Consider the following 57,671-nt stretch of genomic DNA (forward strand, 5'->3'; position numbering starts at 1 on the left):
GCGCTGGAGCTCGACGCCGCGCCCGCGGCCCCGTCGCCGCCCGCGCCGCCCGCGCCGCCCAAACCACCCGCCCCGGCTTGTCCCCCCACGCCGCCCGCGCCGCCCGCGCCGCCCGCGCCAGGGACCCCGCCCATGCCTCCGGATTCGCCGGGACCGCTGCTCCCGCTGCCGCCCGAGGCCTCGTTGACCATGCCCGTCGCGCAAGCCGACGTACACACCACCGCCACGAGGGCGGTCCCCAACCTGTGCCAGCGTCCACGCATCGTTTTCGCCTCGGCGTCTTGTCGTGTCGTGAAAAGCAAGTAAGCGGCGCGGGGGCCGAGCGAACGATCCCTGCGCTGGTCGCCAGCTTGACCATGGCGGCCCCCGGACGTCAACAGCCGGCATGTACTCGGTCTTGCTCGGCCCGACCGTGCAAGGAACCGTACGGGCGGTTTGGCGAGGGGCGCGCAACAATGGGCGGCGATGGCCGAGCCGAATCCGAAGCCGAACCTCCTCGTCCGCCTGCGCGGGAGCTTCGAGCATACGCCGCGAACGCTCCTCTTGCTGTTCCGGTCGGCCAAGCTCGCGACGATCACGCTCTTCGTGCTGACCTTGGCGGCCGCGGTGCTGCCGCTCGGCGTCGCGTACGCGGGCAAGGCGATCGTGGACGCGGTGGCCGCGCATTCCCGCGAGGCGACGCTGCGCTGGGTGCTCGTCGAGCTCGCGCTCGTGGCGGCGCTCGCGCTCGTGCAGCGCGGGATGGGGCTCATCCGCTCGCTCATCGGGGCGCGGCTCGGGCTCGACATCAACGGGGCGATCCTGGAGAAGGCGCTCACGCTGGAGCTGCGGCACTTCGAAGAACCCCAGGTCTACGATCAGCTCACGCGGGCGCGGCGCGAGGCCTCGTCGAGGCCGCTCGCGATGGTGACCGAGACGTTCGGGATCGTGCAGAGCCTGGTGACGCTCGCGGGCTACGGAGCGCTCCTGTTCCGGTGGAGCGGGTTCGCCGTGCTCGCGCTCGCGCTCGCGTCGCTGCCCGGGGCGATCGCGGAGGTGAAGCTCGGCAACCTCGCCTTCCGGCTGCGCAACTGGCGCTCGCCCGAGGCGCGGAAGCTCAACTACCTGGAGTACGTCCTCGCGAACGACGCGCACGCGAAGGAGGTAAAACTCTTCGGGATCGGGCCGCTCCTGCTCGATCGGTACCGCGCGCTCGGCGAGAAGTTCTACCGCGAGGATCGCTCGCTCGCGGTGCAGCGCGCGGGCCTCGGCTGGGGTTTGTCGCTGCTCGGGACGGCCGCGTTTTACGCTTGCTACGCGTCGATGGCGCTCGGCGCGGCGAGCGGCGATCTCACGCTCGGCGACCTCGTGCTCTACGGCATCTCGTTCCGCCAGGGCCAGCAGGCGTTCCAGTCGATCCTGTCGTCGCTCGGCGGCATGTACGAGCACAACCTGTACATGTCGAACCTGTTCTCGTACCTCGCGATCCCCACGAACGACGGGACGATCGCGCCGAAGATCGCGCTCCCCGACGCGGCGAAGCGTGAAGCCGGAGTCGACGAGGTGGGACGCGAGCAGGGCATCCGCTTCGAGGGCGTGAGCTTCCGGTACCCGGGGCAGGAGAAGCTCGCGCTCGCGAAGCTCGATCTGTTCGTGCCGCGCGGGCAGAGCGTGGCGCTCGTGGGGCACAACGGCGCGGGCAAGACGACGCTGATCAAGCTGCTCACGCGGCTCTACGCGCCGACCGAGGGGCGCATCCTGCTCGACGGGAAAGATCTCGCCGCGTGGGATCTCGACGCGCTCCGGCGGCGCATCGGCGTCGTGTTCCAGGACTACAACCGGTATCAGCTCACGGCGCGGGAGAACGTCGGCTTCGGGAGCACGCTGCACATGGAGGACACGGCGCGGCTCTCGCGGGCGATCACGCGCGGCGGGGCCGAGGAGGTGCTCGCGACGCTGCCGAGCGGGCTCGATACGCAGCTCGGGAGGTGGTTCAAGGACGGGACGGAGCTCAGCGGCGGGCAGTGGCAGAAGGTGGCGCTCGCGCGGGCGTTCATGCGCGAAGAGGCCGACGTGCTCGTGCTCGACGAGCCCACGGCGGCGCTCGACGCGGAGGCGGAGCACGCGGTCTTCGAGCGGTTCCGCAAGCTCGCCGAGGGAAGGACGACCTTCGTCGTGTCGCACCGCTTCCCCACGGTGCGCATGGCGGATCGGATCCTCGTCATCGACGGCGGCCGCGTGATCGAGGAAGGGACACACACCGAGCTCGTCGCGAAGGACGGGCGGTACGCGCGGATGTTCGCGCTGCAAGCCGAAGGGTACCGTTAGGGAACCTCGTCGAACCGGGCCGCGCGCGCGACGAACCGGCTATCGCCGCCTCTCCGTGTTCGTTACGATGAGCGGGCACGAGGGGGGAGCGCGCGGCACGCGTGCGAGGAGGTTTCCATGCGAGCGCGAAAAGGGTTTTGGTTGTGCGTGGTGATGGCGGCGGCGGCCCTGGGCGGCTGCGGTGACGAGAGCGGGGATCTCGTCGACGGTCATTTCACGCCGGAGGAATGGGAGGAGATCCAGGCGCTCTCGCCGCTCCCGCCGCTCGAGGCGGACACGACGAACGCCTTCGCGGACAACCCCAAGGCCGCGGCGCTCGGGCAACGGCTCTTCTACGAGAAGGGCTACGCCGGGCCGATCAAGGTCGCGAACGATCTCGGGAACGTCGGCGAGACGGGCAAGGTCTCGTGCGAGAGTTGCCACATCAAGACGGACTGGTTCGTCGACACGCGCTCGAAGCCGGCGAACACGTCGATCGCGATCGACTGGTTCATCCGCAACGCGCCGACGCTGGTGAACGTCGCGACGTACACGGACTGGTTCGGCTGGGTCGGCTACAACGACAACCTCTGGGGCAAGTGCCTCGTCCCGGCCGAGTTCGTCATGGGCACGGATCGCTCGGGCATCGTGCACTTCCTCTACCAGCAGCCGGAGTACCGCGCGGCGTACGACGAGCTCTTCGAGCCGGACCTCGATCCCGCGCTCGATCCGATGCATCCGGACGCTGCGCGTTTCCCGATGATCGCGTCGCCAACCGTCGCGCCCGACGTGTGGATGAGCATGCCGGAGGAGGACCGCGGCGTGATCAACCGCGGCTACGCGAACTTCGGCAAGGCGCTCGCGGCGTACTTGCGGCTGCTCCAGAGCGGCAACGCGCCGTTCGATCGGTACGTGGCCGGAGACGTGTCGGCGATCAGCGAGAGCGCCAAGCGCGGGCTCGGGCTCTTCATGGGGAAGGCGGCGTGCGTCGCGTGCCACGCGGGACCGACGTTCAGCGACAACGACTTCCACGTGACGGGCGTGCCGCAGATCGGCGAGCACGTGCTGCCGCCGGACATGGGCGGCGATCCGGGGCGGTTCCAGGCGCTCGACGTCTACTTCGGCTGGGACTTCAGCACGAAGGGCATCTACAACGACGACCCGAGCATCGACCGCAGCAAGGGCGTGACGAAGGACGCGAAGCTCACGGGCGCGTTCCGCACGAAGGGCCTGCGCTCGGTGGCGAAGACGGGGCCGTTCATGCACACGGGGCACCTCGCGACGCTGCGCGAGGTGGTCGAGTTCTACAACGTGGGCGGCGCCGACAAGGACTTCGCGGGCACGAAGGATCCGCTCATGGTGCCGCTGAACCTCACGCCGCAGGAGATCGACGACATCGTCGCGTTCCTGGAGACGCTGACGGGCGACCCGATCCCCGAGGCGCTGCTCGTCGACACGTCGTTCGGTTCCATGAAGTAAGTCGCTCTAGCGCTTGGGGGCTACGCTCGGACGAGCCGAGCTACGCCCCCAAACCCCCGTCATCGGCCTTCGATCAGGGCCTTCGCCTCGGGATCCCCGGGGCGGTAGCGGAGCCACGCGCGCGCCGCGGCGACGGCCGCCTCGGGTCTGCCCGCGGCGCGCTCCGCGGCGGCGAGGGCTTTCCAGACGATCGGGTGCGGCAAGAGGCGCGCGGCTTCGTGCAGTTTGTCCGCGGCCGCGCGCGGGTCGCCAGATTCGAGAAGGAGACGTCCTTCGAGGTGAAGGAGGCGGGCTCGATCGAAGGGAAACAGGAGCGCGGCGCGCGTGTGGTGGAGCGCGGCGCGCGTGTCGCCCGAGGTCGTCGCGGCGCGCAGCGCCTCGCGGTGGTGGTAGGCCGAGAGGAGCTGCGCGAAGGCCACGAGGGTCCAGGCGAGCGCGCACGCGAGGCCCACACGCGCGAGGTTCCAGGAAACGCGCGAACCGACCCGCGGGCGGAAGGTGCAAGCGAGCACGAGCAGCGCCGCGATCCAGGTCGCCGGCGAGGCCGAGAGCCCGGCACCGAGCGCGAGCAGGGCGAAGGCGATCCACGCGGCGCGGAGCTCGACGCGGGGCAAGGCAGGCGCGAGGCGGAGGCGCTTTCGCGCGAGGAGGAGCGCGAGCGCCGCGGGGAGGAGGCCGAAGGCGAGGACGAGCGCGGCGAGGTCGTCGTGCGGGTGCTCGGGGAAGGTCCAGAACCGCGCGGCGTCGGGGTGCGTGGCGAGGTGCTCGGCTTGCCAGTCGAGGAAGCGCGGGGCGATCGCGTCGGGGCCGACACCGAGAAGCAAAACTTTCCCCCACAGACCTCGCGCATGGACGACGAGGAGGTAGAGGCGCCCCTCGAAGGCGCGGACGAACCCCTCGGAGGCGAGCGCGATCGGGACGAGCGCGAGGCCCGCGAGCGGAGCGGCGAGCGCGGCGCGCGGGACGAGCAGGAGCACCTCGGCGGCGAGCGTGAGGGCTGCGAGGTGCGAGCGGCAGAGGAGGATGGTTGCGGCACCAAGAATGAGCGCGATCGTCGCTTCCATGCGATCGGCGCGCCGCGTGGCGGATGCACGATCGGCCGCGCAAAGCGGAAGCACGAGCAGCAGGAAGGCGGCGAGATGGTTCGGGTTGCCGAAGGTGCCGACGAGCACGGGGTACGGCAGGCGGAAGGCGCCGGTCTCGAAGGGAACGAGGCCGATCGCGCCCGCGAGGGCAAGCGAGCTCGCGGCGAGGACGGCGCGGCGCGCGAGGCGGAAGATGAAGGCGCGCTCCTCGGCGAGTAGCTCCGAGAGTGCGCCAAACACGCTTGGAGCTGAAACGACGGCGAGGATCTCCCACGGAGCAGCGGGCCAGACGAGCAGCAGGAGCAGGCCGAGCGCGAGCACGAGCGCCGCGACGAGCGAAGGCGCGCCCCACGCGCAGAGCGGCAGCGCGAGCGCGAGCACGAGCGTCTTCTGCGGCCGGAGGTCGACGGTCAGCGGCGAGGTCGCGAGCGGCAGGAGGACGAGCAGGACGAACGCGGCCGCGCGTCGAGCGGCGGACCGGGTCAAGGAGTGTCGAGCTGGCGCACGCCGACGAGGCCCGCGCCGCCGCGCTGGGAGAAGTACACGACGAACCTGCCGTCCGGAGACAAACACGGCTGGATGGCGCCGCGATCCCCGGGCCACGCGGGGTTCCAGGGCTCCGCGGTGACGATGGGGTGGCGGCCGGTCGCGGCGTCGACCACGAAGACCTGATCGCCGCGCTGCTCGACGCGTCGATCGCCGACCTTCGAGGGGCACTGATCGGCGAGCGGCGCGGTCGGCGCTTTCCACGAGTCTTCCGGGCCGGAGATGCGCTTCGGCTTGGGGCTGCGCAGATCCCAGCTCATCCAGCCCTCGTACTCGGGGAAGCCGGAGAAGAAGATGACGCCGCCGTCCTTGGCGGCCCGCGTGTGGTAGGCGCCGTGCGCGAGCGCGCGGCGGGCGCGTTTGCCGAGGTCGAGCAGGTAGATGCCCTGGCCCGCGTCGTCGCACTCGTAGGTCGAACAGCCGAAGGCCATCTGATCGTCGGAGAGCCACACCGGGTGGTAGCCGGGTCCCTCGTGGACACGCGTGCGCTTGCCGGTCTCCACGTGCACGACGTCGATCCCGGCCTGGCCGGCCGGCGCAGGCGTGTTGAGGTAGTTCACCTGGTTGGCGATGGCGAGGCGAACGCCGTCGGGCGCCCACGCAACGGTGGGCGTGTCGCCGAAGATGGTCCACTCGAGATCGCCGCGCGCGACGGGCTTCGGCGCCGGGGCCTCGGCCGTGGCCGTGGCCGCGGGCGGCGTGTCGACGACGACGAGCACGGAGCCGGGATCGGCGACGGTCGTGGAGCCGGAAGGCGGAGGCGCGGCGCTGCACGCGGCGGCGAGAAGGGGCGCGAAGAACAGGGCGTGGCGCATCGGGAGGGAGCTTGCGTGAAGCGCGCGCCGGGATCAATCGAAGGGCTCGATCCGCGGGCGGAGGGGACGGCGATGCGGGAAGCGGCGCGGGATGGGAACGGGCTGCATCCGCGACTCGGACAGGAGCGCGAGCGAGGGTCGCGCCTCGCCGGGGAGCCTGCTCGCCTCGGCGCGAAGGACGTGTCCACGCGCCGCGGACGAGTAGCCGAGGACCGTGGCGTCGACGCCGTCCGCGCCGGGATCGAGCTCCATGCGGAAGAACGTGTGCTCGCCGGTGGCGACGTTCTGGATGCGATCGAGCGGGGCATCGCCGAAGGTGCGCGCGGCCGCGACGGTGAGGGACTCGACGCGACAAACCACGGCGAAGCCGGCGCTCGTTCCCTCGAACGCCTTGCAAACGTGGCGGCCCTCGGCCTCCTCTGCGACGGCCGCGAGGAGCGCTTTCGGCCGGAGCGTGGCGGACACGGGACGGCCATCGCCTTGCAGGGAGATCACGGCCTCGCCGCGGAGCGTCTCCAGCGTGCCGCGGTCGGTCGTCTCCCAGGTGATCGGCTGCGCGGGATCGACGGCGAGGGACGCCTCGTTCGAGCCGAGGACACGTTTGTCCCCCTGGACGATCGTGACGAGGTGGCGCGGACGAACCACGGAGACCGTGACCAACGAGCCGGCGCGTTTGCCGAGGAGGACACGCATGCCGTCGAGCAGCGCGGGAGGCTCGGGCGCGGCAGCGGGTGCGGCGGCGGAAGCAGGCGCGGCAGCGGGCGCGGCAGCGGCAGCGGCAGCGGCCTCGGGCGCGGAGGCGGCCTCGGACGCGGGCTCCGCGGAGCCGGACGAGAACAGGAACGCGGCGGCGAGCAGGGGCAGGGCGTACGTCTTCACAGGGTCCTCAGGAAGGCGAGCAGGGCGGCGCGGTCTTCGGTGGTGAGGTGGCTCGTCTGGCCCATGCGATCGAGGTTGTCGTCGAGCAGGGCCTCGAGCGTCGGGTAACGGCCGTCGTGGAAGTAAGGCGCGGAGCCCTCGAGCATGGCGAGCGGCGGCGTGCGGAACGCAGCGCGGGACTCGTCCTTCGCGCGCGAGCCGACGTCGTGCACGACGCGATCACTCGTCCCCTTTTCGAGCCCGTGGCAGCCGTTGCAGCCGAGCTTTTCCGACGTGTAGAGGTCACGCCCGCGCGTGACGAGCGCCTCCTCGCCGGGATCCTTCGTCTCGCGGCGCGGCACGAAGAGCCCCTCGCGGAGGTACTTCGCCAGCGCGGCGAGTTCCTCGGCCGGCAAGCCCGATCCGCCGAGGCGGGTGAGCGTCTCGGCGATGTTGTCCTCGAGCTTCGCGTGCATGCCGTGCCAGCCGTAAGGCCCACGCTCGACGCGGCCCGCGAGCGCCATGGTTTGTCGCGGGCCGTCGCCGAGCCGCCACACGATGCCGTCCTCGCGCCCCTCGGGGTGACAGCTCGCGCAGGCGCGGCCGTCACGCGAGATGCGGCGATCGCCCTCGGCGTGGAAGAGGCTCCGGCCGAGCGCGAGGTCTTCGCGGAGCGGGTCCGTCGAGACGGGAAGCGTGTCCACGGCGCCCGACGCGAGGCTCACGACGGAGAGGTCGTGCGAGCGCTGGTTCCAGACGACCGCGATCGCCGTGCGAGGATCGACGTCGACGCCGGAAGGGCCCTCGCCCACGTGGAAGGCGCGCCGCGGGGCGAGCGCCGGATCGAGCGAGCGCGCGTCGAGCTCGACGAGCTCGCCCGTGCCATGCGAGACGACGAACAGCGCGTCGCCGAGCACCGCCGCGGCGCGGGCTTGCCGTGCGGGAGAGCCTGCCGGCGCGACGGCGCTCGCCGAGAAGGCGTTCGCCGCGATGTTGACGAAGTTCTTCTGCGCGGCGCCGCCGTCCGCGCCGAGCGTGCGCTCGCGCGCCACGTCGAGGACCGCGACGGTCGGGACCGAAGTGTCCTCCTCGATCGAGACGCCGCCATAACCGCCCGCGACGACACGCGTCGTGCTCTCGCCGTTCTGCGCGACGAGGTGCGGGACGAAGAGGCGCGTGCCGCTCTCGTTCAGCACGGCGACATACGCGAGCGACGAGGTCGGGTGCAGCGTGTTCGCTCCGACCATCGTGTCGACGCGGTTTCGGTAGCTGCCGCCGAGCGCGCGCACGGCGCGAACGACGGGCGCTTCGCCCGCATCGCCGCCGTCGAGATCCACGACGGAGAGAGCATCCCCGGCGGCATGCGTGACGAACGCGCGGCGGCCGTCGGGCGTGACGGTGATGCCCCGAGGCTCGCGCGGCAGGCGCAAGGAGAAGCGGGTCGCGAGGGACTCGGCGTCGAGCGCGGTGAGGGCGCGGCCGTACGCAGAGGTGACGAGCAGCGCGCCGCGCGGGCCGACGGCGAGGCTCCAGGGTTCGGCGGGGACGACCGCGCGCGCGGCGACGGTCCCCTCGCCCGCCGCGTCGACATCGAGGACACGCACCTCGTTGCATCCACGCAGGCTCACGGCGACGCGATCCTCGGCGAGGACGAGGACCTCGGCAGGCGCGCAGCCGAGCGGGGTCGTCGCGACCGAACCACTCACGAGATCGACGCGGTGGAGCGCCTCGTTGTCGGCGTCGGCGACATACGCGACGAGGGCGTCGCGATCGAGGGCGACGGCGCCGCTGCGCGCGGGTGCGGCGGCGGCAGCGGCGGGCGCGGCGAGCAAGGTGGCGAAGAGGCCGAACGAGGCCAAGGTGCGGCGAGGCGGGCGCATGGGGTGGGCTCGTAGACGCACAGCCCGTCCGAAAGATTTGTGGACGCGCGCGGGAGGTCGCCTTGACGCGGTCGACCTCGCGTGCCTCGAATGCGCCCGACACGGAGGAGCGAGGGATGCTGAGCCAGGAAGTCGAACCGCTGATGCAGGCTATCGGGGAGGCCGCGGCCGGCCTCCTGTTCCCGAGCGAATCGGACTTCCCGATCGAGGCCTACCGCTTCGGCGAGGAGGAGCCCTCCCCGGCGGCGGTGCTACGGGCGCAAGGCTTGTCCCCGGACACGCAGGTCGAGGAGGTGGCCGTGGCCTCGTTCTTCGAAGGTCTCGTCGAGGGCGACGACGACGGGTCGGCCCGCTTCCGGTCCCTCGTCGACCTGCTCCAGCGCGAGCTCGCGGACCTGCGCGTCTACCGGGTGGGAAAGGTCGACATCGACGCCTTCGTCCTCGGCCGGCACCCGTCGGGCGTATGGCTCGGGGTGACCACGAAGCTGGTCGAGACCTAGTCCCCCTTCTTCGCCTCGATCTCCGCCTGGACGTCCTCGTCCACGGCCGTGAGGAAGTCGTAGCCCGTCCGCTGCTCGATCTCGTCCACGGTCGTCCGGTACTTCTCCCAGCCCTCGTCCTGGATGCCCTCCTTGTTCGGCATGAGGACCGCGATCACCGGCGTCGACTCCGTCACGTCCGCTGGCCCCTCGCGCGGATCGAGCACCACGACGATCTTGAAGAACGTGTCGGGCACCGCGACGCCCTTGCCGATCGTCTTCGTGGGCTTCTTGCCCCGCTTGAGTACGCCGCCCGCCATGACGAAGAGCTGTTTGCCCTGCTTTCTGCCGAGGTCCTCGCAGTGCTCCTCGAGCCGCAGCCAAGGCCCCGCGTTGAGGTCGTGGTACTGCGGCAGGATGTTCGTCATCAGGAAGGTGACCTTGTTGTCCTCGGGCGAGCGGGTCCGCTCCTCCGAGCGCACCATGTGGCCCCGGTCGTAGCCCGACCCCGTGTAGTCGTCGTGCGTGACCCGGTAGAAGCCCGACGGTAGCTCCGGATCCGTCAGGAACTTCCCTTTGTGCCGAGGCGCATCGCCGAACCAGCTCGCGTCGATCTGCCAGCTCACCCAGTTCGCGACATTCTGGTCCGCGTTGTAAGACAGCGCGTACTGGGCCTTGCGCATCAGGTGGTCGTCCGAGGGATCGTCGTCCGTCGGCACGCCGAGCGCGAGGTGGACGCTCGCGTCGGCAGGCTTGCCGCCGGCCCCGCGCGCCGGGCTCCCCTTCGGGCCAGGCGCCGTGGGGGCGCCGGTGCCCGTGGTCGTGGGGCGCGGGCGGCTCTTGCCCTGGTCCGTCCCCGGGGTCAGGTCGTCGAGCCATCGGTCAGCCCTGCACGCATGCAAGAGCGCCCCGGCCCCGCCGACGAGGGCCACGACGAACAAGCCAAGGGCCCCTCCCGTCTTGCGTCGCTTTCTGGATGCAGTCCGGCTCACGTGTTCGTGCCTCGTTTCGTTTGGAACCGCTATATCATGCTCCCAGGGAGCGTTCCGGCCGTCGAGAGAGGAGCCACACGCGCGGCCCCCGAGAACGTATGGGGGTAGCAGAGGTGCGACGGAGCGCGCTAAGGTCGCGCTTGGGTATGAAGCGAGGGACTGCGTCTTGAGACGGATCCCCGGGTACGCCGTCGGCTCGTACTACAAGCTGGGATCTCCCCTGGCCGGGCTGAACGCGAACCCGATGCGCGGGCTCGTCTACCTCGTGACGAACCAGCGCAAGGAGCCGATCCCGAGCTCCATCCAGCACCCACTGCACCCAGGCCGGAACATGATGCGCCTGGAGACGCCGAGCGCCGCCTACGCGTACGTCGCCGACATCCTGGCCGTACACGAGCGCGACGTGCGCACGGCCCTCGGCATCACGAAGCCAAACATCGCGCTCGTGCCGATCCCCGCCGCAAACGTGGTGCGCGGAAACCGCACGACGGACCGATGGCCGAGCCGCGACCTCGCCCTCGAGCTCGAACGTCTCGGCTTCGGGAAGGTGCGCCCCTGCGTGGTGCACAAGGACGCGATGCGCCCGCGCTTCAGCTACGAGGAAGACCCCGCGCAGGAGCTCGCAGCCAACCTGATCACCATCGGCAAGCCGATGCCAAACGAAGCCGTGGTGTACATCGACGACATCGTGACCTCCGGCGATCGCGTGGCCGCCATCGATCAGGCTCTCGGCCAGCCCCCCGCCGCAGGCATCGTGACGACCGCCGTCTCCGAGGAGAAGGCACGCTACGACGCGTACAAGCTCCGCACGTTCGCGCTGGCCTACGACCCGGCGGCGTCGCCGTGGAAGGTCGCGATCCTCTAGGTGGGTGGTGGCGTAGCGCCGGGGTTTCACCCCGGACCCGAGCAGGGGCTGTCCGCCCCTGCACCCGGACCAGGGCAAGCCCTGGACCGCTGGTGCATCGACCGCGGTGCGGTCGATGCAAAGGGGCATCGGGGGCGCTACCTCAGGGTAGGAACATGCGCAGGATCTGGTAGAGCCCCGGGTCGAGCGTGCCGCGAGCGATGACGCTCTCCAAGGATTCGGCGTTCGCGAGCTCCTCGGCGTACTGACCGAGCAGCGGGAACCCCTGCGCGGCAAGCGGCGCGAGGAGCTCCTTCTGGGCGAGCACGCGCTCCATGAGCTCGATCTTGCCGCGTAAGACGTCGCCCCAGAGGTCGCGCGCACGTGGCACCACGCCGAGCCGGCTCGACTCGATGAAAAGGAAGAAGCCACGCTCGCTGCGGAACCACTCCTCGACGTGCTTGACGATGCGCGAGTCCTCGAGCTGCAACGCCTCGCGCGCGGCGAGGATCCCCTGCCGGGTCGGATCGTCGTCCGCAAGGACGGCGAGGCGCGCCTCGATCGCCCCGAGCTCACCCGGGATCTGCACGAGCCGCCGCCGCCAGATCGGCAGCTTCTCCACGAGCACGGGCGCGCCCACGTGCGTGAGCCAGAGGTCCGGCGGCAGGACGCAGCCCATCACGTCGGCAAGCGTCAGCCTCCGCTCGAACTCGGTCACGGCCTGGATGCGCGGACGACCGGGACGCACGAAGAACGTCGTCGCGCGGATGCCAGCCATGCTCTCCAGCACGAGCGCCGTCGGCATGCCGAACTCGAGCCCGATCGGCGCGACGTACTTCTCCGCGGTGTCCTCGTGCGTGAGCGGCGCGGGCGCGCCGTCCTGGAGCATGCGATCGGTGCCGCCGGAGTGCCCGTAGTCGTGCCCGAGGGCCGCGAGGAGGTCCCGCGCGAGCACCCACGCGGGCGTGCCGGCCTCGAGCATCCGGCCAAGCGCGTCGCGGAGCACCGCCGCGATGGCGTCGATGTTCGGATAGACGCGCATGGGCGCGTTCTTCACCTCGTCGGGCAGCGGCACCGTCTCGGGCCACTCGAGCAGGAGGAGGCGAAGGAGCACCTCGTCGTTGTGCAGCGTCCGGTGGAAGGCGTTGTTGATGCCGAGCAGGCGCTCGACGCGGCAGGAGCGGGCCTCGAACACGCGGATCAGCCGCTCCATGGCGTCGAGGTCCATGGTGAAGCGAAAGGCGGCTTCGAGGTCGATGCCCTCTTCGAGGATGCGGCGGCGGAGCACGGGCGAGTGGATGGGCCACGCGTTCGGGCTGATCCGCGTCTCGATGAAGGAGCGGAGCGTGGCCTCGTCGCGGCACGCGCTCGCGCTCAGGGCTTCACCACGGCCTCCGCTCATGGCCGAGCACTGTACCTGGATTTGCTCTCCGTGGGCGAATCCTCGGCAAAGGGGCTTGGGGCGGAGGGCGCCGAACCCACCCCAAGCCCCAGATCCCGTCGACGGGCTCACTCATCGACGGCGTCGCGGATGTTGGCCCCCATCAGCTTCGTGCCGCTCCGCGAGGCGCCGCTCAGCGTGCAACGCCGGAGATCCGCGTCACGCAGGTCGGCGCCGTCGAGCTTGGCCTTCCCGAGGTTCGACCCGGAAAGCAGCCCCGCGCGGAAATTCGCGTTCGTCAGATCGGCGGAGACGAGGTGCGAGCGCGAGAGGTCGGCGCGGCCGGCGATCACGTTCTGCAGGTTCGTGCCCTCGAAGCGGGCCTCGTGCATGCGGGCCTGTCGCAGGTCGGCGCCGTCGAGGATGGCGCCGTCGAGGATGGCGCGGTCGGCCTGGACGCGGCCGAGGTTCGCGCCCTTGAGGTTCGCCCGCAAGAACTTCGCGCCCTCGCAGGTGGCGCGCGTGAGCACGGCGCCGTCGAGGCGCGCGTCCTCGAACGACGAGCCGGCGAGCGAGGCGTTCTCCCAGGTGGAGCCCTTGGCGTCGATCTCGTGGAAGTTCGTGTCGGTGAGGGCCGCGCCCTCGGCGTGGGCTTGATCGAGGCGGGCGCCGAGGAAGCTCGCGCCCTTGCCGTGGGCGTCGACGAGCTTGATCTCGGGCAGGACGGCGCGTTCGAAGACGGCGGCTTCGAGCGAGGCGCCGGTGAAGTCGGCGGAGAGCGCGTCGAGGGCGCGGAAGGTCGCGCCGTCCCAGGTGCCGCGGGCGAAGACGGGCGCGCGTCCGCGGCAGCCGTCGAAGCTCGCGCCGCTGCCGCGGGCGGAGGCGAAGGTGGTTTGCTCGATGGAGGCGCCGTCGAGGCGGGTCTTGGCGAGGCTCGCGCGGGAGAGGTCGGCGGCCTTGAGGTCGGCGCTGCGCAGGTCGGCGCCGTCGAGGTCGGCGTCGACGAGGCGGGTGCCGGAGAGGCGGGCGCCTTCGAGGTTCGCGCCGGAGAGGTTCGCGCCGCCGAGGTCGTGGCCGGAGAGGTTCGCGCCCTTGAGGTCGAGGTTCGACAGGTCGGCGCCGACGACGGAGAGGCCGTGGAGCGGGTTGCGCTCGCCGGCGCGGAGGCGCGCGAGCACGGTGGCGCGGATGCCGGTCTCCTCGGGCGCGGGCGCAGGAGCGGGAGCGGCAGCAGGAGCGGAAGCGGGAGCGGAAGCGGGAGCGGAAGCGGGAGCGGAAGGGGCTTCCGGAGCAGCCGCGGGAGCGGTTCCAAGCACCTGGAGGGGGGCCGGAGGCGCCTGCACCGTTGCAGGAGGCGCAGGGACGACGGGCGGCGGCGCCTGCAACGTCACAAGAGGCGCAGGGACGACGGGCGGGGGCGCTTGCACCATCGGCGGAGGCGCAGGGACGAAGGGAGGAGGCGCCTGCACCGTTGCAGGAGGCGCAGGGACGACGGGAGGCGGCGCCTGCACCGTTACAGGAGGCGCAGGGACGACGGGAGGCGGCGCCTGCACCATCGCAGGAGGCGCAGGGACGACGGGAGGAGGCGCCTGCACCATCGCAGGAGGCGCTTGCACGGCCGGCGGCGGCAGACGCACGCTCCCCGGCGCGCGCTCCCCGGCCTTTTCGAAAGGCGTCGCCGCCGCCGCCCGCTTCGCTTCGAGCTCCGCGAGGTCGATCGCGCGCGTCGCATCTTCGTCGTCATCCCGGCGGACCGGCCGCGGCGGCGGAGGCGGCGGCGCCGGCGGTATGCCCAGCGCGGCGCGGGCCTGCGCGGCGCCCGGCGACGCGCTCAGGAACGGCATCGCCGGGCGCGACGGCGGGTCGGCCAGATCGATCGCCTGCGTGTGCATCAGCGGATCGTCGTCCGGATCGACGCGCGGCCGCAGCGGCGGCGGCGGGGAGTTCGGCGGCAGGACCGTCGGCGCGCCGGCAGGACGCGGCTGAAACGGGAGCACCGCCCGCGAGGCCGATTTTTCGTCCCGGACCGGCAGCGTCGTGAAGATGTCGGCCGACGGAGCCGGCGCCGCCGCGGGCATGATCGGCCCAGGCGCCGGCGCGCGCATCACCTCGGCCGCGTCCGGCCACCGAATCGGGTTGCCCGGCAGCTCCACGTCCGCGAAGGCGCGGAGCTGCGGCACGGTCTCCAGCCGATCGAACGCAAAATTGCCCCGAAAGACGATGGACGCGACGAGCCGATCAGCGTCGATGACGAGGAGATCCGCAGTGAGGTCGATCACGCGCCCCTGCCCCGGCCCGGCCGGGCCGACGAGGAAGGTGCACGCCTTGGCGCGGACGAGCGGGAGCCGCGACTGCACGCGCGGCAGGCTCGGGTGCATGCCGTCGAGGACGATCCACTCCTCGCCGCGGAGGAACTCGATCTGCTGGTCGGGGGGCGCAGGGTTGTACCAGCGGAAGTCGAAGCCGTCGGGGATGTCAGCGACGACGCCGTCGAGCCGCTTGCGGTCGACGTTGCCGAGCAAGCGCCGTCGATGGGGCCAGTACCGCCCGTAGGGTCCAAAGCCCGCGGTGCGCGTGGGGCCCCGGGGATCGAGGAGGTTCGGGAGCGTGGGCGCGCTCGGAGGCACGCCGACGGGGTTGTCGTCGGTGAGGCCGGCGCGCTCATAGATGAGCGGCATGCGGTCGAAAGGCCGCGGCGACTGGGGCGCGTTCGCAGGTCGATCCCCAAAGACGTGGATGGTCTTGTCGAGCAGGCCCCGCTCGCGAAAGATCGCGAGGCGCGCGGAGACCGCAGGGACGGGCCGGCCTCCCGGGGCATACGCGTGGCCGGAGAGGAGGATGCCCGCGGAGGGGAGGTAAGGCGCGGTCTCAGTGGCCTCGAGGACGCTCGAAGCCGGGCTCTTGTCACGGTTGCGCTCCTCGCGGACGAGGTCGATGGCCGTGGTCGGCCAAGCCGTGCGCTCGTGCGTGAGGGAGACGGTGAGCTTGAGGAAGATCGTGGCGCGCAGGACGCCGCCGCTGCGCCAGAGCGTCGAGCCACAAGCAACGGGCTTGAGGGCAGAAACGGGGATCGGGAAAGGTGACGTGGAGGGCACTACCCGCGTTCCTGGTGAAGCGCTTTACGCCGCGCGTGAAAGGACGGTAGCCCCCCGAGGGAGCACAAGGCAAGAGCCTTGTCCCATGGGAGGCGTCTCGCTGGGGCGTTGCCCCAGGCCCCACCGGGGCTATCCGCCCCTGGACCCGGACCAGCGCAAGCGCTGGACCTTTGGTCGATGAACTGCGCGATGCGCAGTTCATCGAACAGGCCGAGCCAAGACCACCAACCACCTTGCCAACCGAAACAGCCGCGCTGCCATTTCGACCAGCAACGCTGTCCTACCGGCTCGTTGGAAGAACTGCGCATCGCGCAGTTCTTCCACCCCGGGTCCAGCGCTTGCGCTGGTTCGGGTCGAGGGGCGAACAGCCCCCGCGGGGTCCGGGGCAGAGCCCCGGCGCGGCGCCGTTGCTAGAGCCGCCCCTTCTTCCGCGCGTCCCGGCGGAACTCCAAACATTGCCACGAGCCTGCTTGGAACTCGCGGCAGGTGCTCGCGCGGTCTGCGTAAATCGAGCAGATGCTCTGGCCTTTGGGGCGTGTGAGGTAGATGCACGCGCCTTCGTGCGTCGTGGGGAATGCCATCATGCCGAAATGGCCTTCGTCCACGCGATTGGCGAGGTCTTGCTTTCCGGCTCGGCGCCAGAGGACGAGGTCGTCTTCTGTCAGGGGGATGTTTCCTGGACCTGCTTCGCAGCAGGCTCCGCAGTGCGTGCAATCGAGGGGCTCGCCGGTGTCGGGATCGACGGGCGCCTCCCGCTCGGTGGCGAGATCCGGATCGAGCGGGAGGTGCGTCTTTTGGTTCATGCCTTCAGGAAGGGGAGGATTTCGCTCATCACGCCGAGCTCGGCGCTCGTGTACTTGTTGTACCCGCCGAACCAGCTCTCGGTCGAGAGCTGGACGAGGCCGTAGCCGCCGTACCCGTCCGTCTCGTAGTCGGAGGGCGCGAGGCCCATCGATTGTAGCACGTTCCCGAGCCACTGGTTGTAGACCAACCCCACGTGCGAGTCGACGAGGTTGTTCCCGTCCGCCTTGGCCGCTGGCTTTTGCAGGTTGCGATAATCGCAATAGTTGCCCGTCGAGAAGAACCCGTCGGCGCTTCCGGCCGTGACCACGCACATCTCGATGGGGTCGTGCGTCACGCAGCCCGACTCCTGGGACCATTGCACGAGGGAATGGTCGAGCACGGAGCCGCCGCTCGCGTCCTGCAAGGCGTCGAGCTTCGACACGAGGTCGAGATACACGTCCTCGAAGAAGCGCCGATGCCCCTGGAAATTGAGCTCGTGCCGCTCGGCGCTCACGTTCGCCTGGTGCGCCACGTCCTGGTGCCAGTCGCCCACGTAATTCGAGAAATGGTCGCCGATGTTCATCGTCACGATGCGGCACGTGTCGCAGGCGAATGCGGCCACGATGACGTCGTTCATGAGCTGCCAGAAGCGCTTCTGCGCCTCCGGGTCGACCGAAAACGACGAGCCCCACTCGTCGATCGACGAGCTCGAAGGCGCCTGGATGTCGCCGCAGGACGCGCTCACGTTGAGCTTGCGATCGAGCTCGTTCACGCGATCCATGTGATCGTCGAGCCGCTGCTTGTCCTTTCCGGAGAGACGGCGACTCCCGTCCCTGAGGCGCTTGTAATCCTCGAGCACGCGGTCGACGATCGGCGGGCGCGTCTCGCCCGGATCCTGCGGGGGCACGAAGATCTTGTTGAAGAGCGCGAGCGAGTCGTTCTCCGGGGTCAGCGTCTGAATGTCGCCCGTCTGGTTGCCGGGGTTCGACCACCCGTGCGACATCCCGCCGCTGCCGACCACGATCGATCGCTCGCGGATCGAGGCGAGATCCGGGTAGAACTTGCTCGACCAGGCGAGGACCTGATCGATCGTCTGCCGCTTCTTCTCCCAGATCGCCTGACCGTCGGCGCCGTTGCCGTCGTTGTCCGCGTAATTGCCGAGATGGCCGCCGCGGTGGTGCGCCAGGTAAAACGTGACGTCGAGCCCGCGCATCACGTTCATCTTCTGCACGAGCGAGCTCGTGAGCTTCGTCGAATCCCCCGCGAGGACCGGCGAGAGCGAGGCCACGCCGTTCGCGACCTCGAGCGCGAGCGCGCCGCGCCGGACGTCGTGCCCTGCGTACGAAACCGTCTGCGTGAGCGTCGCGTCGTTCGGATACATCCGCGGCTGCCAGACGCCGCCGTGCGGAGTCGCGAGCGCCACGAAGCGCTTCGGTCCACCTGCGGCGTATGCCTGGTCCTTGCCGAAGAGCGAGGGGAGGAACGGGATGGCCAGCGTGAACCCCGCCGCGCCTCGGAGCCACATGCGTCGGTTGAGCTTCTTCATATCATTCTCCAGTTTCCGGGCCGCTATTCACGCACCATCAATCCACGAACGAGCGCATGCGGAACGCCTGGCTCCGCGCGATGGATCGGAGCACGTCCGCCATGGGCATGCCCTCATCGAGGGCGAGCTTCACCTCTTCGAGCGCGCAGGCGTCGCGATTGAGATCCTCCAGCCGGCCGAAGGTGAACCGGAAGTATTGCCTGGCGAAACATGCATACGGCTTGGGGCTCGCGGCGATGAGGTTCGTGAGCTCCTGCGCGTTCTTCGCGACCGTCTCGTCGCCGCTCTCCACGCGCGGCACGACCTCCGTGTCCACGCTGGCCGTCGCCACGACCTCGCCCGTGCCGGGATCGAAGAGCGCCTGCTCGGTGCGGACGCGGCCGAGGGAATCGAAGTTTTCCGTCGCGAAGCCGAGCGGATTGATGACGACCTTGTGGCAACCGGCGCACGTGCCTTGCCCCGTGAGCTCCTCGACGACCTGTCGCGTGGACAGGCTCTCGCTGAGCTGCGGCGGGTTCGCCGCGGCGTTCGGCGGCGGCGGCGGGATCTCGTCGCAGAGCAGCGCCTTGCGGATGAACACGCCCTTCATGATGGGCCGCGTATTCGCCGATCCCGTGGCCAGAAAGGCCGCGCGGGTCAGGAGCCCGGCGCGCTCCGGCTCGGTGAACTCCGGCGGCTCGCCGCTCCCGGACCATACCGGCGTGTGATAGAGGCTCGCGAGGTCCTCGGTGCGGGCGAACGATTTGCGGCTCGTGAGCAGGTCGCGGAACGTGCCCGGCTCCTCGAACGTGTAATGAAGCGCCGCGTCCGTGACCTCGGCGAGCATGTGCTCGCGCAGATCGGGCCCCGGCGTATACCCCGCGGTGAACGCGTCGAAGAGCGGCGTGCCGACGCGCGCGTCGAGCTCTTCCAGCGTGGTGTTGTCGAGCCATTGCCCGAAGAGCTCGCCCATGGCCGCTCGGGTGCGCGGGTCCTTGAAGATCCGCTCGACTTCGGCCTCGTAGCCGGCCTCGGTGAGCAGCGCGCCGGTCCGCGCCGCCTCGAAGAGCGGCTCGTCGGGGAGCGTCTGCCAGAAATGGTACGACAGGCGCGAGGCGAGCTCGTAGGCGTCGAGCGGCGCCGTGGGATCGCTGCCCTCCTGGCCATGCTCGACGAAATACATCATGTGCGGCGCATTCAGGAGCAGCGCGACGACGTCGGCATAATCGGCCCCGTCGAAGGGCGAAGCTCCGGCCGGGCCTCGATAGAAGGCCACGTCCTCGTCCGTCACGGGCCTGCGCAGCGCGCGCTCGCCCAAACGGCGGATCATGGCGTCGAGGCAGGCGTCGTCGTTCGCCGGATCCGCGTCCGTGGCGCAGGCGCCCGCGAGCTCCGCGAGCCGCGCCGGCGACGCCGTGAGCGCCTTGCCGATCTCACCGGCCACGCGGTACGCGCCGTCCACGTGCTGCTGCTGCAGGGCCTGATCGAGGCGCGTGAAGCCGGCGTAGTGTTTGTCCGGTCCGACGCGCTGATCGTTCGGGAGCTGGGCGAAGAGCGGCTCGGCCCCGCCGAGGATCTCCCCGGCCGCGGAGGGCACGGCGAATCGCACCAGATCCGACACCGTATTGCGGTATTGCAGGTGGCTCAGCCGCCGCAGCGGCAGCGCTTGCGGCACCGCGTCCGGATCGCATACGAAGGACGTGGGCGTCGATCCGACCTCCCCGTCCAGGGGCTCGCCAATGAGCCCCGTGCAGGCGCCTGTGAGGGCGCCGAGTCCCAGAAGCCATGGCCAGCGTCTTCGCATCATCGAAAAGGACCTCCTGGCAAGAGCGTTCACGAGGCTTTCCCCCGCGCACGAGGGCACCAAGGTATCCGCATCGGCAGGCGCGCGCCAGAGCGTCGAACGGCCGAAAACCGCGCCGCGTCGCGCAAAAACGGTATCGTGTCCTGCCACTGGATCGGAGGCCGCGTCACGGCGCGTCGAGAGACGAGGGCCCTTGACACGCCGCCGCCGCGCGGATCTTCTTTGGCGTGGAGGAATCTCGGATGCGCGATTCGGCAGCGTTCGTGGGCAAATATGGGAAGGCAGCTCTCGCCGCGGCGGCGCTCGTGCTCGTCGCTTGTGGCGGCGATGCCGCGGGAGGCTCGGGCGACACCGCGGGCCAGGGCGGCGCGGGCGGGCAGGGCGGCGGTGGACAGGGCGGCGGCGGGCAGGGAGGACAGGGCGGCGGCGTCGTCGTCGATCCGGATCTCGTGCCCATCTTCGTCGCGCAAGGCATGGTCGGGCGGACGGTCATCTCCTGCGACGACGGAATGACCTGGGTCGGCAACCGCTCCGACGACGACACCTATCCATGCTTCTCCAGCACCACGTACGATTGTGATCACCACCCCGGCGCGGGCCGCGGCATCACGTACGGCAATGGCTTCTTCGTGGCGACGTTCGGCTGGGGCAAACCCGGCTCGATTCGCCGCAGCAAGAACGGCGTCGACTGGGAGAACGTGCTCGAAGGCAAGACGTTCGCGGGGATCGTGTACGGCAATGACGTCTTCCTCGCGGGCGAGCGCCCGCCGCAGGTCTCGGACACGTCCGGCGCGACGTGGACCCCGGGCGGCGACCCGACCTCGGACGTGTGGAACGTGCGCCGCACCGGCTTCGCGCCGCACGACGGCGGCCGCTTCCTGCTCGCGTTCGGCGACAACAGCGGGAACGACATCAACGTGAGCAAGGACAACGGCGCGACCTGGGCGCGCCCGACCACGCTTCCGGCCGCGTGCGCGGGCGACATTCAATGGGCCGGCGGCTTCGCCTACGGCAATGGCGTGCTCGTCGTCCTCGGCGGCACGGGCGTCGCTTGCCGTTCACTCGACGGCGGCGACACCTGGACCGAGTCGAACATCGGCGGCGAGGTGGACGCGCGTCTGATCTGGACCGGCGACGCGTTCGTCACGTGGGGCCGCGACGCGAATTACGCCTCGCAGCGGTACACGAGCACGGACGGCTCCACGTGGACGAAGACGCCGACCGAAGTGCGCAAGAAGAACGACGACGGCACCACGCAGACGAGCCCCGGGCCCATCGTCGGCGCCGTGGCGAGGAGCGACGGGGGCACCTACGTCGCCGTCAGCGGCGGCTGGGAGCAATGGTACGACAAGCAGCGGTTTTTCCGCAGCACGGACGGCGTCACCTGGGACGAGCTCCCGGCGAACGCGTTCACGGGCAGCCACCCGATCCAGTTCATCACCCACGGCATGGGCCTGCGCAGCGCGGTCTGTCCGTGACGCCCTGCCGCCCGGTGTGAATTTCCGGGAGCGCGACATCTGCTCAATTCGAGCAACAGGCGCCCCGATCGCTCCCCTCCCCCCGGTTTTCCCGCCTGAAACGCGCCCTCCACGCGCTGGCACGCCGGTTGCCAATACGAGGCCGCATTCAACGTTCCCCCACCCCTGGGAGGAGAACCTCATGCGTGCTTACCTCGGTTTCGTGTCTTCCATGGCCATCCTCTTTCTCTCGGCGTGCGGCACCGACGATGGGCCGAACGTGACGCCCGATCCCGGGCCGTCGTGCGCAGCGATCCTCGAAACGGAAGGCACGCTCGGCGGCGCCTCGGCGGCGCAGGCCTATTGCGCGGGTGGCATGACGCGCATGCAATCGGGTGACGCGTGGCGCATCTCGGCCGAGTACCAGGTCACGGACGATCCCGCGGACGGCACGCTCAGCGCGCGATTCTGGGGCACGGGCGACGTGGAGGAGGATCAGGCCGTGACGCCGGTCACGGGCATCGTGGAGGTATCCTCCCCCGACGCGCCCAGCGACATCTTGTGTGTCGGGCCAAACAGCACGGTGACGCGTGGATCCGCGCCGGACAAGGCGGCATTCACGCTGCCCTCGCTCACGCGGCTCGGCGCTTGCCCCGGCGGAGCCCCCACGACGGACACGGTCACGGCCTCGCTCCACGGCGACATGACGACGGGTCTCACGACGGAGCTCGAAGGGACGCTCGGCGGCGTGGCGCTCGGCGGCGCGGATGGCCTCTCGTGCGCGGGCAAGGTGTGCGAGGTGGAATTCGAGCTCGCGGGGAAGCGGGGCCTGCTCGAAATGAAGCTCCACGCGCCCGTCGAGGAAGGCTCGTTCGAGACGACCATCGACGAGGCCTATCTCGCTTATCCGTTCGACCAGGCGCGCGTCGCGTTTTTCTGCGGCGGGGCGTCGTCGATCGTGAAGGGCGCGATCCACGGCACGCGTATCGACATCGATTTCATGCTCGCGGCCCCGTCGTCGCTCGGGACCTGCCCGGGAGCGCCGTTCGAGGGCACGCTCTCCGCGCGCGGCGTCGCGCCCTGAAAAGCCCTTGCGTTCAGGCCGCCGCGGGGGCGCGCCGCGCTTCACGCCCCCGCGCCGGCTCCCGCGCCCCTCTGGCCCGCGTCACACGGCTCCGCCCCTCGCCCGGGTTTTACCCCCCGGTGCCCGTCCGCTTGACGTGGTGGATGCCGAGCAGCTTGTTCCAGAGCTCGTAATCGACTTCCCTCTTCAGCACGTACCAGTGCACGTCATCCGCGAACATGCCCGCGCGGCCGAGGATCTCGCCGCGCTCGCGATGCCGGATATCCATGTACGTCGCATTTTCGAGGAGCGGGGTGCCGGGCGGCAGCACGCGCAGCTCCCGCAGCTCGTCGGCGGTCAGATCGGGCAGCGCATCGTGGGCCTCCTTGATGTCGTAGGCGCTGTGCCCCTCTTCTTTCTCCGGGTGCGGCACGTCCTTTCCGATGTTTTGCCCGGCGAGCGCGGTCGGGTTGAGGTCGTGGAGGTATTCCTCGGGATGCTTGTCCGGCGTCGTGGCCTGGGGTGGCTTCGGCTGCTTCACGTCGTCCTCCTCCCCGCGTTCGTCTCGCGGCAAAAGCGGACGTGGTGCCATGGCCTTCCCGATACAAGCGGCGTGGCGTGGCTCGGCTCGACCGCCGCGCCTTCCACTCAACTCAGGCGAACATGGAACGGACGCATCACGTCGCAGACCATTCCGTGATATTTCAGCAGGCCGGCGTCGAGCGTGACCAGGGCCGCGCCGCGCTGGAACGCGACCCAGAGATACACGAGATCCGTCGCATTCGTGAACGGCGAGCGATTCCGCATGTGACGCTCGAGGCGCTCGAAGAACGCGTCGATCTCCGCGACGCTCGTGATCGGCACGAGCTCGACGTCGAGCTTCTCGAAGAGGTCGTCCATGCCCCGGCGCGAGGGCGCGATCACGAACCGCCCGAGCTTCTGGGCGGCGGCGCGTACCTCGATCCAGAGCTCCGGGGGCGCGAAGACCTCGGCCTGTCCGGCCGCGTGCGCGGCGCGCAGGCGATCGAGGAAATCGACCGCGTCCGCATGGCCGGGGTCGGCTTCCTTCATCGCGGCGACGAGCACCGAGCTATCGAGGACCAGGCGGACGCTCACACAGACGACCGCGACCCTAGCACCGCCGCGGCCGGCCCGTCGAGCCGCACCTCGCCCGCGGCGAGGCCCTCCCGCACGGCCTCGCCCCCCGCGCCGCCGAAGCGGGCCTCCTCGGTCGCGAGAATGAGCTGAGAGGACAACCCCTCCGGCAGCTTCTGCCGCAGCCGCCCGCGTACGTTCACCCAGACGGACACCTCCGTTCCGCCGCCCCGCCGCGTGAGCACGAGCGCGTCCTCACCCACGGCGCGGGCCTCGAACGCGCCCCTCTCCCGCGCGCGCAGCGCCGGGTGCTCGGCGCGCAAATGCAAGAGCTCGCGATACAGCTCGCGCACGCCGGCGTGCTCGGGCGTATCGCGCTCCTCGTACGAGAGTTTTGATGCGAGGAACGTCGACTCCGCCTGCGGATCGGGGATCTCGGCGCCCTGAAACGACGTGAACGCCGAAAAGTCCTTCCGGCGCCCCTCCGTCACGAGGCGGCCGAGCTCCGCATTGTGATCGGTGAAGTACTGGAACCGCGTCTTCGCGTTCCACTCCTGCCCCATGAAGAGCAGCGGTACGTAGGGCGAGAGCAAGAGCAGCGCGCTCATGGCCCGGAACGCCGCGGGGCTCACGCTCTCGCCGAGGCGATCGCCGAACGCGCGATTGCCGATCTGATCGTGATTCTGGATGCAATGGACGAACCCCGTGAGCTCGAGGGATCGCGGGGACGTTCCGCGCGGCTTGCCCGTCCGCGGTGAGGTTTGTCCTTGATAGTACCAGCCCTCGTTCAGGGTCCGGGCGATGTCCGCGGCGCTCCCCGAAAAGTCCTGGAAATAACCGTCCTTGTCCCCGGCGAACGCGCGGCGCATCTGGTGGTGAAAATCGTCGGCCCAGACCGCGTCGAGCCCGAGCCCGCCCTTGCCCACGGGCCGCACGAGGCGCTCGTCGTTGCGCTCGTCCTCGGCGATCACCACGATTCGCTTTCCTCCGCCCGCGCGGCGGGCGCGCTCGGCGATCTCGCGCAGGATGTGCGGATCGCCGTCGTCGCGGATTTCGTGGGTCGCGTCGAGCCGGAGCCCGTCGGCGTGATAGTCACGAATCCACATCTCCGCGCTGCGCGCGACGAGCTCCCGGACGGGCCTCGCGTCCTCGCCGTCGACATTGAGCCCTTCGCCCCACGGCGTCTGGTGCCGGTCCGTGAAATAACGCCGTGTGTAGGCGCGGAGGTAGTTGCCGTCGGGCCCGAGGTGGTTGTAAACGACGTCGATGAGCACGGCGAGCCCGTGCGCGTGCGCCGCGTCGATGAGGCGCATGAGCCCGAGCGGGCCCCCGTAGGAGACCTGCGGCGCGTAGAGACAAACCCCGTCATAACCCCAGTTCCAGCGCCCGGGAAAACTCGCGAGCGGCATCAGCTCGATCGCCGTGATGCCGAGCGCGCGAAGCTCGGAGAGGTGCGGAATCAGCGCTTCGAACGTGCCCTCGGCCGTCGCCGTGCCCACGTGGATCTCCTGAATGACGAGATCGTCGATGCTCACCCCGCCGAATTCCTTGTCGCTCCACGCAAAGAAGAATCGCCTGGCCTCCGACGGCCCGTGCACGCCGAACGGCTGCGAGCGTGAATACGGGTCGGGAAATGGGCCCGTACCACCCACGCCGAACTTGTAGAGCACGGAGGCCAAGGGCCCGGACGTGCCCACGCGCGCCCGGAAAAACCCGCCCGGCTCGGCCTGCATCGGGAGACGTACCCGTTCGGTCACGGCGTCCGCGTCGTACAGGACGACCTCGGCGCGATCATGATCCGGGGCCCAGATGCGGAAAACGACGTCGTTTCCCTCGAACGAGGCGCCGAGCGGAGGGATGTTCGTCTGGTTCTTCATGACAATCCCTCGTTTCCACCTGCCTTTCGAGAGAGCAGCGCCACGGGGAATGCGCCGAGCACACGCGAGAGCGGCAGCCCGAGCCCAGCGTCCGCGGGCGCCGCTTCGATCGTCTCGCCGGTGAAGAGGTTTTCGTACACGGACGGCGTGGACCCGCCGGAGGGCGGATCGATCGGGAGCGTGGTCTCGCCCCAGATGGCTCCGAGCGGCGGCTCGCTGCGCCCGTTCGAGAGCCGCGCGGTGAGCCGCGGGGCCACGACGAGGATCTCCTGGTCCTTGTTCCGCCGCGCGAAGGCCACCACGTGGTCCTTCCCGGGCCCCGAAGCCCCGAGCGGCACGTACGCGCCCTCCGGACTGAAGAGCGCACGCCATTGCCTCCGCGCTTCGAGGGCGACGCGGGTGACGTAGAGCTTGATGCGGCCGTCGCTCGCATGCGCGACGAGAGAGCGCGCGAGCTCCGCCCGGGATTCGGGCGCGCGCCGTCGCTCCTCGATCTCCGCGAGGATTTGCTTTCGAATCCCGAAATCGACAGGGCGGCGGTTGTCCGGGTCGACCAGGCTGAAATCCCAGAGCTCGTTGCCCTGATAAATGTCCGGCACGCCGGGCGAGGTGAGCTTCAAGAGGACCTGCGCGAGCGAGCCCCACATGCCGTGGTAGGCCACGGTGCGCGCGAGCGGGAGCAGCGCTTCGCGGAACGCGCGCGTCTCCGGATTGTCGGCCAGCGTCTTGCGGACGAAATGCTCGACGGCCGCGTCGTACGTGGGATCCGCGTTGGTCCACGAGGTATTGACCTTCGCCTCCTTCGTGGCCTTGTGCATGTATTCGACGAGCCGCTCGACGTACGCGGGCGAAGCCGACGCGGCGCCGAACGGCCAGGTCCCGAGCAAGGTCTGATAATAAAGGTACTCCTCGTTGCGATCCGGCGCCGAGATCCCCTCGAGCTCCTCGCGAAACGGCGCGGTCGCCTCGGCCAGGCGATACAAGGTGCCCGCCCAGTCCGAAGGCAGCTCCGAGAGCACGTTGATGCGGGCGCGGACGTCCTCGCTCCGCTTCGTGTCGTGCGTGCTGGTGGTGAGCATCGACGAAGGCCAGAGCCTCTGGCGGGCCTCGTTCCCGCGGTGGAGCTCGTCCACGGTGATGCCGAACCGCTCCGGCTCGCCGCCGACCTCGTTGAGCGAGACCAGGCGATTGTACACGTAAAACGCCGTGTCCTCCAGCCCCTTCGCGGTCACGGGCCCCGTGAGCTGCTGGAACCGCATCACGAAATCACGGCGGCTCGAGAGCTCCTGCTCGGAGAGGTGCGGTGGGCGTTCGAGCAGGAGAATGCCGCCCAGAAACGAATAGACCGAGGCGTCCATCGTGGGATTGCGCCGCCGCGCCGCCCGAAGCGCCGCGCGAATGGCTGCGGCGTCACGCGGCGCCACGCTTGTCGTGCCTTCGTGGAGGTACGTCCGGTACACCGGGAAACACGCGATGACCTCGCGCAGCGCGTCCGTGAGCGTGCCGAGCGTAAAATCGCGCGTGTGCCGATCCCGCTCGGAGATACGATTGAGCGCGCTCGCGAGGACGTTGAGCTCGCTCGCGAGCGAGCTCTCCAGGATGACCTTCTTTTTCTGGTAGGCGAGCGTCCCGAAATCGAGGTGCAGCCCGGTAAAACCCTCATAAATGGACGTGACCGTACGCTCGGCGCTCCGGTCCACGAAAAGCGCCGAGGCGAGAGCCGCGAAATCATAACCGCTCGTCCCCTGGACGGCCCAGTCGCGCGGCAGCTCCTCGCTGCGCGAGAGGATCTTCTCCACGGCGATGTACAGGGGCCGCGGCGGATCTTCCGGGCGCTTCTCGGCGTCCCGATCGAAGCGGCTCAGGAGGAGCGATTGTAAGGCCGCCGCCGCGCCCCTGCCGTCCTCGGTCCCCGAGAGCTCGCGGCGCACGCGGTGAAGGAAAAACGTGCGCTGGAGCCGGCAGAAATACGTGGAGGGCGCCCAAAGGCCGTCCGGGTGATCGATCCGGAGCCCCGTGACCTTTCCCTCGTCCATGAGCTGGAACAAAAGCCGGTGCGCCTCCTCGAAGACCGCGGGGTTTTCCATGCGGATCGCCCCGAGATCGTTGATGTCGAAGAAACGCCGGTAATTGACCTCCTCGGCGGCGACGCGCCAGTAGCTCAGCCGGTAAGCCTGGTTCTCGAGGAGCGCGTCGAGCGCGTCGAAGCTCCGCGGCTCGCCCTTTTGCCCGTTCATCACGCGGATCTGCTCCTCGATCGCTCGCGCCACGGCGGGCGACTCGGCGACGAGGGCCGCGAGCCTCCGCTTGAGAATCTCCTTCTCGCGCCGGCGCTCGATGACCTTCGACCGATGCGTCTCGCCCTGCGGCGGTAGATTCCCGAGGCCCGTGATGATGCTCATGAGCTCGAGGACCACGTCGTCCTCCTCGCCGAGCGCGCGGGCGAGCGAAGGCACGATGGGCTCCAGGATGAGCGGGAACGTCCGCGGAGAGAGCGGCAAGGGATTGCCATAACAACGAACGAAGAACGCGCCGTGATCGAAGGAGAGCTGGAGATCACCGTTCTCCAGCACCTTGCCGTAATGCTCCCCGAGCACGGGCAGGAGCACCCGGCGCTCGAGCTCGCTCTTCATCGGGTGCCAGTCGATGTCGAAAAATGGCGCGTAGAGCGAGCTCGGACCATTTTCGAGCACGTCCATCCACCAGGCGTTCTCCGCCGTGTGCACCCCCATGTGGTTCGGCACGAAATCGAGGAGCAGCCCCATCCCGCGAGCCGCGAGCCGCTCGTGCAGGGCGTCGAAATCGGCGCTCGTGCCAATCTCCGGGTTCAGACTGTTGTGATCGACGAGGTCGTAGCCGTGCATGCTGCCCGGCCGCGCCTTGAAGAAGGGCGACGCATACAGATCCGTCACCCCGAGCTCTTCGAGGTACTCCACGATGGCCGCGGCGTCCTGGAACGTGAACGTGTGGTTCAACTGGACACGATAGGTCGCCCCGGGCACGCGCGCGCCCGCGAGGATCTTTTCGTAAAGCCCCTCCGCAGGGTCGGCTCCGGCCGCCTTCGGGCTCTGCGGGGGCGCCTTGTCGGTCGAATCCATCTGCATCATGGTCATCCCTCAGATCACGCTCTTCGCGCCGGGCTCTTGCTTGGGGCAGAGGCGGAGCACCGCCATCGAGCGCGACTCGAGGACGTAGGACTCGCCGGCCCGGGTCGGCAGGCCGATCTCGGGCGCCGCCGCGGTGCGGGTATCGATCACGACCTCCCAGCGCTCGCCCCACTCGATGGCCGGCAGGACGAACGGCAATGGCTCGTGGTGCGCATTGCAGAGGACGAGGAGCGTGTCCCCCTCGATGGGCTCGCCGTGCGCGTCGGTCGAGGGAATGGCGTCGCCGTTGAGGAACATCTGGAGCGCCCGCCCGTGCGGGTTCTGCCAGTCCTCGGCGCTCATTTCCCGGCCGTCCGGACGGAACCATACGATGTCCTTCATCTCGCTGCCGCGAATGTAGCCGCCCGAGAAAAACTTCTTCCGGTGGAGCACCGGCTGCTCGTGCCGGAACGCCGAGAGCCGCCGGACGAACTCCAGCATCGATCGCTGCCGCGCGCCGATCTCCCAGTCGTGCCAGGAGAGCTCGTTATCCTGGCAATACGCATTGTTGTTCCCGCGCTGGGTCCGGGCGATCTCGTCGCCGCCGCAGATCATCGGCACGCCCTGCGAGATCATCAGGGTCGTGAAGAAGTTCCGCATCTGCCGATCACGCAAGGCCACGACGGCCGGATCGTCGGTCTCGCCCTCGACGCCGTGGTTCCAGCTATCGTTGTTGTCGGCTCCGTCGCGGTTTTCCTCGCCGTTCGCCGCGTTGTGCTTGTGGTTGTACGTGACGAGATCACGAAGCGTGAAGCCGTCGTGGGCCGTGACGAAATTGATGCTGGCCGTGGGCCGCCGCCCGCCTCCCTCGTACAGATCACTCGACCCCGTGAGCCGAAACCCGAGCTCGGCGGTGATCGCGGCGTCGCCCTTCCAGTAGCGGCGCACGGCGTCGCGATAACGGCCATTCCACTCGGTCCACAGGACCGGGAAATTGCCCACTTGATAGCCGCCCTCGCCGACGTCCCAGGGTTCGGCGATGAGCTTTACCCGCGAGAGGATCGGGTCCTGGTGGATGATGTCGAAAAACGCGCTCAGCCGATCGACGTCGTGCAGCTCGCGGGCGAGCGTCGAGGCGAGATCGAAGCGGAACCCGTCGACGTGCATCTCCGTCACCCAGTACCGCAAGCTGTCCATGACGAGCTTGAGCGTCTGCGGGTGCCGCATGTTGAGCGAGTTCCCCGTGCCGGTATAATCCATGTAATAACGCGGATCCCCGGGGACGAGGCGATAATACGTGGGGTTGTCGATGCCCTCGTAGCAGAGCATCGGCCCGAGGTGGTTGCCCTCGGCGGTGTGGTTGTAGACGACGTCGAGGATGACCTCGATCCCGGCTGCGTGGAGCGTCTTCACCATCCGCTTGAACTCGGCGACCTGCTCGCCCCGCCGGCCCATCGAGGCATACCGGCCCGCCGGCGCGAAATAGGAGAGCGTGTTGTACCCCCAGTAATTCCTGAGCCCCCGATCGACGAGCATCTTGTCGTCGACCATCTCGTGCACGGGCAAGAGCTCGACCGCCGTGACGCCGAGCTTCTTCAGGTAGGAGATCACGGGCTCGGAGGCGAGCGCCGCGTACGTGCCCCGGCTCCCCTCGGGGATATCGGGGTGCCGGATGGTGAAACCTTTGACGTGGAGCTCGTAGATCACGGTGTCCCGCCACGGCGTCCGCGGGTGTTTGTCGTTCTCCCAGTCGAAGACGTTGTCGACGACGACGGCCTTCGGCGCGCCCCAGGCATTGTCCTCCTCGCACATCGCGAGGTCCTGATCGGGGTGGCCGAGCTTGTAGGGGAACATCGGCGCCCGCCAGTCGACCTCGTTGGCGACGGCCTGGGCATATGGATCGCAAAGCAGCTTGTGCGGATTGAACCGGAGGCCCCGCATCGGGTCGTAGGGGCCATGGACGCGATACCCGTAGAGCTGCCCCGGGCGGAGCGCCGGGACGTACCCGTGGAATACGTGCGCGGTGCGTTCCGGAAGGACGATACTTTCCCGCTCGGACCGGTCGTCGGGATTGTCGAACAGGCAAAGCTCGACCCGCTCGGCGTTCTCCGAGAAGACGGCGAAGTTCACGCCGAATCCGTCGTAGAAGGATCCAAGGGGGTACTCGCGACCGGGCCAGAAGCGTGCAGGCATGGAGTCCTGTCCATAGCATCCACGCTGGAACGCGGTATCCCGGGCGCCCTCGGGGAAATCCCTCATCACCGTCCGGGCGAGCCCGCACGACCGATGACGCGCGAAGGACTCCCGCACGGCTCGCCCCACGGCTCGACGACGGACGCGGCATCACGCATGTTTTCCCCTCAAAGGGAGCGAATGCGCCGTGGGGTGGAGGCGCCGCCAGCATGCTGTGAAGAGCATATCGGGGGACCGATCGCGAATCTCCGCGACTGCGGACGAGACGGCCCGGCGGCAATGGTTCGCCGGGAAGGCGGTCGTGCGACCGCTCGTCGTCGGGGCGCTCGTCGTCGGGATCTTTCTTCTGGATCTCGCGGCTCCCCTCGGAATCTCGATTCCATTGGGGTACGTCGTGCCCGCCTGCCTCGCGTTATGGCTCCCCTGGCGCGGCGCCGCGCTCTTCGTCGTCGGGGTATGCACCTTGCTCACGGCGCTGGGGTTCTCTCTGTCTCCGAACACCTACGACGTTCCCCCGTGGGTCGACGCCACGATGCGCATCTCGACCATGGCCGTCCTCTGGCTCTCGGCGGCGTTCGGCGTGCAATGGCGGCGCGCCGCCGAGCGCATGGGCGAGGCCGCTGCGCAAAGCGCGCGGGAGGCCGCCGAACGGAAGCGCATCCAGGAGGCGCTGGAAGCCCAGAACTCACACCTCCGCCTGCTCGCCAAGGCGGCCGGGCGCCTCGTCCTCAGCGACGAGCCCGTGGAGCTGCTCGAGCCGCTCTTTGCGGAGCTCGGCGCCGAGCTCGACGTGGAGCTTTACTTCAATTACATGACGGGGCCCATGCCCAGGATGCTCGAGCTCGAATCGAGCGGGGGGCTCACGGCCGGCCAGCGCAAGCGATACCACTTCCTCGAGTTCGGTGAGTTCCTGTGCGGCACGGTGGCCGAGTCGGGCAAGCCCCTGATCCTCGAAGACCTCCAGCACTCGACGTACCCCGGGGCCGGGCCGCTCAAGGGGGTCGGCGTCCAGGTATACGCAGGGTTTCCCCTCGTCGCTCACGGCCGCGTGCTCGGCACGCTGGCCTTCGCGACCAGCCGGCGCACGCAGTACACGGATGACGAGCTCCGGCTCATGAGGACGCTCAGCGATCAGGTGGCCGCGGTGATCGATCGCGGTGAGCTCGTCCGCAAGCTCAAGGAGAGCGAGCGGGCCGCGCAGCGCCACCTCGCCGAGTTCCAGAGCGTTTACAAGAATTCCCCCGCGGGCCTCTGCGTCCTCGACACCGAATGCAGGTACGTGAACATCAACGAGACGCTGGCCCGATACAATGGCGCCCCCGTCGCCGCCCACATCGGTCGCACGTTATGGGAGATGGTGCCCGGCACGGCGGGGCCCATCGAAGCCGTGCTTCGTCACGTCCTCGAGACCGGCGAGAGCTCGATGGACAACGAGTATCGGATGGAAACCGCGGGGCAGCCCGGTACTTTGCGGGATTGGATCGCGAGCTTCGTCCCGATCAAGGACGCCTCGGGCGTCGTGCAGGGCGTCAACGTGACGGTGCAGGAGGTCACCCGGCTCAAGCAGATCGAGCGCGCGCTGCGCGAGGCGGGGCTCGCGCTCCGGGAGGCCGACCGCCGCAAAGACGAGTTTCTGGCCATGCTCGGGCACGAGCTCCGAAACCCTCTCGCCCCCATTCGTACGGCCGTGAAGGTTCTCGACATGCAGGCGGGCCGCTCGCCGGAGGCGCGCCAGACGCTGGCCATGATCGAGCGGCAAGTCGCGCACATGGCCCGGATGATCGACGACCTCCTCGACGTGTCGCGCATTTCCCGCGGCAAGCTGGAGCTGCGCAAGGAGCCTTGCGACGTCGCGCAGATCGTCCGCGACGTCGCCCATGATTACGAGTCCATCGTGTCGGGCAATGGCCTCACGCTCTCTGTCTCCCTGCCGGAGGAGCCCCGCTGGGTGGAGGGGGATCCCACGCGGCTCTCGCAGGTCGTCGGCAATTTGCTGCACAACGCCATCAAATTCACCGACCCGGGCGGGCAAATTCACGTGCAGATGAATGACGACACGGAGACGAACGAGGTCTCCATCATGGTCAGCGATACCGGCATCGGCATGGATGCGCCCATGCTCGGGCGGCTCTTCGAGACGTTCAGCCAGGCCGATCGCAGCCTCGACCGTTCACGCGGCGGGCTCGGGCTCGGGCTCGCCGTGGTCAAGGGGCTCGTCGAGCTGCATGGCGGCACCGTCGAGGCCCATAGCGCGGGGCTGGGAAAGGGCTCGACGCTCCGCGTGCGGCTCCCGCTCTCGGCGGAGGCCGCGCTCGGCGCCCCGCCTCCCTCGGCCCCTCTGCCCCGACAAACCGACGGCCCCTTGCGCATCCTCGTCATCGAGGACAATCGCGATACCGCGGACATCCTACGGAATCTGCTCGTGCTCCTCGGATATCGCGCCGAGGTGGCGTACACGGGCCCCGACGGAATCGAGGCGGCGAAGCGGCTACGCCCCGACGTGGTGCTCTGCGACCTCGGCTTGCCGGACATGGATGGATTCGCGGTGGCGCGCGCGCTGCGCGCGATGAGCGTGACGGCGACCAGCTATCTCATCGCGCAGACCGGATATGGCGGCGCCGAGGATCGGCGACGCACGCTCGCCGCGGGATTCGATGTCCACATGACGAAGCCGATCGATCCCGCGGAGCTCGAGCGGGTCCTCTCCTCCGTGGCGGAAATGCGCCACGAACGCCCGCGGGCCGCCCCGCGCAGGCAGGCGCGGCGTTCGGCCTGAGCGGCCGAAATGGCAGGCTGACAGCGATTCTCGCTTGACAAACGCGGCCCGATCGCTTCCCGTCGCGCCATGGTTCGTCGGCTCGCGGCTGCGATGACCTTGATCCTCTCGTTTTCACCGGCAGTCGCCTGGGCGGCCGGCAGTGAGCTCGCCGAGCTCGCGGAGCGCACGAAGCCTTCGGTCGTGCTTCTCACGGTGGAAGACGCGACGGGCCACGAGGTCGGGACCGGGACGGGCTTTTTCGTTTCGCCGGACGGACGGATCGTCACGAACCACCACGTCGTGGACGGCGCCGCGAAGGTGACGGCGACGCTCGCCGACGGCTCGAAGCTCGCGGTCCTCGGGCGCCTCGGCGACGACGAGGACCGTGACATCGCCATTCTGAAGGCGGACGGGGCGGGGCTATCGGCGCTCTCGCTCGGGGATTCGAGCGGCGTCGCGCCGGGCGACGAGGTCGTGGTCATTGGCAGCCCCCTGGGGCTCTCGGGGACGCTCACGGTGGGGATCGTCTCGGCGAAGCGTGAGCGTGGCGTGGGCAAGGAAATCGACCGCGCCTCGGAGCTCGAATCGTGGGGCCTCCAGATCACGGCCGCCATTTCTCCGGGCTCGAGCGGCTCCCCCATCATGACGAGGCGCGGCGAGGTCGTCGCCGTCGCGGTCGGTACGCTCAATCAATCGCAGAGCTTGAACTTCGGCATCCCGATCGAGGTGGTGAAGGGAATGCTCGAAAAGCTCGGCCCGGCGGCGCCCGTGATCCCGTTCGAGAGCAATCCGGAGCAGAACGTGCTCCGCAACTTGTTGATATCGGCGGCCGTGATCGGGGGGCTCGTCGTCGTGGTCGCCATGTGGAGCTTCGTGACCACGCGCGGATCACGTCCGAGAGCGCGCCAGGGGAATTAGACCCGGACGAATCCGATCAAAACGGGAGCCCGCTCGGCTTTTCCGTGTTGTTGCTCACTACCAGTGGTAACATCGCGCGCCGGGGGGGTCATGAAAGCCGGAGACTGCATCGGGGGAGACTATCGCCTCGTCCGTCCACTCGGCGAGGGGGCGATGGGGTCGGTATGGGAGGCCCAGAACGAGCGCACCGGGCGTCGCGTCGCCATCAAGCTCATTCTGCGGCCGAGCGCGGACCTCCGCCTTCGCCTCAGCCGCGAGGCGCGCGCATTCAAAAGTTTGTCCCATCCGAACATCGTCGACGTCTACGACGCCGGCGAAACGTCCGCGGGGGACCCATTTCTCGTGATGCAGCTCCTCTCGGGGGAGACGCTCGCGGATCTTCTCGAGCGAGAGCGCAGGCTCCCGTCGAAGCAGGCCGCGAGGATCGGCCGAGACGTCGCGCTCGCCCTCGCGGCAGCGCACGAGGCCCGCATCATTCACCGCGATCTGAAGCCGGAGAACGTATTTCTCCACCGGGAATCGAGCGCCGACGGCTTCGTCGTGAAGGTGCTCGATTTCGGCGTGGCCAAGCAGCTCGATACCAAGGACTGCGTCCGCACGGTCACGGGCGTGATGGTAGGCACGCCGGGGTACATGAGCCCCGAGCAGGTGCTTTGCGTCGAGGATCTCGATTTCCGCACGGATGTGTGGTCGCTGGGCGTCGTCCTGTACGAAATGCTCACGGGCGTACGGCCCTTCAAGGGCAACGTGGACGTCCTCTTCCAGCAGATCCTGACGGCCGAGATCCCGCCGGTCGCGAGCCGCGTCCGCCACGTCGATCCGCGGCTCGCCGACCTCGTCGATCGCTGCCTGCAGCGCGACCGGGCCAAACGTATTCAGTCCGCCGCGGCGGTCGCGGCGCTGCTCGCGCCGCTCGCGGGCCCGCGCGAGGCCGTGCCCCTCCTGGATCCGGCGCTCGAGGTCCCCATTCCGTCGACGCTCCCGCGCCCGGACGTCTTGCCGCAGACCCAGAAATTCACGCTCGCCATCGACGGCACGACGCCCGAGGAGGCCGAGGCGCCGACGCAGGTCGGGGAAGTCGCCTTGAATGGCACGGTCATCCTTCCACCCGGGGCGAGTACGAAGACCGACGGGGACAAGGAAAGGCCCGCCCCCCCGGCATTCGATGGCCCGCGGGCGCCGTGGCGGGATGCGTCCCTGAGCGCCATTCTCACCGCGACCACGACGCAGGTCTCCGCCACGGCCGAGAATCGCACCGCGCCGAGCACCACGGTGACCGTGGGAGCCATCACGGTGTCGGCCGGGACCGAGCCTTCGGACGGTGCATCGCAGAGGCAACGGCGAAAGCGTCAGGTGATGCGCCGGGGCGTGCTCTTGCTCCTGCTCTTGGCCGCGCCGGTCTTGATTTTCATCGTGGCGTCAGGGACAACCACGACGAAGCCCGCGGACAGCGCCGCCCCGGGCGAGACGATCGCGCTCCCCTCGCCGCCTCCTCCGCTCGCGCCGGACGACGTGGCGCGGACCGCGCCGGCGCCCGTATCCCTGCCGGAAGCCGACCCCGCGCCGCCTTCGTCCACGGACGCAGGGGCCACGAAGAGCGCCTCTGGCCCGGACAAACGTAGCGCATTGCCCGCCCGCGGCGGGAGCAAGCCGCCGGTCGATCCGCCATCGTCGCGCGCCGCCACGCCGAAGGCGAAATCCCCCGCCCCGAGCGCGAAGGCGCCCGCGGGCGCGAAGCCGTGCCCTCGATTCTTCCCGAATTGCAAGCGCTGAGCGGGCGAGTTCTCCGCATAGGCGCTCGATTCATCGTCAATTCGTGTTATCCTGCCGCATGGGTGGGAGCATCGAAAGGACCCTACGAGCGCAGTATCTCTTCCCGCTCGTCCTGGGGCTCGCCGTGCAGAGCGCCGCGTTTCCCGCGGCGGCGGATCCCCCGCCGTCTTCGGAGGCCTCGTCCTCCCCCGCCGATGTGGCCCGGGCGCATTACGTGCGCGGCAAGGACGCGGCGAGGGCGAAGCAATGGCAGGCCGCCCTCGACGAGCTGAGATCCGCCTGGCGCATCATGCAGCATTTCCAGATCGCCGGGACGCTCGGATGGGTCGAGCTCGAGCTCGGCCACCACCGCGACGCCGCGGAGCACCTCTCGTATTTCTTGCGGCACGCCGAGGACGTGGCAGCCGACGAGATGAAGGCCACCTCCGAAATGCTGTCCGAGGCGCGCGCCAAGGTCACGGAGCTGTCCGTGCAGTCGAACGTGACGGGCGTCCATTTGATCGTCGACGGCGAGGAAATGCGGTGGCCCGAGGCGAACGCAGGCGTGTTCGTCGAGCCCGGGAGGCGGACGCTCGAGGCGCGGCTCGGCGAGCGTTCGTCGGGGCCGGTCGTGATCGAGGCCAAACCCGGGGAATCGCAGCTCTTGCGGCTGGATCTTCCGAAGAAGGAAGCGCCGCGCGGGGTACTCGCGCAAAAGGAAAACGCGGACGCGAAGGCGCCGGGCCCGATGCGTTCGATGCGCAAGCCGCTGCTCGTCGCGGGCGGCGTGACCGCGGGGGTCGGGATCCTGGGCGGTGTCGTGTTCACGGCCCTTTCCAAGGGGCGCGCCGGCGAGGCGGCTGCCATGGCGCAGTCCCTTTCCGGCGAGAAGGACGATTACTGCACGTCGAATCCCGGCGCGGGCGCGTGCCCCGATCTCGTTCGCCTGAAGAACGAGCAAAATCAGTTCGGCGAGGCCGCGCTGTGGAGCTTCGTCGGAGGAGGCGTCATCGCCGTCGGGACGCTCGTGTACGGCCTCTCGGCGCCGAAGCGTGGCGCGACGGGCTCGGTGTACGCGCTCCCCGCGGTGTCCTCGCAGGGGGGCTCGCTCGTGGTTCTTGGGACCTTTTGAGGAAAAACGAAGATGAGTGTGGAGAATGGGGGAGGTTCGAGGCCCATGCGCCGTCATTCTTTGACGTCCACGCTGGCGATGCTCGCCTGCGCCGCGGGCGCCCTTGCGCTCGGTGGCTGCGGGCTCGACGTGTTCGCCGATTGCAGCGTCACGAAGACTTGCGCCGGCCAGGCGAGCTCGCAGGCGGTATGCCCCCTCGACGGGGATCCGAGCCGGCCTGCGGCGTGCGGGCTGTACGTGGCGGCCTCGGGCGACGACACGAACCCGGGGACGGCCGAGCGCCCGCTGCGGACGCTGCGCGCGGCCGTGGACAAGGTGCAAAAGCAAGGGGCGCGGCCCATTTACGCGTGCGCCGAGACGTTCATCGAGCCGCTCGCGCTCCGCGGCGGCGAGGTGCTCCACGGCGGATACAACTGCACGGGCGGCTCGCCGTGGACCACGCAGGTCGGCATGACGACGCTGTCCGCGAGCGCAAACGAGGTGCCCTTGCGCGTCGGCGCGGCAGGACCGACGGTCGTGACGAATTTCAAGGTCGTCGCGGCGGACGCGGTCCAGCATGGCGCCTCGTCCATTGCGGTGATCGCCGATCGGGCCGAGCTCGAGCTCGTCCGGTGTCACCTGGAGGCCGGCAAAGGCGCGGACGGGCTCGCCCCGCCGCCCGAGGCGAGCGGCGCGACCGCCGGATTGCCCGGGAAAATGGGGTTTGCCGCGTGCACGTATACCACGGTGCAGGAGGTCTCCTCGACGTGCGGAACGGTCGAATCGATCGGCGGATCGGGGGGGTTCGGCACGTCGCCCTGGGGAAAGGCCGGTCGCAATAGCTCGTTCGGCAAGGACGTGAGCGGCGGCCAGGGCGGGGAGCCCGAGGAATTCACGGGGACCGAATGCACACCGGGCGGGCCCGGCGTCGCCGGGAGCGTGGGCGCGCACGGCGCCCACGGCGTGGAGCCCGGGACAATCTCGGCGAATGGGTACGAGGGCGCGTCCGGGACGAGCGGCGGCGAAGGGACCGTGGGATTGGCCGGCGGCGGCGGCGGCGCGGCACTGGGCGGGTCGGGCGCGAACAAATGCCCCGCGGGGAGCACGACGAGCCACGGGGCCAGCGGCGGCAGCGGCGGGACGGGCGGATGCGGCGGGAAAGGCGGCGCAGGCGGAGGCGCGGGCGGCGGGAGCTTCGGCCTCCTGAGCATCGACGCGAGGATCTCGTCCGAGTCCGTCACGATCGTCACGGCGGGCGGCGGAAAAGGCGGCGACGGGGCCGTGGGCCAGGCGGGCGGGAAAGGCGGCACGGGTGGGTTCGGCGGCCCGCCGCCCATGATTTCTCCGCTGAAACCCGGGTGCGCCGGCGGCAATGGGGGCAAGGGTGGCGACGGCGGCCAGGGCGGCGGCGGTCGTGGTGGGCATTCGATCGGCATTGCCTATGTGGGGAATGCGCCGGCGGCCACGGGCGTCTCGTTCGAGATCGGGCTCGAGGGTCCGGGCGGCCAGGGCGGCGATCCCCAGGATCCGGCGCCCGCGGGCCTCCGCCGGGACATGCAATCGTTCGATTGATTCTCGTCAAAACGAAGTCGCCGCGCTCCCTCGGGGGCGCGGCGACTTTCCTCGCCAAACGCGTACGCTCAGAACCTCGGCGGGCCCCCGACGACGGGCGGCGGCTTGCGAGACGCTTTCGGCGACCGCGTCTTCGCTTGCTTGTTCGAGGAGGCGCCGTCCTGCTCCGCGACGCTCGCGCTGGCCTTTTCCTGCACCGGAGGCTTTTCGGAAGGCGGGCTCGGCAGAGGCAATACGTCGGGCTTCGCCACGCTCGAGGGCGCGACCTCGGCGCCGGGAGTGAGGAGCGGCGACGGCGATCCCGGTGCGGATCCGGCGCCCGGGTTCGCCCCGCGCAAAAGGTACATGCCGAAGCAACCCATGGCCACGATCGCGCCGAGCCCGGCCCAGGGCCATCGCTTCGTGGACGCTGGCGACGGCGTTTCGGCGGAGGGACCGGCCGACTCCGCCCGCGCGGGCTCCTCCCCGACGAGCAGGCTCGTGGCGGGCCCGCGATATTGATCTCGCCAGCCGCGCCCGCGCTCGGGGCCTTCGTCGCCACGCACGGGCGTCGCGCCGAAGAGCTCCCGCGCGAGCTCGTCCTCGTCGTGTGGCACGCGTTCGAGTGGAAACACCGGCGTGCCCGCCGGCTGCGGGCCGACCTCGCTCGCAGGCAAGAATCGGATCGTGACGCCATTCGGCAGATCGGATTCCCGCCCGTTCGAGAGGGCCGTCCATTTGATGTTCGAACGATAAAGGACGGCCGCGATTCGCGCCGCGCACGCCGCGATTACCTCGAACGGCGTGTCGTCGTCGTGCACGATCACGATACGCCCCGGCAGCTTGACCTCCTCGGCCACCGCCCAGCGGAGCGAGCGTGTCCCAGGCCCCGCCGAAGGCAGCCCCTCGAAGCTGGCCTTGTACGCTTGCAAGAGGGGCAACGCCGCGGCCGGATCCTCGCCGCATCGAGCATAGGTGTGATACCAGCCATGGCCCTCGGCCGTCGTCGCCGTACGCTCGAGGAGCCGCGCCCGGAATTCGAGCGCGGCGCGACACACGAAGGCCGCGTCGAGATCACGCTCGATGGCCACGATCGCGTGCGAGAATGGCGGGTCTTGACGGCCGGCGTGGTCGCGGGCGCCGCGGATGCGTAGCCCGAAGATGAGCGCCACGCCGCCGCGCCCCGGCTCGTGTTGCGTATCGTCGCGGGAGAGGTTCCCGATGGCGAACGCGCAATCGCTCGTCGTCCGCGGCTCGATGTACTTGAGCAGCCGCGAAAGATGGCCGAAATGCTGCCGGGACAAGGGGCCCTGGGGCACCTCGGGGTGATGGATGAAATCGATCTGGTGCCCCGGAACGTTCCCGTGCAGGAAGTGGTACCAGGCCACGTCGGCGGGCGCCTTGTACGTCGGCGCCACGTAGCCTCCCCTTCGGCCTTCACCGCGCGCGCTCATTCAGTTCACCCGCGAAAGCTTGGGTGGCTCGGAGGACCCGTTCACCGCGGGCAGCGGGACCGTCTTCTCCGATTTCTCCACCTTCGACGTGTCCGACAGGTCCTTCACCATGCGCTGCAAGAGCTGCGAATCGTAGGCTTGTTTCGGGAGGATCCGCTCCACGAAATGCGAGAATAGGAGGTGGGTCGAGTGCCCGTAGTTCGCGGAGCCGACGAAGACGCGGATGTCGAGCTGCATCGAGTACTTCGTGAGGTTCTCGATGAGCGGGGCGTAAAGCTTCTTCGCTTGCTCCTCCACCTCGAGCGGCGTGCCCGAGAGCAGATCGCTCTTGTTGATGAAGAGCACCACGGTCTTGCACGATGCCACGGTCTTCGGGCCGAAGAAGAACTTGAGCGCCTGCGGCTGGAACTCCTGGAGCTGCTCCTGGATACGCCCGGGATCGACCTTTTTGGCGTCCTTGCCGCCGAGATCGACGACGATGAGTAGACCGTGAATCTCGTCCCCGATGAGCTCCTGCTGCGCGTCGACGATGTGCTCGCCGCCCCAGTCGCCGACCTCGAAGACGTGCTCGATGACCACGTCCTTCTGGAGCACGTGGCTCACGGTCCGCTCGTAACGGTCGATCTTGGTGCCGGCGAGGACGCCGAGGTCGATGAGCGGATTCGCCCATTTGAGGGTGAGCGAGGTTTTTCCCGTGGCCTTCACGCCGAGCGTGAGGATCTTGTATGTCTTGCGCGTGATTTTCGGCCGCTTCTCGAGCTCCGCCCGGAGCCAGAGGATTTCCTGCTCCTGATGATCGAGCCAGCCGACCTTTTTCTTGTCCTCTTCCACCGCGACGTGGAGCTTCGTCACGAGCGCCTTGTTTTCGTTCTCCAGGCCATCGACGCGCTTCCGAGCACTGATTTCGGCCTGGGTCGACCGCCGATATCGCGTCGCCGTGAACACGAGCCCTGCCAGGGCGCACGCGAGCAAGATGCACGAGGCGATGAGCATCGACATGAAAGTCCCCCGGGAATCCCCCGAATCGTCGAGGACGGGACGGCGTGCGCTCCGCGCAAGCCCGTCCGGCTCGTCCGTCGGCGAGCTCCAGTGTAGCCCAGAATTGAATCGCGGAACACAGGCTTTTGGTGGTTGTCAGGAGTCTGTCATGATCGGAATGGGTTGCCTTGTCGCGCCACGTATGGCAGAGTCGCGCCGTGGCATTCATCCGGCTGCGCTGAGCTCGGCATCCTCGTTCTCCTTGTGTCCCTGGCAAGGCCAGGTCGATGCAGCGAGCGCGTGGGTGCTTTTCCGTGCCCGCTTCCCCCCCGGGGAAGACCGGGCGCGGTGGCTCACGCCGGCAGCCTGGCAGCCACGGTGAATACGTCACACTCGTGCTGCCGGTCGTGAGGCGACGCGCTCCCGCGTCTTCCCCTTCCGTATGCGCCTCCGGGCGCGCGAAGAGGAGTTTTTCCATGACCGAACGTAGTGCTCTCTCGTCCGCGGCTTCTTCGTCCTTCGAGCCGCTCGATTCCGCCCCCGCGCTCCTCGCGGCCGCTCGCCGCGCGGGGCTCCGGATCACGACCGAAATGGCCGATTTCGATCAAAGTGGGCTCGACTTCCTCGTGGTGCACGCCCACGACGAGGAAGGCGTGCCGTGGGTCGTGCGGACGCCGCGGCGCATGGCCGTGGTGGAGTCCGCGCGCGTCGAGGCGCGGGTGCTCGAGCTCGTGCGCGGGCGCCTACCCGTCGCGGTGCCGCACTGGCGCGTGTTCACCGAGCAGGTGATCGCCTACCCGCGCCTCGACGGCGTCCCCGCCGTCACCATAGATCCGGCGGCCGGCGTCGTCTGGAATCGTGTCGATCCGGCGGCCCCCTCGAACACGCTCATTCATTCGTTCGCCGACGCGCTCGCGGCGTTACAAAAGGTGAGCACCCGGGCGATCGAGGAGGCAGGCGTTCCGAAAAAATCCATCGACGATACCCGCGCAGAGCTCGCTCGTGCCATGGACGATACACGCGGCGTACTCGCGCCGTCGGACGTGGTCTGGGCGCGCTGGCAACGCTGGCTCGCGAATGACGCGATCTGGCCGCGTCACGTCGCCCTGGTGCACGGCGATCTCCATCCGGGTCACATGCTGCTCGACGAGGAGGGCCGCTTGACGGGGATCCTCGATTGGACCGAGGCCCACCTCGGGGATCCCTCGATCGATTTCGCGCTGTTCGTCGGCGCGTTCGGCAAGGCCGCGCTCGACGCTTGTCTCGCGCGCTTCGAGGCGGCCGGCGGCACGACGTGGAGCGGCCTTGCGGCCCACGCTGCCGAGCGCTGGGCGGCGGCTCCGGCGCTCGGGGCGAAGTGGGGGCTCACCACAGGCAACGATGGCGTGATCGAGTTCTCCCGGACGATGCTCGCGACGATCGAAAAAGAAAGCGGGTGACGATGCCGCGATTCGTGTCCGTATGTCCTGACGAACGAAACCCTCCGGCAGAAATGTGAAGCGATCCTGGCCGCATGGGTCGAAAGGCTCTTGCGGCCGCTCAGGAATCCTTCAATCGCCACGGCGGGAAGCGCCGGGCCTCCCCGGCCCGATAGAGACAAACTCGATTGCCCGCCGGATCCGTGAGGTACGCCTCGCGCCAGAGCCAGCGCTGGTCCGTGGGGAGCACGTCGAAGGTCAGGCCCGCTTTCGACAGGCGCAAGGCGGTCGCGTCGAGGTCGTCTTCCTCGAAATAGACGACCACTCCATCCTTCGCGGGGGGCGTGTCCTGTAGGTGCAGCGAGAAGGTAGCCGGCTCGCCGCCGGCCGCGTCGGGGCATTCGAAGCGCGCGTAGTGTTCGGAGCGCACGATGAGGCGCAAGCCGAGCGCCTGGTAGAACGCAATCGAGGCCGCGATGTCCGTGGCCGGCACGGTGACCTGGTTCATTCGCATGAAGCGAGTCTAGGACGGCCGGCGCCGCGGGGGCAAGCGGGTGTTCCGCGGAGCGGCCCGGTGGGGCAAAACCCCACCGGGCCCGCGGCGCGGGTCAGTCCTGAATCGCGCGGTACATCTGGATGCGCGAGGCATTGCCGCCGCTGATGGCCGGCACCTGGCATTCGAGGTAAAACGAGCTGAACGTGTACGTGTCCGAGATCGACGCGACGTTCAGGGTCTGGTAGGTCGAGCTCGATCCGGCCGAGCAGGACCACGCGCCGTTGGTCTTCGTGCCGCTCGGGTTCTTCGAGACCGCCCGGCAGCACACGTTCGCCCCGGCGTTCTGGTCGACGACGAAGACCGTGCCGCTGAGGTTCGTGGTCGTGACGCCGGTGCCAATCGGACGCTCCGTCGGGCAGATCGCCGTGACCATCGAGCCGGATTGATTCTCGGCCTCGCCGTCGGCGCGCGCGGTGAGGGCCTGGCCGCTCGTGGCGACGCAAGCCGAGCCGGGCGCGTTCTGGGTCGAGGCCGCGAGCGCGACGCCAGCGTAGAGGAGCCCTCCGACGAGGATGAGGAGACCCTTGAGGGGGGAGTGCTTCTTGTTCATCATGGCTTTCGTCCTTCGCTTTCGAATCGTCGTATCTATCTACGTTTTGAATCTTCGGTCGCTCGGCGCTCAGCGCATCGATTGGCGCGACCGGTACCCCTGAATGCCCGAGAGGCCGAGCGCGGCGCTCCCCGGGACGGTGCAATGCAGGCTGAACTGGCTCCACGTGTACGGGTCGTACAGCGACGGGAGCGCGAGCGTCTGGGAGTCCGCGCTCGCGCCGCTCGAGCAAACCGTCGTCGTCTCGATGTGCGTCCCCGTCGGGTTCTTCGACTGGAGCTTGCAGCACACGTCCTGGCTCGCGTGGCGATCCAGCACGAAGAGCCGCGGCACGTCGACCACGTTCGGATATCCGTCATCGCCCCCGGGCCGTTGCACGGGGCATACCACCTGGCCCGACCACACGCTCGAATTGAAGGCCTCGCCGTCGCCGCCGTGTTCGACCAGCGCGCTGCCGACGGACCGGCAATACGCGCCCGCCTGGTTCACCTGCTTGACCACGGTCGGGTTCACGATGCCGTTCACCCAGTCACGGAAGGCCTCGGCGCTCGTCTGGCGGTTGTAGTTCGTCGGGTTGCCCGCCTTCATCACGCCCGTCAGGCCCGAGCCGTTCCAGCAGGACGAACCCGAATCCCCCGGCAGCTCGATCTGACCGAGCACATTCGGGACCTGGAACCGGTACCACATGACCGGATCGATGGGGTCCTGGATGATGCTGAACGACGCGGTCCGGAGTTGCCCGTCCGACGGCGTCATGCACACGCCCCACTGGCAAAATTGGCCGGAGGGGCAAGGCACGGTGTCGGAGCACGTCCCGCCGGTGTCGATGGCGCCATAGCCCGCGCAAAACACGGTGTCGCCGATGAGCGACGCCGTGGTGCCCGTATAAAGCGGCAGCGACGCGACTCCCGGGTCGATCGGATTGGCGAGGCGGAGGAGCGCGACGTCCACGCCCGCGGCGGTCTGCGGGTGGAAGAGCAACTCGACGCCCACGGAGGACGTCACGCTGCCGTCGTCCTCCGTCAGCCGCGCGGTGATGGTCGCGGGATCGGTGCTCGTCCCATTCGGAAAGCAATGGCCGGCGGTGAGCACCCATTCGCGGTTGAGCAGGGTCCCCGTGCAGCCCGGCAGTCGAACCACGTTCCGCGTCCAGGTCTGCGTGCTCTGCGTCCACGGGTCCCAGACCGTGCCGTTCTTGATGGCGTCCTCGGCCTCCGCCGTGGCCTCTTCGTTCATGTCGCGCAGCTCGCCCTCGGCACATCCGCTGCCCAGGGCCGCGGTGAGCGCGAGCGCCATGAGCGTCGCTCCGCACATGCGGCGGTAGGGCGCGAACCTCTGGCTTCGTTGGTGTGTCATGACAATTGGCTCCCTCGTCCGGACGGCGACTCGATTGTCGTCCGGTCGTGCGAGGAGCCATTGCGCGAACCGTGCCAAGCCCGATCGGGGCCCGGGGCGGGGCTATCGCGCGGAGCTTCGGAGCCCGTAACGGTCGACGAGCTTGTGGAGGAACTGTCGCGAGACGGAAATCGCCTCGGCTGTGCGCGAGATGTTGCCCCCGTGCTCGCGGAGCTTCGTCGCGAGGTACTGCCGCTCGAAGCGCTCGAGCACCATCTCGCGCGCCGAGAGCAGCGGCAGGCCGAGCAGCCCGCCGAGATCACCTTCCTCGGCCTCCCGCGCCGGAGCCTCGTGCGCCTCCGGCGCGGGCGCAGGCGCGGCGGCGGCGGGCTCGGGCGAAGGCGCAGGTTCGGGCGCAGGCGCGGCGGCCGCGAGCGGCTTGCGTGCGTGGGCGCCGAGCGCCGACACCGCGAAGTCCGGGAAGAGGCAGAGGCGCGCCACCACGTTGCGAAGCTCGCGGACGTTGCCGGGCCAGTCGTGCGCGAGGAGCAAGGACATCGCGTGCGGCGGCAGATCGGCGAGCGCGCGCTTCGGCGTCTGCGCCGCGAGGAAACGCTCGACGAGCGCGGGGATGTCGTCCTTGCGCTCGCGCAGCGGCGGGATGTTCACCTCGACGACCGCGAGCCGGTAGTAGAGGTCCTCGCGGAACGATTTCTCGGCGACGCGGGCGCGGAGATCGCGGTGCGTCGCGGCCACGATGCGCGCGTCGAAGGGGCGCCACTCGACCGCGCCCACGCGCCGCACCTGCCGCGCTTCGAGCGCGCGGAGGAGCTTCGGCTGCAGATCCAGGGGGAGCTCGCCGAGCTCGTCGATGAACAGGGTGCCCCGATCGGCCTGTTCGAGCAGGCCCGCGTGCGCGGAGACCGCGCCCGTGAAGGCCCCGCGCGCGTGTCCGAAGAGCTCGGCCTCGATCAAGCTCGGCGCGACGGCGCTGCAGTCGAAGACCACGAACGGGCCGTCTTTGCGTGGGCTCGCGGCGTGGATCGCGCGCGCCAAGACCTCCTTGCCCGTGCCCGACTCGCCGAGCAGGAGCACCGTCTCCGACGACGCCGCGGCGCGCTCGAGCGCGGCGAAGAGCGCGCGCATGGGCAGGCTCTCGCCGATCGCCTCGCCGAACCGCGTGGACGGCGACAGGGGCACGATCGAAGGCGCGCCCGCGAGGTGCGTGGAGAGGCGCGAGCTCGCGAGCGTGACGACGGTGCCGAGCGGGAGGAGGACCTCCATCACCGCGAGATCGCCGATGAGCGTGCCGTTCTTGCTGCCAAGGTCACGCAGCACGACGCCTTTCCGCGTGAGACGGAGCTCGCAGTGCCGGCGCGAGACACGCGGATCCGACACGACGAGATCACACTCGGGGCTCGTGCCGACGACGAGCGTCTCCATGCCGAGCGGGGCCTCGCGCATCGTGCCGTCGGGCGCGGTCACGCGGACCCGAAGCGCCGGCATGAGCACGGCGTTTTCGGTGACATCGGAGAGCGTGCATCCAGGCTCCTCCGCCCGCGTCATCCCGCGCATCGTTGCAGATCTCGGAAGCTCGTCAAGACAAGCCCGGCACGCCCGTCTCGCCGCGCTATCATCCGCGCCGCATGCCCCCGAGTTCGCGTCTCGCTGCGCGTCTTCCGCCCGGAGTGGCGCCGCAGATCGGGCCGTACCTCCTCGTGCAGCAGCTCGGGAAGGGCGGATTCGCCCCGGTCTTCCTCGCGGAGGAGCGGTACGACGGCAAGCTCCTGCGCTACGTGGCGATCAAGCTGTTCGCGTTCGACGCGGCCGCCACGCGCGGCCACGACGTGAGCCGGTGGCGCGACGAGATCATCGAGGAGGCGCGCGCCCTCTGCCGCGTCGAGCACCCGAACGTGGTGCGGTTCTACGCGCTGCTCTGCGACGATGCGCCTTCGCGGATCGGCCTCGTGATGGAGCACGTCGCGGGCGCGAGCCTCGACATGCTCGCCGGCGCGCACGGGCGTCTCGACGAGCGGGTCGTGCTGGAAGCGGCGCGATCCGTGGCCTGGGCGCTCGCGGCGGTGCACGCGGCGGGGCTCGTGCACCGCGACGTGAAGCCCGCGAACATCGTGCGCGGGCCCTCCGGCTACAAGCTCATCGACTTCGGGATCGCCGTGGCCCCGGAGCTCGTTGCCGCGGCGCCCGCGACCGTGGCGGAGCTCGCGGCCGCGGACACGACCCGCGCGGAGCCGCCTCCCGCGCCCACGGCGGCCGCTCCTCGTGATCCGGGCACGCACACGCAGACGGTGACCATGACGGCTCCGCCCATCGCGGCGGCAGCACCGGGCCGCGGAGCTCGCCCAGGCCTCCGGGTCGCGGGCACGCTCGGCTACCTCGCGCCCGAGTGCCTCTCGCAGCTCCCGACGCCCGCGAGTGATCTGTACTCGCTCGGCGTGACCATGTTCCAGCTCGTCACGGGCCGCCTCCCGCACGAGACGCCCATGCCCCAGGGGCCCGCGCCTTCGCTCGCGACATGCGTCCCTGCGCGCAGCGTGATCACGGCCGAGCTCTCGCTCCTCGTCGATCGGCTGCTCGCGCTCGATCCGCTCCTCCGACCTCGCCACGCGGAGTGGGTGGCGCGCGAGATCGAGCGTCTCCTCGCGCGGCTCGATCCCGCGGTCCTCGCGCCCGTCACGTCGATCGCGCCGCTCTCCGTGCGCAGGCCCGCGCCGGTCTCCGCGCCTGCTCGCAAGGCCGCGCCCGCGCCCGAGACGCGCCCGCCGCTCGTGGGCCGCGACGATGCGCTCACGGCGCTCCAGCGCGCCGCGGACGAGGCGAAGAAGGGACGCTGCCAGGTCGTGGTGTTCACGGGGCCGCAGGGCATCGGCCGCAGCCGCCTCCTCCACGCCGCGGCCGAGCGCTGGACCTTCGAGGATGCGGTCATCCTCAGGGTTCATTGCCCGCCCGAGCAGCAGAGCCCCCTCTACCCGTTCCGCCGCGCCGTCGAGGATCTCCCGCTCGAGATCACGCCTTCGTTCGAGCCGCTCGCGCGCGCCCTCGCGCGGGCCTTCTCGCCGGGGCTCGTCCCCGGCCCGGACCAGCTCGCGCAGGCGGTCGAAGCGATCGAGGACGGCCTCGTGCGGGTGAGCGCCTCGGCGCCGCTCCTCGTGCTCGTGGACGACCTCCAGTGGAGCGACACGCCGACGCGCGAGGTCGTGCGCCTCCTCGTGCATCGCGCGGCGGCGGGCGCGCCGGGGCGGCTCTTCGTGGCCCTCGCCGCGCGCCCGGATCCCGTCGCGGGCGCGCCCTTGCGCAAGCTCCTCGGCGAGGCGCGGGCGCGCACGAGCCCCGGCCTCACGTACGTCTCGCTCGGCCCGCTCGAACCCGCGGCCGCGGCGCGCCTCGCGCAGGGCGTCTGTCCCATCACGAAGGAGGTCGAGCGGGCCGTGGTCGCGGGCGCGGCGGGCGTACCGTTTTACCTCGTGCACGCGCTCGTCGCGTGGCGCGAGAGCGGCGCGATGGTCTGGCAAGACGGCGCCTACCGCCCCGCAGACGAGCAGATCCTGCGAGGCGACGTGCCGGGCGTGGCCGATCTCCTGGAGGCGCGCCTCGGCGCGTGTCTCCCGCCGGGGAGCGACTCCGAGCGTACGCTCTTGCGTGTGCTCGCGGCGGTGGCGCTCGCGGGCGGAGGGCTCGGCGTGGATCTCGCGCTGCGGGTGGCCGGGGACGCGGATCGCGCGGAGGAGGCGCTGGAAGCGCTCGTCGGAGCGGGGATCCTGACGGCGCACGGCGAGCGGCAGGAGTACGGGTTCGCGCAGGAGATGGTGCGGCAAGCGGCGCTCAACCTGCTGCGGCCGCGCCCGTGGTTTCACAGGCTCCACCGGGCGCTGCTCGACGGCATGGCCGAGGGCGCGCCGGCGCAGATCGACGCGGCGTTCCTGGCGACGGGCTACGAGCGGCTCGGCGCGCTCGTGGAGGCTCGTGTCTGGCTCGGTCGCGCCGTGGAGAAGGCGGGCGCGGCGGGGCTCTTCGAGGAGGCGGCGGCGTTCGGCGACAGGCTCGCGGCGATCACGGACGACCCGGAGACGAAGGCGCGGCTCGCGTTCGAAGGGGTCCGGATGCTCATCCGCGGGCGCAAGTTCGAGGAGGCAAAGCACAGGCTCGATCGCCTGCCGATCCTCGCGGGAGACGGGCTGGAAGCGCGCCGGTTCGATCTGTGGCGGCGCGTCTCGCGGCTCGAGGTGGCGCGTGGGCTCCGGGAGAGCGGCGTGGAGGATGCGACGCTCGTCGCGGATGCGGATGCGTTCGCGGATCTGCGGCTCCGCTGCGAGGCGCGCCTCGCGGTGGCGGGCGTGCTCTTGCCGGAGCGCGCGATGGCGGTCGTGACCGAGGCCGTGGAGCTCGCGGCGGGCGCGGGGCCGGCGGTGGAGCTCGCGGCGCGGGTGCGTCGGTTCGAGCTGTGTTACGCGCTCGATCCGCGAGACCTCGTCCTCGGCGAGCAGGATCTGCGGCGTGCTGCGGCCATCGCCGCGTCGACGGGATCGGCGTGGCACGAGGTGCACATCGAGGGGGATCTGGCGGTGCTCGAAGCCGAGACGGGGCGCATCGACGCGGCGATCGAGCGGATCCGAACGCTCGTGGCGCGCGCGAACGAGCGGGGCATGCGCGGGCAGGAGCGGCTCTTCCTGCAGAACCTCGCGGTGATGCTGCTGCGCGAGGGCCGCGCCCGAGAGGCGGCCGAGACGACGACGCGCACGGCGGACCTCGCGCGGGACGCAGGAGACCCTGTGCTGCGGGCGACGGCGCTGTCGCTCCGCGCGGCGGCGCTGACGGAGGTCGGCGCGCTCGTCGACGCGCTCGCGAGCGCGGACGAGGCCTACGCGTTCCAGCGGGAGCGAGGGACCCGTACGCTCGCGCTGACTCTCTTGCGGCGCGCGGAGATCCTGAGGGCGATGGGGCGTCTCGCGGAGGCGCTCGTGGATGTACGCGCGGCGGGAGAGGTCGCCGCGAAGCACCGGGATCGAAGCCTCGAAATCTCGGCAAACCTGTGGGAAGCGCTGCGGCTCGCGCAGCGGGGTGAACCCAGGCGCGAGGAGGTCACGCGGCTCGTCGAGGAGGCGCGCGCGGCGAAGCTGCCCCTCCACTCCCTGCCTTGGCGGCTCTTGCGGGAGGCCGAGGCGTGGCTCGCGCGGCCCGACGAGGGCACGACGCTGCCGTAGCCAGCCGGTGTCGACCGCTGTCACCACCCGTGGACACGGTCCCTGCTCGATGTCGCCGGTTGATGACAGTGTCCCCGACCGGCGACGTCGGGCGGGATGAACGGACGCGAGCGGCCATGAGACGCCCGCGACGGGCGTCGTGCATCGGTGGATGGGGGGTGGAGCGGATGGCGCGGGCGGGGGGCGCCCGGCTGCGGGGACGTGAGACCGGCGGGGGGCGGGGGAGCGTCAGCTCTCGGGCGGCGGCGGGGGCGGCGGGGGCTTCGGCCTCGCGTCATCCATGATGACGCCGCGCTTCGGCTGGCACTTCTTGTTCTCCGGGCTCCACTCGCACTGCTCGGGGTTCGGGCACTCGGGCGGCGTGTTCGGGTCCGTGACCTCGGGCGTCGTGCACGTGACCTCGGCGGATGCCGTGCCGGCGCCGGACTCCGCGGGGGGCTGCTGCGCGCCGCCGCACGCCACGAGGAGCGCGGCGGCGAGGCCTAGGAAGAGCGGACGGATGGCGGCGAATTTGGGATGATGCATTACAATCTCCAATCTCGAAGCGACCCTCGAACGGTTTCCCTCGGGAGCGAGTCGCGATCTACGCCGAGGTCCTTTCAATGAACGTTCCAGGCGCGGCGCCTCCGCCTCGCGAGGCCGAGGGCGCCCGCCGCGAGCGCGACGAGCCCGGTCCCCATTTCGGAAGGCGCCCCGGCCGCCTGGCAAGCGCACCCGCGGGGACCGCGCGCGATCTCGAAGCGTGGCGGGACGGAACGACCGTCGAGCGCGGCCCCATTGCCGGACACGATGAAGCTCGCCCAGTAATAAGGGTGCGGATGTTTTTCACCCACGGCGATCTGCGCCGCGCGTAACGCCTCGCTCCGCCCTCCTCCGGCGGCGAGACCTGCATAATAGGCCGTCATGAGCTCGCTCGTGGCCTCGTCGTCGACCTGCCACAGGCTCATGACCTGCGTCTCGGCCCCAGCCATGGCGAGCGCGCGGCGCAACCCAAAAACCCCCTCGCCGCGCAGCGCCTCGCCCACGCCCGTTTCACACGCCGAGAGCACGACCAGACGTGTGCCGCGCAGATCGAGCCCCGAAATCTCCAGCGCCGTGAGCACGCCATCCGCAGCATCCGTCGTGCTCCGCCGCCCATTCGCGCCGAAAAGCGCGAGCCCCGCCCGGAGGAGCGGGTTTTCCGCGACGAACGCCGACCGCTCCCCTCCCCGCTCGCCCTCGTCCCGCCCGCCCGTCGTATGCTGATCCGGAAGGAAAAACCCGTGTGTCGCCACGTGCAGCACGCGCGGACCGTGAGCGGCCATGAGCGCTTCTTCCGTCGCCGCCGCCCCTTCCAGAAGCCTCGCGCCGGGCAGCATCCGTTTCACCGCGGCGCCCTCCCTCCGCGTCGCTGGCAACGGCGAAAACCGGATCCGCGTCATATCGGCGGACCGCGCGCCGCGCCCCGCCCCTGCCGCCGAGCGTTCACCGCGAGCCCCGAATGCCGGATCGACGACCACGAGCGGCGCCTCGCGTGCTTCGGGCGGAGGTTTGGCGAGGCGAACGAGCTCGCGACCGCTCGTCAGATACGTGAACGACGTATGCCGGACGAGCGACGTCCCTTTTTCGTCGACGAGCGCGGAGAAGGGCACGAGGTTCAATGCGCCGTCGGGGCTGAGGAGGATCCAGCGGGTATCCCCGAGCAAACCACGGAGCGGCTCCGTCACCAGAGAATCGAGGTACCGCGCGGCGGGGCGCGGATCACGACGGGGGGTCGAGAGATCCCGCAAAAGGCCCGCCGCGACCTCCTCGATGCCCTCGGCCTTGCCGAGATCGACCGACGCGACCTCGCCCTCGCGGCGGAGGACGTACGCGGCGAGGCGCGGCGCGCCCCAGGTGGGACGAACGGGCGGTCCCGAAGGATCGTACGGGCGATACACGACGAGCTCGACGAGCGCGGCGCCCGCGGGAATGGCTCGCTGCACGTCCTCCAGCGAAAGCAGCGCGACGGGGCCAGTGTCGGGGAGGGCGTGCGAAAGGGCCGAGAGACGCGCGTCCAGATCGCGGCGGCGCCGCTCCAGGGCTTCGATCTCGGCCAGGTGCTCCTCGGGTGGCACATCGATGGGCCCGCGGGACACGGCTGCAGACAAACGCGCATCGACCTGGGCGCGCTCGTCGAACAGCGCGCGTCCAGCCGAATCGAGGGATTGCCGCAAAGCGGAGAGGCTCCCGGCCACGGCGTCGAGGACGATTCCCTTTCGCCGGAGGATGGCGGTCAGCGCGAGGCGGCCCGCCGCGCGATGCCTCGGCGCGACCTCGAGGTGCAGCGAGACCAGCGCGTCGGTATCCTCCTGGAGCAAGGTGGCATGCGCGCGTTTCTGGTCCTCGGATCCACGTCCGAGATGCACGCGCGCGGCGCGGTCCGCGAGATCGGCCGCGCGGGCTCGCACGCGCACCACGTCCTCGATGCGGTCCTCTACCACGTAAAGATCCCCGAGGTCGCGGAGCGTGCGGGCGATGTCGGGGTGGTCCGGGTGCAGGACGGCTTCCCGCAATTCGAGCGCTCGTTTCAGCCGCGCCTCGGCGGCCGCGAAATCCCCTCGCCGTGCGAGCAGCAGCCCCATCGCGTGGAGGTACTGCGCGCGCTGCACGTGATTTTCGGGAAGGGACTCTTCGGCCCCCGCGAGCGCTGCTTTCAAAAGCGGTTCGGCGACATCGGGCTCCCCTCGATCCAGCGCGAGCTCGCCCAGACGGAGCGCTGGCAAGCTCAAAACATCGCGGGAGATGCTCGACGCCGTGCGAACGCGGGCTTCGAGGTCGCGGAGGACCTCCTCGGCGCGCCTTCGCTCGCCCCGACGCCGATGCAGCGCGGCGAGCGCCTCGACGGCGCCGATGGCATAGGGCGACTCCGCGCTGAAGCGCTCCTCTGCAATGGCCACGGCGCGCCGGAGGAGCGGCGCGGCTCCTTCCACGTCGCCGAGCTCGAGGCGAATGCGGCCGAGTGATTCGTACACCGCCGGATTCGGCTCACGGGGATCCTGTGCCGAAAGGAGGCGCACGAAGATCGGCTCGGCCCGCGCGTAATCGCCGTAGAGCGTGTAGGCGCTCCCGAGCAAGAAAGGGAAATGCCCATTGTCGTTCGGGGCATCTTCCAGGAGCTTCACCGCGCGATCGGCCAGGCGCACGGCCTCGGGATACCGCCCCGCCTCGACGAGCTTCAGGATCTGCGGGTAAAGCGAAGCGCCACTCTCGCTCTCCTGGGCCGCCTCGTCGGCGCGCGCGACGGGGCACTCCGGCGTGGCGAACGCCCCCGCGAGGACGGCGAGCAGCCCCATGCGCAGGAGGTGCCGGCGGAGCCTGGGTCGAGGAGCGCGCATCGGGGTCATCCCAAGAAAAGCGAACGCGCTTTATACGAGAACGAAAGGCCCTCTGTCAACGGCGGGCCCGGCGCGCGTCGCGGCGCCCCGGATGCCGATCCCCGTGGATCCCGGCTCTGGCGCGTGTATCGTTCGCCCATGGCTGCCCCTCCCGAAGCACGCGCCGATCGCTCCCTCTCCGCCGATCTGCGCGCGCTCGTCGCCTCCCCGCGCGAGCTCTGGACCGTGTACGCGATGAAGCTCCTCGAATCCGTCGCGTATTTCGCCATCTGGTCGCTCCTCGTGATTTTCTTGTCGGACGATCACGGCTTCTCCGATACCGCTGCCGGCTCCGTCGCCGGCACCTGGCTCACGGTCATCAGCCTCGTCGTGTTCCTCGCGGGCTTCATCGCCGACGGGCTCGGGGTCCGCCGCGCGCTCCTGATCGCGGCCCTCTCCACGGCCATCGGCCGGGGCATGCTCGCGTTCGCGGGCGACAAGATGACCATTTATGCGGCGCTCGCCGCGTCCGTCTGGGGCATTGCCTGCATGAAGCCCACGATGAACGCCGCCGTGCGCAGCTACACGACCCCCGCGACGGTCTCGTTCGCATTCTCGTTTTATTACGTGCTCATGAACGTCGGCTCGCTCGCCCAGGGGCCGCTCATCACCGAGTTTCGGAAGTGGTTCAAGAGCGGCGCCACGATCGCCGGCATCACGTTCTCGTCGAGCCAGCTGGTCTTCCTCGTCGGGTTCGTCGCCTCCTGCCTCAACGTCGTCCTCGCGCTCTCCATGCGCGAGGCGAAGCCGGCCGCCACCTCGGACAAACCCACGAAGAACCCGCTCTCGATCGCCCGCGACGTGCTGCGCGAGCCGGCCTTCTGGATCTTCCTCGGATTCGTCGCGCTCCTCACGTTCGTCCGCCTCGTCCTCCAGCACGCGCATCTGACCTGGCCGAAGTACGCGCTCCGCGAGTTCGGCCAGGATTTCCCGTTCGCTTATTACTGGTCGATCAACCCTGCGATGATCATCGTCCTCACGCCGCTGGCGACCGCGCTCACGCGTAAATACCCCCCTTACCCGGTGATCTCGATCGGCGCGACGATCACGGCGTTCTCGGTGCTCGCGATGGCCGTCTCGACGACCGTCACGGCGAGCATCGTGTTCATCGTCCTGCTCTCGATCGGCGAGGCGCTCTGGTCGCCGCGGCTCTACGAATACACGGCGACGATCGCGCCGCCCGGGCGCGAGGCGAGCTACATGGGGCTCTCGGAGATCCCCCTGTTCCTGGCCAAACCCTTCGTGGGTTTCCTCAGCGGGTATCTGCTCTCCGTGTATTGCCCGCCGACCGGCCCGCGGGATTCGCGTCAGATGTGGCTCGTCATCGGGCTCATGACGATCGCGGCGCCGGTCTGCATGCTCGTCTTCCGCCGGAAAATCGAGCGCCACGCGCCCGACGAGGCCGCGCCGAAGCTCGAAGCCGCCTGAGCCCGGACAAACTCAGGGCTTCGTACCCCCGGCGCGGGGCGCCATCATCGCGCTGCGGACGCCGGCGCGCGGGGCCTCCGCTGCGAGCGTCATCTCCCGCCCAGCCCCCTTCACGCCGAGCGCCGCGAGAACCTCCGCGATATCGGGAAATTCTGCTCGATCGACGTACCGCTCGAACAGCGGCCGCACCACGGATTGACCGGTCTTCTCATCGACGAACTTCGCGAACTGCTCGGCGGACCACGCCTCTTCGGATCGCGCGCAGCAACGCGCGAGCTCGCGCAGCGGCCCATCGAGGCCGCCCTCCACGCCTCGGCTCCTGAGCTCGACGTCCGCCATCAACGAAAGCGCCGCGCCGGCCCAGTACACGCGCTGGTAAGCGTGCGTCTCGTGCATGTCGATGCTCTCTTGCCGCAACGTTCGTCCCGTCCCGCGCCGACTCCCGCGCCGAAAGCCGTCCACGAGATCGTCCCAAGCGCTGCGTTCATCCATGAGACCCGCCCGCGCCCGCAGGATGTCCGTGTAATACGTCGCGAGCCCTTCGGACAGCCAGGCGTCGCTCGGAAGAAACCGCGGCGCCGACAGATGGAAAAGCTCGTGTACGCCGACCCAATCTTCACCGAGCGCCTCGGGCGTGACGGACGACCCCACCATGATCATCACCGTCGGCCCGCCGCCGCGCAGCGCCATGCCGAATCCGACCTCCGATCCTGGATGCGGGAGGAGCATCGCCATCACCCGCGGAACGGGAAACCCGTCGTGGAGCTGGGTCAGCGCGGACGCGCTCGTTTGCATCCATTTCGCCACGAGGGGCGCTCGCTCGCCGAACCCGCCGCCGAGCGCGACGATATCGAGCTCGGCCCCGCCCACACTCCGCGTCTCTCGCTCGAATTGGCCGAACGCCCCCGCGCTGCGCATCGTGAATGCCGACGTCGGGATCCGATACCCTCGTGGATCATCGAGCCAGGGGAGCGCGGCGCGAACGCTCGGCGGTAGCTTGAAGCTCGCTGTGAAACGCGTCCCTTCGGGCCGTGGCTCGGGCGCGAGCAGCCAGACGTCGGGCGCCGCGAGCACGTGGGCCTCGCCGCGCGTGATCCAGAAACCCTCCCCCGGCGGACCGAGATCGACGTCGTAGCCGATACAAACGCCCTCCGTCGCCGATGCAATGGGCACGACGTCCTCCTCGAAGGAAAGCGGCACATCGCCGTCGGCCCGCAGGATGCGCGGCCGGCGCACGCGCTCGAGGAGCTCGGGCACCGTCATACGCAGCCGCGCGAGCCGCAGATCGCGGGGACATACGGTGGCCGAAAGCGTGCGGAGCTCGGCATCGAGGACGAACGAATAATGCACCGCGGGCCCGTCCCCCGTCACGGCGTTCGCCTTCGCCGCGGGCGCGCCCCCGCAGCCGCCAGGGAGGAGCAGGCCCAGACAAACCGTCAGCCGGACGAACGGGCACTCCCTTCGCGCCATGGCCCATGTCTACACCGTCCGGGCCTGCTTTCAAAGGGCCTCGCCCGGGGACCGTCCGGCCGCGGAAGTTCCGCTCGACGACTGTAATGGGCGGCGCCCCCCTGCGTCGGCAGGGTCGTACCCCTTCCGTCGATCCCACGGAGAACCACGAAGGAGCTTGGTCATGAATGCGAAGCGTATCTACGAGGCGCTGGCTGCCCTCGGGGCGGGCGCCCTGATCACCGGGTGCACCACGTCCCCCACGAAGACGGACGGGCTGGACGTGAAACCTGTGGCGGAAACATCTGCCGCGCCCGCTCCGCCGGCAAACGAAATGCCCACGGCCGCGTCGCCCGCCGCAACCGTCCCAGCGCCCCCGAGCGCGGCGTTCCCGCCCTCCCTTGCCCCGGCGAAGGCCGCAGCCAAGCCCGCCGCGACCCCACGCGCGACGACGGCGGCTCCCGCTGAAACGCACGCCGCCGCGCCCCCTGCCCCGTCACCCGTGACCGCGACGCCGTCCGAGCCCGCCGACAAACCCGCGCCGGCCCCCACGGCGACCTCGACGGCCGCGCAGAAGCACGGCGCGCAGATGAGCTGCGGGGAAGGTTCTTGCGGGTGAAACCCGAGGCGCCGGAGCTCGCGGAATCTCCGGGAGCTCCGGCACTCGCCCCCATTTCAGGCGGCGCGCGGGCGCGACTCGTAGCCGGCATCGCGCAGCGCCTCGACGAGGACGTTCGTCGGCGCGCTCGACGGATCATGCTTCACGAGGACGGTGCCCTCGCGGAGCTTCACGTCGACCTTCTCGACGCCGGCGATCCCGCGCAGCGCGCCGTCGATGTGGCGAATGCAGGACGGGCAGCTCATCCCGTCGACATGGAGCAACGTTTCCTTCATGGCGTCCTTCCTTTTTCCGGGGAGCGGCCCGTTCGCCGCTCGCACCCTGAAGACGCAGCCACCGCGCTTCATTACACCCCGCCGGGCGGTGTAATGCGTCGGGCGACAGAGCGTCTGCGCGGTCGAAGCGAGGTTCCCATGTCGACCGCATCCGCTCCCGCTCTCCTCCCCGAGAAAACAGCCGCCCCGGCGGCTCGCCGCATCGATCTGCCCGTCGAGGGCATGACCTGCGCCGCCTGCGTGCGGCGCATCGAGCGCGCCTTGCTCGCGACCGACGGCGTC

The 57,671-nt window shown here is 69.8% G+C and carries 42 protein-coding genes (1 of these 42 running past the window's edge); 16 read left to right on the forward strand and 26 right to left on the reverse strand.

The annotated features are described in order from the left end of the window. The coding region (locus QHF83_RS35030) for a hypothetical protein (RefSeq protein WP_282422373.1) at positions 1-263 on the reverse strand (263 nt) is incomplete at its 3' end. Between the two features lie 202 nt (positions 264-465). On the opposite strand from QHF83_RS35030, the gene QHF83_RS35035 reads away from it, so the two are divergent. Both QHF83_RS35035 and QHF83_RS35040 read left to right on the forward strand, forming a co-directional pair. Next, positions 466-2,307 carry an ABC transporter ATP-binding protein gene (locus QHF83_RS35035; protein WP_282422374.1) on the forward strand — a complete coding sequence of 614 codons (1,842 nt, stop codon included), beginning with the start codon at positions 466-468 and terminating at the stop codon, positions 2,305-2,307. 117 nt (positions 2,308-2,424) lie between these two features. After that, a complete protein-coding gene (locus QHF83_RS35040) occupies positions 2,425-3,765 on the forward strand; it encodes a cytochrome c peroxidase (protein ID WP_282422375.1) in 1,341 nt (446 codons plus the stop codon). A gap of 59 nt (positions 3,766-3,824) precedes the next feature. Here QHF83_RS35040 and QHF83_RS35045 read toward each other — a convergent pair whose 3' ends face one another. Genes QHF83_RS35045 through QHF83_RS35060 form a run of 4 tightly spaced genes read right to left on the reverse strand, consistent with a single transcriptional unit; the run spans position 3,825 to position 8,949 of the window. Continuing rightward, positions 3,825-5,336, reverse strand: a complete 1,512-nt coding sequence (locus QHF83_RS35045; RefSeq protein ID WP_282422376.1) for a hypothetical protein — start codon at positions 5,334-5,336, stop codon at positions 3,825-3,827. Next, on the reverse strand, positions 5,333-6,211 hold the full coding sequence (locus tag QHF83_RS35050) for a hypothetical protein (protein WP_282422377.1): 879 nt from the start codon (positions 6,209-6,211) through the stop codon (positions 5,333-5,335). Before QHF83_RS35050 ends, QHF83_RS35045 begins: the two co-directional genes overlap by 4 nt. A gap of 33 nt (positions 6,212-6,244) precedes the next feature. Then, on the reverse strand, positions 6,245-7,090 hold the full coding sequence (locus tag QHF83_RS35055) for a hypothetical protein (protein WP_282422378.1): 846 nt from the start codon (positions 7,088-7,090) through the stop codon (positions 6,245-6,247). Beyond that, entirely contained in the window at positions 7,087-8,949 is a 1,863-nt protein-coding gene (locus QHF83_RS35060) for a hypothetical protein (RefSeq protein ID WP_282422379.1), read from the reverse strand. Before QHF83_RS35060 ends, QHF83_RS35055 begins: the two co-directional genes overlap by 4 nt. A gap of 116 nt (positions 8,950-9,065) precedes the next feature. Here QHF83_RS35060 and QHF83_RS35065 point away from each other — a divergent pair, with 116 nt between their 5' ends. After that, the gene (locus QHF83_RS35065; RefSeq protein WP_282422380.1) at positions 9,066-9,449 is read left to right on the forward strand and encodes a nuclease A inhibitor family protein; all 384 of its coding nucleotides are present in this window, start codon (positions 9,066-9,068) and stop codon (positions 9,447-9,449) included. Here QHF83_RS35065 and QHF83_RS35070 read toward each other — a convergent pair. Next, the gene (locus QHF83_RS35070) at positions 9,446-10,360 is read right to left on the reverse strand and encodes a DNA/RNA non-specific endonuclease (RefSeq protein ID WP_282422420.1); all 915 of its coding nucleotides are present in this window, start codon (positions 10,358-10,360) and stop codon (positions 9,446-9,448) included. The two genes, QHF83_RS35065 and QHF83_RS35070, sit on opposite strands and share 4 nt — an antisense overlap. Before the next feature lie 226 nt (positions 10,361-10,586). Here QHF83_RS35070 and QHF83_RS35075 point away from each other — a divergent pair, with 226 nt between their 5' ends. Continuing rightward, positions 10,587-11,285 (forward strand): hypothetical protein, encoded by a 699-nt coding sequence (locus tag QHF83_RS35075; RefSeq protein WP_282422381.1) that lies wholly within the window; start codon positions 10,587-10,589, stop codon positions 11,283-11,285. A 142-nt stretch (positions 11,286-11,427) separates the two neighbouring features. Here the strand turns inward: QHF83_RS35075 and QHF83_RS35080 are convergent, their stop codons facing one another. The 5 genes from QHF83_RS35080 to QHF83_RS35100 all read right to left on the reverse strand — a co-directional run bounded on the left by QHF83_RS35080 (position 11,428) and on the right by QHF83_RS35100 (position 19,855). Then, the gene (locus QHF83_RS35080; protein WP_282422382.1) at positions 11,428-12,666 is read right to left on the reverse strand and encodes a hypothetical protein; all 1,239 of its coding nucleotides are present in this window, start codon (positions 12,664-12,666) and stop codon (positions 11,428-11,430) included. A 107-nt stretch (positions 12,667-12,773) separates the two neighbouring features. After that, complete coding sequence (locus QHF83_RS35085; protein WP_282422383.1) at positions 12,774-15,740, reverse strand: pentapeptide repeat-containing protein; 2,967 nt, start codon at positions 15,738-15,740, stop codon at positions 12,774-12,776. A gap of 410 nt (positions 15,741-16,150) precedes the next feature. Next, positions 16,151-16,543, reverse strand: coding sequence for a YkgJ family cysteine cluster protein (locus QHF83_RS35090; RefSeq protein ID WP_282422384.1), 393 nt, complete (start codon positions 16,541-16,543; stop codon positions 16,151-16,153). Then, positions 16,540-18,069 carry a DUF1552 domain-containing protein gene (locus tag QHF83_RS35095; protein ID WP_282422385.1) on the reverse strand — a complete coding sequence of 510 codons (1,530 nt, stop codon included), beginning with the start codon at positions 18,067-18,069 and terminating at the stop codon, positions 16,540-16,542. The genes QHF83_RS35090 and QHF83_RS35095 overlap by 4 nt, the downstream gene beginning before the upstream one ends. Positions 18,070-18,106: 37 nt before the next feature. Continuing rightward, positions 18,107-19,855 carry a DUF1592 domain-containing protein gene (locus QHF83_RS35100; RefSeq protein WP_282422386.1) on the reverse strand — a complete coding sequence of 583 codons (1,749 nt, stop codon included), beginning with the start codon at positions 19,853-19,855 and terminating at the stop codon, positions 18,107-18,109. Between the two features lie 239 nt (positions 19,856-20,094). On the opposite strand from QHF83_RS35100, the gene QHF83_RS35105 reads away from it, so the two are divergent. Then, positions 20,095-21,330 (forward strand): hypothetical protein, encoded by a 1,236-nt coding sequence (locus tag QHF83_RS35105; protein ID WP_282422387.1) that lies wholly within the window; start codon positions 20,095-20,097, stop codon positions 21,328-21,330. A gap of 181 nt (positions 21,331-21,511) precedes the next feature. Then, positions 21,512-22,393, forward strand: a complete 882-nt coding sequence (locus QHF83_RS35110) for a hypothetical protein (RefSeq protein ID WP_282422388.1) — start codon at positions 21,512-21,514, stop codon at positions 22,391-22,393. A gap of 109 nt (positions 22,394-22,502) precedes the next feature. On the opposite strand, the gene QHF83_RS35115 is transcribed toward QHF83_RS35110, so the two are convergent. From QHF83_RS35115 to glgX, 5 genes are all read right to left on the reverse strand, one after another. After that, positions 22,503-22,913 (reverse strand): hypothetical protein, encoded by a 411-nt coding sequence (locus tag QHF83_RS35115; protein ID WP_282422389.1) that lies wholly within the window; start codon positions 22,911-22,913, stop codon positions 22,503-22,505. A 107-nt stretch (positions 22,914-23,020) separates the two neighbouring features. Beyond that, positions 23,021-23,488: a PIN domain-containing protein gene (locus QHF83_RS35120; RefSeq protein ID WP_282422390.1), complete on the reverse strand. Its 468-nt coding sequence runs from the start codon at positions 23,486-23,488 to the stop codon at positions 23,021-23,023. Then, positions 23,485-25,344 carry a malto-oligosyltrehalose trehalohydrolase gene (treZ, locus tag QHF83_RS35125; RefSeq protein WP_282422391.1) on the reverse strand — a complete coding sequence of 620 codons (1,860 nt, stop codon included), beginning with the start codon at positions 25,342-25,344 and terminating at the stop codon, positions 23,485-23,487. Before treZ ends, QHF83_RS35120 begins: the two co-directional genes overlap by 4 nt. Then, positions 25,341-28,451, reverse strand: coding sequence for a malto-oligosyltrehalose synthase (treY, locus tag QHF83_RS35130; protein WP_282422392.1), 3,111 nt, complete (start codon positions 28,449-28,451; stop codon positions 25,341-25,343). Before treY ends, treZ begins: the two co-directional genes overlap by 4 nt. Positions 28,452-28,460: 9 nt before the next feature. Then, on the reverse strand, positions 28,461-30,623 hold the full coding sequence (glgX, locus tag QHF83_RS35135; protein ID WP_282422393.1) for a glycogen debranching protein GlgX: 2,163 nt from the start codon (positions 30,621-30,623) through the stop codon (positions 28,461-28,463). Between the two features lie 301 nt (positions 30,624-30,924). Here glgX and QHF83_RS35140 point away from each other — a divergent pair, with 301 nt between their 5' ends. From QHF83_RS35140 to QHF83_RS35160, 5 genes are all read left to right on the forward strand, one after another. Further along, entirely contained in the window at positions 30,925-33,399 is a 2,475-nt protein-coding gene (locus tag QHF83_RS35140; RefSeq protein ID WP_282422394.1) for an ATP-binding protein, read from the forward strand. A 69-nt stretch (positions 33,400-33,468) separates the two neighbouring features. Beyond that, positions 33,469-34,299, forward strand: coding sequence for a trypsin-like peptidase domain-containing protein (locus QHF83_RS35145; RefSeq protein ID WP_282422395.1), 831 nt, complete (start codon positions 33,469-33,471; stop codon positions 34,297-34,299). A gap of 90 nt (positions 34,300-34,389) precedes the next feature. Then, complete coding sequence (locus QHF83_RS35150) at positions 34,390-36,072, forward strand: serine/threonine-protein kinase (protein WP_282422396.1); 1,683 nt, start codon at positions 34,390-34,392, stop codon at positions 36,070-36,072. A 58-nt stretch (positions 36,073-36,130) separates the two neighbouring features. Next, the gene (locus QHF83_RS35155; protein ID WP_282422397.1) at positions 36,131-37,183 is read left to right on the forward strand and encodes a hypothetical protein; all 1,053 of its coding nucleotides are present in this window, start codon (positions 36,131-36,133) and stop codon (positions 37,181-37,183) included. Between the two features lie 45 nt (positions 37,184-37,228). Then, on the forward strand, positions 37,229-38,734 hold the full coding sequence (locus QHF83_RS35160; protein ID WP_282422398.1) for a PGRS family protein: 1,506 nt from the start codon (positions 37,229-37,231) through the stop codon (positions 38,732-38,734). A 68-nt stretch (positions 38,735-38,802) separates the two neighbouring features. On the opposite strand, the gene QHF83_RS35165 is transcribed toward QHF83_RS35160, so the two are convergent. Then, the gene (locus QHF83_RS35165) at positions 38,803-40,131 is read right to left on the reverse strand and encodes a hypothetical protein (protein ID WP_282422399.1); all 1,329 of its coding nucleotides are present in this window, start codon (positions 40,129-40,131) and stop codon (positions 38,803-38,805) included. Positions 40,132-40,167: 36 nt separating this feature from the next. Continuing rightward, complete coding sequence (locus QHF83_RS35170; RefSeq protein ID WP_282422400.1) at positions 40,168-41,166, reverse strand: hypothetical protein; 999 nt, start codon at positions 41,164-41,166, stop codon at positions 40,168-40,170. 455 nt (positions 41,167-41,621) lie between these two features. Between QHF83_RS35170 and QHF83_RS35175 the strand changes: the two genes are divergently transcribed. After that, positions 41,622-42,584: a macrolide 2'-phosphotransferase gene (locus tag QHF83_RS35175; RefSeq protein WP_282422401.1), complete on the forward strand. Its 963-nt coding sequence runs from the start codon at positions 41,622-41,624 to the stop codon at positions 42,582-42,584. 100 nt (positions 42,585-42,684) lie between these two features. Here QHF83_RS35175 and QHF83_RS35180 read toward each other — a convergent pair whose 3' ends face one another. From QHF83_RS35180 to QHF83_RS35195, 4 genes are all read right to left on the reverse strand, one after another. After that, positions 42,685-43,077: a VOC family protein gene (locus QHF83_RS35180; RefSeq protein ID WP_282422402.1), complete on the reverse strand. Its 393-nt coding sequence runs from the start codon at positions 43,075-43,077 to the stop codon at positions 42,685-42,687. Between the two features lie 94 nt (positions 43,078-43,171). Continuing rightward, on the reverse strand, positions 43,172-43,672 hold the full coding sequence (locus QHF83_RS35185) for a hypothetical protein (RefSeq protein WP_282422403.1): 501 nt from the start codon (positions 43,670-43,672) through the stop codon (positions 43,172-43,174). A gap of 66 nt (positions 43,673-43,738) precedes the next feature. Next, positions 43,739-45,025: a trypsin-like serine protease gene (locus QHF83_RS35190; protein WP_282422404.1), complete on the reverse strand. Its 1,287-nt coding sequence runs from the start codon at positions 45,023-45,025 to the stop codon at positions 43,739-43,741. 102 nt (positions 45,026-45,127) lie between these two features. Then, positions 45,128-46,570 carry a sigma 54-interacting transcriptional regulator gene (locus QHF83_RS35195; RefSeq protein ID WP_282422405.1) on the reverse strand — a complete coding sequence of 481 codons (1,443 nt, stop codon included), beginning with the start codon at positions 46,568-46,570 and terminating at the stop codon, positions 45,128-45,130. A gap of 80 nt (positions 46,571-46,650) precedes the next feature. Here QHF83_RS35195 and QHF83_RS35200 point away from each other — a divergent pair, with 80 nt between their 5' ends. Further along, positions 46,651-50,223, forward strand: coding sequence for a serine/threonine-protein kinase (locus QHF83_RS35200; protein WP_282422406.1), 3,573 nt, complete (start codon positions 46,651-46,653; stop codon positions 50,221-50,223). A 228-nt stretch (positions 50,224-50,451) separates the two neighbouring features. Here QHF83_RS35200 and QHF83_RS35205 read toward each other — a convergent pair whose 3' ends face one another. Both QHF83_RS35205 and QHF83_RS35210 read right to left on the reverse strand, forming a co-directional pair. After that, positions 50,452-50,748, reverse strand: a complete 297-nt coding sequence (locus QHF83_RS35205; RefSeq protein WP_282422407.1) for a hypothetical protein — start codon at positions 50,746-50,748, stop codon at positions 50,452-50,454. A 74-nt stretch (positions 50,749-50,822) separates the two neighbouring features. Beyond that, entirely contained in the window at positions 50,823-53,579 is a 2,757-nt protein-coding gene (locus tag QHF83_RS35210) for a CHAT domain-containing tetratricopeptide repeat protein (RefSeq protein WP_282422408.1), read from the reverse strand. A 138-nt stretch (positions 53,580-53,717) separates the two neighbouring features. Between QHF83_RS35210 and QHF83_RS35215 the strand changes: the two genes are divergently transcribed. Beyond that, positions 53,718-55,046, forward strand: coding sequence for an MFS transporter (locus QHF83_RS35215; RefSeq protein ID WP_282422409.1), 1,329 nt, complete (start codon positions 53,718-53,720; stop codon positions 55,044-55,046). 12 nt (positions 55,047-55,058) lie between these two features. Here the strand turns inward: QHF83_RS35215 and QHF83_RS35220 are convergent, their stop codons facing one another. Further along, a complete protein-coding gene (locus QHF83_RS35220) occupies positions 55,059-56,516 on the reverse strand; it encodes a hypothetical protein (protein ID WP_282422410.1) in 1,458 nt (485 codons plus the stop codon). 163 nt (positions 56,517-56,679) lie between these two features. Between QHF83_RS35220 and QHF83_RS35225 the strand changes: the two genes are divergently transcribed. Beyond that, positions 56,680-57,114 carry a hypothetical protein gene (locus QHF83_RS35225; protein ID WP_282422411.1) on the forward strand — a complete coding sequence of 145 codons (435 nt, stop codon included), beginning with the start codon at positions 56,680-56,682 and terminating at the stop codon, positions 57,112-57,114. A 56-nt stretch (positions 57,115-57,170) separates the two neighbouring features. Here the strand turns inward: QHF83_RS35225 and QHF83_RS35230 are convergent, their stop codons facing one another. Continuing rightward, positions 57,171-57,389, reverse strand: a complete 219-nt coding sequence (locus tag QHF83_RS35230) for a heavy-metal-associated domain-containing protein (protein WP_272427445.1) — start codon at positions 57,387-57,389, stop codon at positions 57,171-57,173. Between the two features lie 138 nt (positions 57,390-57,527). On the opposite strand from QHF83_RS35230, the gene QHF83_RS35235 reads away from it, so the two are divergent. Next, positions 57,528-57,671, forward strand: the 5' portion of a protein-coding gene (locus QHF83_RS35235) for a heavy metal translocating P-type ATPase (protein WP_282422412.1). Its footprint extends 2,184 nt past the window's final position; the window shows 144 of its 2,328 coding nt (coding positions 1-144); its start codon is at positions 57,528-57,530; the stop codon falls past the right edge of the window.

The organism is Polyangium sp. 15x6, assembly GCF_029960785.1.
Classification (GTDB): Bacteria; Myxococcota_A; Polyangia; order Polyangiales; family Polyangiaceae; genus Polyangium.

Excerpts from the sequence above, each read along its gene's own strand:
- QHF83_RS35035 (WP_282422374.1), top strand. The coding sequence starts at position 466 with ATGGCCGAGCCGAATCCGAAGCCGAACCTCCTCGTCCGCCTGCGCGGG.
- QHF83_RS35040 (WP_282422375.1), top strand. The coding sequence starts at position 2,425 with ATGCGAGCGCGAAAAGGGTTTTGGTTGTGCGTGGTGATGGCGGCGGCG.
- QHF83_RS35050 (WP_282422377.1), bottom strand. The coding sequence starts at position 6,211 with ATGCGCCACGCCCTGTTCTTCGCGCCCCTTCTCGCCGCCGCGTGCAGC.
- QHF83_RS35060 (WP_282422379.1), bottom strand. The coding sequence starts at position 8,949 with ATGCGCCCGCCTCGCCGCACCTTGGCCTCGTTCGGCCTCTTCGCCACC.
- QHF83_RS35065 (WP_282422380.1), top strand. The coding sequence starts at position 9,066 with ATGCTGAGCCAGGAAGTCGAACCGCTGATGCAGGCTATCGGGGAGGCC.
- QHF83_RS35080 (WP_282422382.1), bottom strand. The coding sequence starts at position 12,666 with ATGAGCGGAGGCCGTGGTGAAGCCCTGAGCGCGAGCGCGTGCCGCGAC.
- QHF83_RS35090 (WP_282422384.1), bottom strand. The coding sequence starts at position 16,543 with ATGAACCAAAAGACGCACCTCCCGCTCGATCCGGATCTCGCCACCGAG.
- QHF83_RS35095 (WP_282422385.1), bottom strand. The coding sequence starts at position 18,069 with ATGAAGAAGCTCAACCGACGCATGTGGCTCCGAGGCGCGGCGGGGTTC.
- QHF83_RS35100 (WP_282422386.1), bottom strand. The coding sequence starts at position 19,855 with ATGATGCGAAGACGCTGGCCATGGCTTCTGGGACTCGGCGCCCTCACA.
- QHF83_RS35105 (WP_282422387.1), top strand. The coding sequence starts at position 20,095 with ATGCGCGATTCGGCAGCGTTCGTGGGCAAATATGGGAAGGCAGCTCTC.
- QHF83_RS35110 (WP_282422388.1), top strand. The coding sequence starts at position 21,512 with ATGCGTGCTTACCTCGGTTTCGTGTCTTCCATGGCCATCCTCTTTCTC.
- treZ (WP_282422391.1), bottom strand. The coding sequence starts at position 25,344 with ATGAAGAACCAGACGAACATCCCTCCGCTCGGCGCCTCGTTCGAGGGA.
- treY (WP_282422392.1), bottom strand. The coding sequence starts at position 28,451 with ATGATGCAGATGGATTCGACCGACAAGGCGCCCCCGCAGAGCCCGAAG.
- glgX (WP_282422393.1), bottom strand. The coding sequence starts at position 30,623 with ATGCCTGCACGCTTCTGGCCCGGTCGCGAGTACCCCCTTGGATCCTTC.
- QHF83_RS35145 (WP_282422395.1), top strand. The coding sequence starts at position 33,469 with ATGGTTCGTCGGCTCGCGGCTGCGATGACCTTGATCCTCTCGTTTTCA.
- QHF83_RS35150 (WP_282422396.1), top strand. The coding sequence starts at position 34,390 with ATGAAAGCCGGAGACTGCATCGGGGGAGACTATCGCCTCGTCCGTCCA.
- QHF83_RS35155 (WP_282422397.1), top strand. The coding sequence starts at position 36,131 with ATGGGTGGGAGCATCGAAAGGACCCTACGAGCGCAGTATCTCTTCCCG.
- QHF83_RS35160 (WP_282422398.1), top strand. The coding sequence starts at position 37,229 with ATGCGCCGTCATTCTTTGACGTCCACGCTGGCGATGCTCGCCTGCGCC.
- QHF83_RS35170 (WP_282422400.1), bottom strand. The coding sequence starts at position 41,166 with ATGTCGATGCTCATCGCCTCGTGCATCTTGCTCGCGTGCGCCCTGGCA.
- QHF83_RS35175 (WP_282422401.1), top strand. The coding sequence starts at position 41,622 with ATGACCGAACGTAGTGCTCTCTCGTCCGCGGCTTCTTCGTCCTTCGAG.
- QHF83_RS35180 (WP_282422402.1), bottom strand. The coding sequence starts at position 43,077 with ATGCGAATGAACCAGGTCACCGTGCCGGCCACGGACATCGCGGCCTCG.
- QHF83_RS35185 (WP_282422403.1), bottom strand. The coding sequence starts at position 43,672 with ATGATGAACAAGAAGCACTCCCCCCTCAAGGGTCTCCTCATCCTCGTC.
- QHF83_RS35190 (WP_282422404.1), bottom strand. The coding sequence starts at position 45,025 with ATGACACACCAACGAAGCCAGAGGTTCGCGCCCTACCGCCGCATGTGC.
- QHF83_RS35195 (WP_282422405.1), bottom strand. The coding sequence starts at position 46,570 with ATGACGCGGGCGGAGGAGCCTGGATGCACGCTCTCCGATGTCACCGAA.
- QHF83_RS35200 (WP_282422406.1), top strand. The coding sequence starts at position 46,651 with ATGCCCCCGAGTTCGCGTCTCGCTGCGCGTCTTCCGCCCGGAGTGGCG.
- QHF83_RS35205 (WP_282422407.1), bottom strand. The coding sequence starts at position 50,748 with ATGCATCATCCCAAATTCGCCGCCATCCGTCCGCTCTTCCTAGGCCTC.
- QHF83_RS35210 (WP_282422408.1), bottom strand. The coding sequence starts at position 53,579 with ATGCGCGCTCCTCGACCCAGGCTCCGCCGGCACCTCCTGCGCATGGGG.
- QHF83_RS35215 (WP_282422409.1), top strand. The coding sequence starts at position 53,718 with ATGGCTGCCCCTCCCGAAGCACGCGCCGATCGCTCCCTCTCCGCCGAT.
- QHF83_RS35220 (WP_282422410.1), bottom strand. The coding sequence starts at position 56,516 with ATGGCGCGAAGGGAGTGCCCGTTCGTCCGGCTGACGGTTTGTCTGGGC.
- QHF83_RS35225 (WP_282422411.1), top strand. The coding sequence starts at position 56,680 with ATGAATGCGAAGCGTATCTACGAGGCGCTGGCTGCCCTCGGGGCGGGC.
- QHF83_RS35230 (WP_272427445.1), bottom strand. The coding sequence starts at position 57,389 with ATGAAGGAAACGTTGCTCCATGTCGACGGGATGAGCTGCCCGTCCTGC.